At 46.9% G+C, this 57,671-nt stretch carries 51 protein-coding genes, 3 pseudogenes and 1 riboswitch (2 of these 55 cut by a window edge); of the genes and pseudogenes, 41 read left to right on the top strand and 13 right to left on the bottom strand.

The window, feature by feature from the left end; all coding sequences use genetic code 11:
- The 5 genes from B4V02_RS19570 to B4V02_RS19550 all read left to right on the top strand — a co-directional run.
- On the top strand, positions 1-474 hold the 3' portion of the coding sequence (locus tag B4V02_RS19570; RefSeq protein ID WP_094156041.1) for an acid phosphatase. It extends 1,296 nt beyond the left edge of the window; the window shows 474 of its 1,770 coding nt (coding positions 1,297-1,770); the start codon falls outside the window, past its left edge; it ends in the stop codon at positions 472-474.
- Between the two features lie 289 nt (positions 475-763).
- A complete protein-coding gene (locus B4V02_RS19565) occupies positions 764-2,170 on the top strand; it encodes a sucrose-specific PTS transporter subunit IIBC (protein ID WP_094156040.1) in 1,407 nt (468 codons plus the stop codon).
- Between the two features lie 18 nt (positions 2,171-2,188).
- Positions 2,189-4,447, top strand: coding sequence for a beta-glucosidase BglX (gene bglX, locus B4V02_RS19560; protein ID WP_094156039.1), 2,259 nt, complete (start codon positions 2,189-2,191; stop codon positions 4,445-4,447).
- A complete protein-coding gene (locus tag B4V02_RS19555) occupies positions 4,440-5,816 on the top strand; it encodes a glycoside hydrolase family 32 protein (RefSeq protein WP_094156038.1) in 1,377 nt (458 codons plus the stop codon). Before bglX ends, B4V02_RS19555 begins: the two co-directional genes overlap by 8 nt.
- Positions 5,817-6,109: 293 nt before the next feature.
- Positions 6,110-6,943 (top strand): AraC family transcriptional regulator, encoded by an 834-nt coding sequence (locus B4V02_RS19550; protein ID WP_094156037.1) that lies wholly within the window; start codon positions 6,110-6,112, stop codon positions 6,941-6,943.
- Between the two features lie 128 nt (positions 6,944-7,071).
- Here B4V02_RS19550 and queF read toward each other — a convergent pair whose 3' ends face one another.
- The 6 genes from queF to B4V02_RS19520 form a co-directional block, all read right to left on the bottom strand.
- The gene (gene queF, locus B4V02_RS19545; protein ID WP_007429143.1) at positions 7,072-7,569 is read right to left on the bottom strand and encodes a preQ(1) synthase; all 498 of its coding nucleotides are present in this window, start codon (positions 7,567-7,569) and stop codon (positions 7,072-7,074) included.
- 407 nt (positions 7,570-7,976) lie between these two features.
- A complete protein-coding gene (gene queE, locus B4V02_RS19540) occupies positions 7,977-8,858 on the bottom strand; it encodes a 7-carboxy-7-deazaguanine synthase QueE (protein ID WP_094156036.1) in 882 nt (293 codons plus the stop codon).
- Entirely contained in the window at positions 8,851-9,342 is a 492-nt protein-coding gene (gene queD, locus B4V02_RS19535) for a 6-carboxytetrahydropterin synthase QueD (RefSeq protein WP_094156035.1), read from the bottom strand. Before queD ends, queE begins: the two co-directional genes overlap by 8 nt.
- On the bottom strand, positions 9,335-10,024 hold the full coding sequence (gene queC, locus B4V02_RS19530) for a 7-cyano-7-deazaguanine synthase QueC (protein WP_094156034.1): 690 nt from the start codon (positions 10,022-10,024) through the stop codon (positions 9,335-9,337). The genes queD and queC overlap by 8 nt, the downstream gene beginning before the upstream one ends.
- Positions 10,025-10,158: 134 nt before the next feature.
- Positions 10,159-10,202, bottom strand: a riboswitch (PreQ1 riboswitch).
- 87 nt (positions 10,203-10,289) lie between these two features.
- The gene (locus B4V02_RS19525) at positions 10,290-10,994 is read right to left on the bottom strand and encodes an AIM24 family protein (protein WP_094156033.1); all 705 of its coding nucleotides are present in this window, start codon (positions 10,992-10,994) and stop codon (positions 10,290-10,292) included.
- Between the two features lie 32 nt (positions 10,995-11,026).
- A complete protein-coding gene (locus B4V02_RS19520; RefSeq protein ID WP_094156032.1) occupies positions 11,027-11,467 on the bottom strand; it encodes an SH3 domain-containing protein in 441 nt (146 codons plus the stop codon).
- Positions 11,468-12,059: 592 nt separating this feature from the next.
- Between B4V02_RS19520 and B4V02_RS19515 the strand changes: the two genes are divergently transcribed.
- Complete coding sequence (locus B4V02_RS19515; RefSeq protein ID WP_094156031.1) at positions 12,060-12,827, top strand: hypothetical protein; 768 nt, start codon at positions 12,060-12,062, stop codon at positions 12,825-12,827.
- Between the two features lie 72 nt (positions 12,828-12,899).
- Positions 12,900-13,877: a helix-turn-helix transcriptional regulator gene (locus B4V02_RS19510; RefSeq protein ID WP_007429151.1), complete on the top strand. Its 978-nt coding sequence runs from the start codon at positions 12,900-12,902 to the stop codon at positions 13,875-13,877.
- A gap of 46 nt (positions 13,878-13,923) precedes the next feature.
- Here the strand turns inward: B4V02_RS19510 and B4V02_RS19505 are convergent, their stop codons facing one another.
- The 4 genes from B4V02_RS19505 to B4V02_RS19490 all read right to left on the bottom strand — a co-directional run bounded on the left by B4V02_RS19505 (position 13,924) and on the right by B4V02_RS19490 (position 17,847).
- On the bottom strand, positions 13,924-14,595 hold the full coding sequence (locus B4V02_RS19505; RefSeq protein WP_094156030.1) for a 3'-5' exonuclease: 672 nt from the start codon (positions 14,593-14,595) through the stop codon (positions 13,924-13,926).
- 197 nt (positions 14,596-14,792) lie between these two features.
- Complete coding sequence (locus tag B4V02_RS19500) at positions 14,793-16,700, bottom strand: 5'-nucleotidase C-terminal domain-containing protein (protein ID WP_094156029.1); 1,908 nt, start codon at positions 16,698-16,700, stop codon at positions 14,793-14,795.
- Positions 16,701-16,936: 236 nt separating this feature from the next.
- The gene (locus B4V02_RS19495) at positions 16,937-17,362 is read right to left on the bottom strand and encodes an ImmA/IrrE family metallo-endopeptidase (RefSeq protein ID WP_094156028.1); all 426 of its coding nucleotides are present in this window, start codon (positions 17,360-17,362) and stop codon (positions 16,937-16,939) included.
- Positions 17,363-17,373: 11 nt separating this feature from the next.
- Complete coding sequence (locus B4V02_RS19490; protein ID WP_094157045.1) at positions 17,374-17,847, bottom strand: helix-turn-helix domain-containing protein; 474 nt, start codon at positions 17,845-17,847, stop codon at positions 17,374-17,376.
- A gap of 278 nt (positions 17,848-18,125) precedes the next feature.
- Here B4V02_RS19490 and B4V02_RS19485 point away from each other — a divergent pair, with 278 nt between their 5' ends.
- Positions 18,126-18,602, top strand: coding sequence for an ArpU family phage packaging/lysis transcriptional regulator (locus B4V02_RS19485; protein ID WP_094156027.1), 477 nt, complete (start codon positions 18,126-18,128; stop codon positions 18,600-18,602).
- Positions 18,603-18,651: 49 nt separating this feature from the next.
- Positions 18,652-18,886 (top strand): annotated as a pseudogene (locus B4V02_RS19480) (aminoglycoside 6-adenylyltransferase); the annotation flags it as partial.
- A gap of 101 nt (positions 18,887-18,987) precedes the next feature.
- On the opposite strand, the gene B4V02_RS19475 reads toward B4V02_RS19480, so the two are convergent.
- Together B4V02_RS19475 and B4V02_RS19470 are read right to left on the bottom strand one after the other, a co-directional pair.
- Entirely contained in the window at positions 18,988-19,437 is a 450-nt protein-coding gene (locus B4V02_RS19475; protein WP_244188365.1) for an EamA family transporter, read from the bottom strand.
- 361 nt (positions 19,438-19,798) lie between these two features.
- Positions 19,799-20,698, bottom strand: a pseudogene (locus tag B4V02_RS19470) (dihydrodipicolinate synthase family protein).
- A 202-nt stretch (positions 20,699-20,900) separates the two neighbouring features.
- On the opposite strand from B4V02_RS19470, the pseudogene B4V02_RS26770 reads away from it, so the two are divergent.
- The 27 genes and pseudogenes from B4V02_RS26770 to B4V02_RS19340 form a co-directional block, all read left to right on the top strand.
- Positions 20,901-21,055: pseudogene (locus B4V02_RS26770) on the top strand (IS3 family transposase); the annotation flags it as partial.
- Positions 21,056-21,370: 315 nt separating this feature from the next.
- Positions 21,371-22,339 carry a hypothetical protein gene (locus tag B4V02_RS19465; protein ID WP_094156026.1) on the top strand — a complete coding sequence of 323 codons (969 nt, stop codon included), beginning with the start codon at positions 21,371-21,373 and terminating at the stop codon, positions 22,337-22,339.
- Between the two features lie 10 nt (positions 22,340-22,349).
- Complete coding sequence (locus B4V02_RS19460) at positions 22,350-22,568, top strand: YqzN/YkzM domain-containing protein (RefSeq protein WP_094156025.1); 219 nt, start codon at positions 22,350-22,352, stop codon at positions 22,566-22,568.
- A 2-nt stretch (positions 22,569-22,570) separates the two neighbouring features.
- Complete coding sequence (locus B4V02_RS19455; RefSeq protein ID WP_094156024.1) at positions 22,571-24,037, top strand: phage tail sheath family protein; 1,467 nt, start codon at positions 22,571-22,573, stop codon at positions 24,035-24,037.
- A gap of 121 nt (positions 24,038-24,158) precedes the next feature.
- A complete protein-coding gene (locus B4V02_RS19450; RefSeq protein WP_094156023.1) occupies positions 24,159-24,566 on the top strand; it encodes a phage tail tube protein in 408 nt (135 codons plus the stop codon).
- Positions 24,567-24,635: 69 nt separating this feature from the next.
- Positions 24,636-25,070, top strand: coding sequence for a phage tail assembly chaperone (locus B4V02_RS19445; protein WP_094156022.1), 435 nt, complete (start codon positions 24,636-24,638; stop codon positions 25,068-25,070).
- A 181-nt stretch (positions 25,071-25,251) separates the two neighbouring features.
- Positions 25,252-27,285 (top strand): hypothetical protein, encoded by a 2,034-nt coding sequence (locus tag B4V02_RS19440; protein WP_094156021.1) that lies wholly within the window; start codon positions 25,252-25,254, stop codon positions 27,283-27,285.
- Between the two features lie 39 nt (positions 27,286-27,324).
- Positions 27,325-27,963 carry a LysM peptidoglycan-binding domain-containing protein gene (locus B4V02_RS19435; RefSeq protein ID WP_167383809.1) on the top strand — a complete coding sequence of 213 codons (639 nt, stop codon included), beginning with the start codon at positions 27,325-27,327 and terminating at the stop codon, positions 27,961-27,963.
- On the top strand, positions 27,960-28,940 hold the full coding sequence (locus tag B4V02_RS19430; protein ID WP_094156019.1) for an XkdQ/YqbQ family protein: 981 nt from the start codon (positions 27,960-27,962) through the stop codon (positions 28,938-28,940). Before B4V02_RS19435 ends, B4V02_RS19430 begins: the two co-directional genes overlap by 4 nt.
- Positions 28,933-29,340 carry a hypothetical protein gene (locus B4V02_RS19425; protein ID WP_094156018.1) on the top strand — a complete coding sequence of 136 codons (408 nt, stop codon included), beginning with the start codon at positions 28,933-28,935 and terminating at the stop codon, positions 29,338-29,340. The genes B4V02_RS19430 and B4V02_RS19425 overlap by 8 nt, the downstream gene beginning before the upstream one ends.
- Complete coding sequence (locus tag B4V02_RS19420) at positions 29,327-29,797, top strand: DUF2634 domain-containing protein (RefSeq protein ID WP_094156017.1); 471 nt, start codon at positions 29,327-29,329, stop codon at positions 29,795-29,797. The genes B4V02_RS19425 and B4V02_RS19420 overlap by 14 nt, the downstream gene beginning before the upstream one ends.
- Positions 29,797-30,948 (top strand): baseplate J/gp47 family protein, encoded by a 1,152-nt coding sequence (locus tag B4V02_RS19415; RefSeq protein ID WP_094156016.1) that lies wholly within the window; start codon positions 29,797-29,799, stop codon positions 30,946-30,948. Before B4V02_RS19420 ends, B4V02_RS19415 begins: the two co-directional genes overlap by 1 nt.
- Before the next feature lie 46 nt (positions 30,949-30,994).
- Entirely contained in the window at positions 30,995-31,564 is a 570-nt protein-coding gene (locus tag B4V02_RS19410) for a putative phage tail protein (RefSeq protein ID WP_094157044.1), read from the top strand.
- 1 nt (position 31,565) lies between these two features.
- Positions 31,566-34,127, top strand: coding sequence for a hypothetical protein (locus tag B4V02_RS19405; RefSeq protein WP_094156015.1), 2,562 nt, complete (start codon positions 31,566-31,568; stop codon positions 34,125-34,127).
- 12 nt (positions 34,128-34,139) lie between these two features.
- On the top strand, positions 34,140-34,751 hold the full coding sequence (locus tag B4V02_RS19400) for a hypothetical protein (protein ID WP_094156014.1): 612 nt from the start codon (positions 34,140-34,142) through the stop codon (positions 34,749-34,751).
- Positions 34,752-34,810: 59 nt separating this feature from the next.
- A complete protein-coding gene (locus B4V02_RS19395) occupies positions 34,811-35,122 on the top strand; it encodes a hypothetical protein (protein WP_094156013.1) in 312 nt (103 codons plus the stop codon).
- Positions 35,123-35,179: 57 nt separating this feature from the next.
- A complete protein-coding gene (locus B4V02_RS19390; protein ID WP_094156012.1) occupies positions 35,180-35,971 on the top strand; it encodes a putative phage tail protein in 792 nt (263 codons plus the stop codon).
- A 113-nt stretch (positions 35,972-36,084) separates the two neighbouring features.
- Positions 36,085-36,474, top strand: coding sequence for a phage tail-collar fiber domain-containing protein (locus B4V02_RS19385; RefSeq protein WP_094156011.1), 390 nt, complete (start codon positions 36,085-36,087; stop codon positions 36,472-36,474).
- A 14-nt stretch (positions 36,475-36,488) separates the two neighbouring features.
- Positions 36,489-37,367 (top strand): tail fiber protein, encoded by an 879-nt coding sequence (locus tag B4V02_RS19380; protein WP_094156010.1) that lies wholly within the window; start codon positions 36,489-36,491, stop codon positions 37,365-37,367.
- A gap of 99 nt (positions 37,368-37,466) precedes the next feature.
- Positions 37,467-37,913, top strand: coding sequence for a phage holin family protein (locus B4V02_RS19375; RefSeq protein ID WP_007429179.1), 447 nt, complete (start codon positions 37,467-37,469; stop codon positions 37,911-37,913).
- A gap of 167 nt (positions 37,914-38,080) precedes the next feature.
- Positions 38,081-39,046 (top strand): glycoside hydrolase family 25 protein, encoded by a 966-nt coding sequence (locus B4V02_RS19370; RefSeq protein ID WP_094156009.1) that lies wholly within the window; start codon positions 38,081-38,083, stop codon positions 39,044-39,046.
- A gap of 939 nt (positions 39,047-39,985) precedes the next feature.
- Entirely contained in the window at positions 39,986-41,641 is a 1,656-nt protein-coding gene (locus tag B4V02_RS19365; RefSeq protein WP_094156008.1) for an ABC transporter substrate-binding protein, read from the top strand.
- A gap of 29 nt (positions 41,642-41,670) precedes the next feature.
- Entirely contained in the window at positions 41,671-42,675 is a 1,005-nt protein-coding gene (locus B4V02_RS19360; protein ID WP_094156007.1) for an ABC transporter permease, read from the top strand.
- Positions 42,676-42,710: 35 nt separating this feature from the next.
- Positions 42,711-43,622: a nickel transporter permease gene (gene nikC, locus B4V02_RS19355; RefSeq protein WP_094156006.1), complete on the top strand. Its 912-nt coding sequence runs from the start codon at positions 42,711-42,713 to the stop codon at positions 43,620-43,622.
- A gap of 439 nt (positions 43,623-44,061) precedes the next feature.
- Positions 44,062-45,477, top strand: a complete 1,416-nt coding sequence (locus B4V02_RS19350; protein ID WP_094156005.1) for a deoxyguanosinetriphosphate triphosphohydrolase family protein — start codon at positions 44,062-44,064, stop codon at positions 45,475-45,477.
- Between the two features lie 69 nt (positions 45,478-45,546).
- Positions 45,547-46,479 (top strand): MsnO8 family LLM class oxidoreductase, encoded by a 933-nt coding sequence (locus B4V02_RS19345; protein ID WP_094156004.1) that lies wholly within the window; start codon positions 45,547-45,549, stop codon positions 46,477-46,479.
- A gap of 220 nt (positions 46,480-46,699) precedes the next feature.
- On the top strand, positions 46,700-47,686 hold the full coding sequence (locus B4V02_RS19340; RefSeq protein ID WP_094156003.1) for a TRM11 family SAM-dependent methyltransferase: 987 nt from the start codon (positions 46,700-46,702) through the stop codon (positions 47,684-47,686).
- Positions 47,687-47,695: 9 nt separating this feature from the next.
- Here the strand turns inward: B4V02_RS19340 and B4V02_RS19335 are convergent, their stop codons facing one another.
- A complete protein-coding gene (locus B4V02_RS19335; RefSeq protein WP_094156002.1) occupies positions 47,696-48,652 on the bottom strand; it encodes a D-2-hydroxyacid dehydrogenase in 957 nt (318 codons plus the stop codon).
- A 236-nt stretch (positions 48,653-48,888) separates the two neighbouring features.
- On the opposite strand from B4V02_RS19335, the gene thpR reads away from it, so the two are divergent.
- The 5 genes from thpR to B4V02_RS19310 form a co-directional block, all read left to right on the top strand.
- Positions 48,889-49,491, top strand: a complete 603-nt coding sequence (gene thpR / locus B4V02_RS19330; protein ID WP_094156001.1) for an RNA 2',3'-cyclic phosphodiesterase — start codon at positions 48,889-48,891, stop codon at positions 49,489-49,491.
- A 111-nt stretch (positions 49,492-49,602) separates the two neighbouring features.
- The gene (locus B4V02_RS19325) at positions 49,603-50,415 is read left to right on the top strand and encodes a cell wall hydrolase (protein WP_094156000.1); all 813 of its coding nucleotides are present in this window, start codon (positions 49,603-49,605) and stop codon (positions 50,413-50,415) included.
- 98 nt (positions 50,416-50,513) lie between these two features.
- Positions 50,514-51,197 carry a metal-dependent hydrolase gene (locus B4V02_RS19320; RefSeq protein ID WP_094155999.1) on the top strand — a complete coding sequence of 228 codons (684 nt, stop codon included), beginning with the start codon at positions 50,514-50,516 and terminating at the stop codon, positions 51,195-51,197.
- A gap of 463 nt (positions 51,198-51,660) precedes the next feature.
- Positions 51,661-56,259 (top strand): glutamate synthase large subunit, encoded by a 4,599-nt coding sequence (gltB, locus tag B4V02_RS19315; RefSeq protein ID WP_094155998.1) that lies wholly within the window; start codon positions 51,661-51,663, stop codon positions 56,257-56,259.
- 322 nt (positions 56,260-56,581) lie between these two features.
- Positions 56,582-57,671 carry the 5' portion of a sensor histidine kinase gene (locus B4V02_RS19310; protein ID WP_043890814.1) on the top strand. It continues 548 nt past the right edge of the window, so 1,090 of the gene's 1,638 nt are visible here — the first part of the coding sequence; the start codon lies at positions 56,582-56,584; its stop codon lies off the right edge, out of view.

Below are 57,671 nucleotides of genomic sequence, written 5' to 3'. Positions count from 1 at the left end.
CGCAACAATATCTCCGGCGTTGGCAAGCTGACTAAAAAGGGAACAGGTACGCTAAAGCTAATGGGCAACAATACGTATTCCGGCGGTACACAGCTTGAGCAAGGCATTCTGGAGGGGAACTCGGAGTCGGCCTTCGGAAGTGGGGATGTTACGAATAATGGAGGCACTCTTCGCACCAATACTTCCGGCAAGCTCGTTATTGGCGGTAATTACAAGCAAACTGCCAAGGGAACACTTGAACTTCATCTGGACAGTAAAAATGCCGCGCTCAAAACGAAGGGAACAGCCGTACTTGGTGGAAAATTGCGTCTGAATTTCTCCAAGAAGTATGTACCGGCTAACGGTGCCACGATCTTGACCTATGGTAAACGGAATGGAGCATTTTCTTCCGTTGAAACGTCAGGGTTGCCAAGCAATTATAAAGTAAAGGTTATCTATAAAGCGGACAGCATTCAGTTAAAAGTTACAAAATAACCAAACGGAACGATTAAAAAATGCACCTTTGGAATACACCGGATCAACCATGAGGTTATCCAGTGCCCATTCTGGAGGTGCATTTTGCTGTTTAATGATAGGAACGTGATGTGACCAGTATTTGAGCCGATATTTATAGCCAAGGGTATAAAAAGGTCAAAATTTGACCTTAATGTAGTAAAATAATCGCGCTGTTTGAAAGCGCAGTCATGATATTCTTAAGAAGCATATTGGTCAAAGTTTTAAATGTTCAGACTAACTAAGAGGAACAGAGGAAAGGAAGAGACTGATGAGTCTTGAAAAAGAATACGTTAAAATAGCCCAGGATGTAATTAAAGGGCTTGGCGGAGAAGACAATATTATTTCTATGGCACATTGTGCCACACGGCTGAGACTAATTGTAAAAGACAGAGACATTATTGATGATGAATTTATTGAGAATATTGATAAGGCCAAGGGGGTATTCTTTACATCCGGGCAATATCAAATTATTTTTGGAACCGGTACCGTAAATAAAGTATACGAAGCGATGGTCGGCCAGAACGTATCTGCTACATCCAAGGCAGAGCTGAAAGAGAAGGCTTCAACGCAAGATGACAACTTTTTCAAAAGAATGATCCGGGTTTTCGGGGATGTATTCGTTCCCATTATACCTGCATTGGTAGCTACAGGATTGTTCATGGGAGTTAGGGGCTTGGTAACTCAGCCTGCATTGCTTCAGCTATTTGGGCTTACACCGGATCAGATTTCTGCGAATTTTATATTATTTACGCAAATACTGACCGATACCGCATTTGCCTTTTTACCCGTGCTGGTGTGCTGGTCAGCGTTCAGGGTGTTCGGCGGGTCGCCTATCTTGGGGATATTGCTCGGATTAATGCTGGTAAGTCCTTCTTTGCCTACATCCTGGGATGTCGCTCAACATGTCAAGGAACCCCTTGTATTTTTGGGATTCATTAAAATTGCAGGCTATCAGGGCTCGGTTCTCCCGGCATTCATTATAGGGATCGTTGGAGCGATGCTAGAGAAGAGAATCAGAAAATCCGTTCCCGAAGCACTAGACTTGATTCTAACACCGTTTCTGACATTGTTGCTCACACTGGTACTGGGCTTGTTCGTGATTGGTCCCATCTTCCATGAAGTGGAAGTTTTAATATTAGCGGCAGTTACAGCTATTTTGAAATTGCCTTTTGGCATTGGCGGGTTTATTTATGGTGGTATTAACCAGATTATTGTCGTTACCGGACTGCACCATGCTTTGAACCTGATAGAAATACAGATGCTGGTGGATAGCGGCTGGAATATGGTCAACCCGATCAGCTCGGCGTCGATTTGTGCACAAGCGGGTGCGGCGTTGGCCGTCGGCCTAAAATCGAGAAGATTAAAAACCAAATCTATTGCCTACCCTTCTGCCTTGTCTGCATTGTTGGGCATTACAGAACCGGCCATTTTTGGGGTGAATATTCGCTATGGCAAGCCATTCATGATGGGCTTGATTGGGGGAGCGGTCGGCGGATTTTTCGCACGTATCTTTAATGTTCAAGCAACGGGCATGTCGATTACAGCCATCCCTGGATTGTTATTGTATCTGAATAATCAGATTTTTCTGTATATTTTAGTTTGTTTAATCGGTTTTGGTGTAGCATTTGCATTGACGTGGATCTTTGGGTTTAAAGAAAAAATAGAGAACAAATAAAATTTGGTGGAGAGAATCATGGACAACAAAACACTGCTTGATAAATTGAATAGCCTTTCAATAGAAGAGAAGATTGGCCAGCTCATCCAACTGACCGGTGATTTTTTTGAAGGCGATATGGATACGGTTGTGACGGGTCCTCTCAAAAAATTAGGGTTAAGCTCCAGTTACAATGTTTATAACACCGGATCTATATTGAACATTACCAATCCGGAAAAAATTATTCGGTTGCAAACAGATTATTTGGAAAAATCGGTTCATAAAATTCCACTGCTGTTTATGGCAGATATTATCTACGGGTATCGAACCATCTTCCCGATTCCAATTGCACAAGCTTGCAGTTGGAACTATGAGGGGATAGAACATGCGGCGTCGGTTGCTGCTCGGGAATGCTACGAGGAAGGTGTTCACGTGACCTTTTCCCCTATGGTAGATATCGTTAGAGATCCCCGCTGGGGTCGGGTAATGGAATCCCCTGGAGAGGATACATTGCTGGCGAAGAAATATGCGCAAAGCGTGGTTCTGGGAATCCAGGGAAGGAATTTGGAGAGTACAGCCGTGCCAGCCAATAAAATTGCCGCTTGCGTTAAGCATTTTGCCGCTTATGGAGCGCCTGTCGCCGGACGTGAATACAATGCCGTGGATATGTCGGAGCATGCATTGCGAGAGTATTATTTACCCGGGTATCAAGCTGCAATAGAAGCGGGTGCAAAGCTCGTCATGACGGCTTTTAATACCTTGAATGGTATCCCGGCGACTGGAAACGAATGGCTTAACCGAGATGTGCTAAGACAAGAAATGAATTTTGACGGTGTGTTGATCTCGGATTACGCTGCTATAGAAGAGTTAATCATGCATGGTTATGCCGAAGATGAGGCTTCCGCCGCAAGGCTGGCACTGTTGGCGGGTGTGGATGTGGATATGAAGACCGCAATATACGCTAATCAATTGAAGAATGTAATATCTGGTAACGACCATATGCTGGAGCTTCTGAATGAAGCTGTATACCGTGTCTTAAAGCTGAAAAATGATTTGGGGCTGTTTGAGGACCCGTTCCGCGGATTACAGGAAATCGTTAAGCTTTCAACAAGCAGCATTTTGTCAGATGAGCATAAAAAAGCGGCGCTGTCCTTGGCAGAAGAATCCGTTGTTCTGCTGAAAAATGAAAATGTTTTATTGCCGTTGTCAAAGGATACGAAGGTAGCTTTAATGGGTCCCTATGCAGAAGAAAACTCGACCCTGGGCATGTGGGCGATTAAGGGGGAGGAGACGGATACCGTTAATTTGAAAACAGGGCTGTTAAAGCATGTTGATTCCGCTCATCTCACAGTTTGCAGAGGGGCATACATGATGCCCGTTCATGCGAGGGAAAACCTTGGCAAATATGCGGACAAGCTGGCTGCTGAAACAATCGATGAGGAAGTCCTGCTGCAACAAGCGATTCAGAATGCTAACGAGGCGGATGTTATTGTCCTCGCCTTGGGAGAAAGTATATATCAGAGCGGAGAAGGAGGATCGCGAACGAACCTGACGCTTCCTGAGCCGCAATTGAAACTGCTCCATGAATTAAGCTTATTGGGCAAAAAGATCGTTCTGATCGTATATAGTGGAAGACCTTTGATCCTTACCGATGTTGCTGAAAAAGTTGACGCCATTGTTCAGGCCTGGTATCCGGGAACGATGGGTGGAGAAGCGCTGGCCAATGTATTGTATGGAGAAGTAAATCCGTCGGGGAAACTAGCGATGACCTTTCCACGCAGCGTCGGTCAAATTCCGGTGTACTACAATGAGTTGAATACAGGAAGACCGAATCTAAAGGAAAATGGTTCTTATCGTTTTGCGTCCCGATATATAGATGAAGTGAATGAACCGTTGTATCCGTTTGGTTATGGCAAATCCTTTACCTCATTTGAATACAGTCTGTTAGCAGTCAGCCCAAAAAAAATGAAAACAAATGAGTCAGTGGATATCCGTATATCTGTGTCCAACACTGGAACCTATGATGGGAAAGAAACGATCCAATTATATATTCGCGATAAATTTGCAAGTGTTGCAAGGCCAGTTAAAGAGTTAAAAGATTTTAAAAAGGTTTTTTTACAAAGTGGCGAGACTAAAATTGTAGAATTTTCTATTGATGAAGACATGCTTAAATTTCATGGACGTGGAATGGAGTACAAGAGTGAGCCCGGCGAATTTGAGGTTTATATCGGTTCAAGCTCACAGGAAATTTTGCTGAGCTTTAGTTTTATATTTTTACCGGAGGATAAACATGAATAAAAGTGACAGTTATAATCTTAAATATCATATTACTCCTCCTTACGGGCTATTAAATGATCCTAATGGACTTGCCTTTTTCAATCATCAATACCATGTGTTCTATCAGTGGAATCCAAAAGGAACCGAACATAAACATAAATGCTGGGGCCATGTTGTTTCCAGTGATCTGGTGCATTGGCAAAGAAAAAGTGTCGCGCTGGAGCCTTCGGAATGGTATGACAAGGATGGCATTTATTCCGGCGGGGCCATAGTTCATAATGAACAGCTGTATCTGTTTTACACAGGAAATGTAGTCAGGGATGATGGAGTAAAAGAAAGCTATCAATGCGCAGCCGTTTCGGAGGATGGCGAGCATTTTCAAAAAATCGGCCCTTTGTTTGAACATCCCAAAGGTTATACCAGGCATGTCCGGGACCCGAAAGTATGGAGAGACCATAACGGGGATTGGTGGCTGATCGTTGGAGGCCAAAGAGAAGATATGACTGGAGATACGCTTATCTACAAATCCACAGATTTGTCCAATTGGGAATGCCAAGGCTCATTTTTTGAGCATGACAATAAGTTCGGATATATGTGGGAATGTCCGGATGTACTGAATTTTGCGGAAAATGATATTTTTGTTTTCTCTCCTCAGGGTTTACCGGAGGTAGGCGAATATTATAAAAATCCTAATCAATCGGGATATATTGTTGGGAAATTATTGGAGACAGGGAAATTCAGTGGAAACCTATCCGATTTTAAAGAGCTTGATCGAGGATTTGATTTTTATGCGCCACAATCGTTTAGGGTGAATGACAGAATCATTATGTTCGGATGGATGAGCGCCATGAATGAAGAAACAGAAAGGGCTGTTCCGACCATTCAGGAAGGCTGGATTCATGCATTGACTCTCCCTAGAGAAATAGTGCTGATTAACGGTGTGTTGTACCAGAAACCATTGCCGGAATTACAATTGTTAAGACTGGATGGCGCGCATTATAAGGGGAACATTCGAAGTGGTGGGTGGCTGCTGCCTTCTTTGCAAGTGGAATTCATTGTTCATTTTTCGATGCTTACACAAAACTTCAAAATGATAATAAGAAACGCTGTTCAAATTGACTATAATTCGGAAGAAAACAGTCTAACCGTATGGAGAACAAACTGGTTGACGAACCAGAAGGAGTACAGAAAAGCAACATTAACGAATAGACTCGCAGGAATGCAAATATTCATTGAAAGCTCAAGTCTGGAGATCTTTGTGAATGAAGGCGAGGAAGTGTTTTCTCTGCGTTATTTCCTGGAGGATACGGAACAACGCAGCGTGCTGCTTGAAGCAGGAGACAATGAAGGAGAAATTAAGATATATCAGCTGCATGAATGTAAAGCATAAGAGCGGAGTTCAGGTGTAAAGACCAGGGCCAAGGTTAAAAAGGGGAAGCTCCTGTTTGAATTTGATATAAATCGGTAAAAATATATTCAAATCGTTCACCTGCAAGTGCTGCAAGCAGGCAAGGAAAGGCTGTTCATTACTCCATTTGCGAGAAGAACGGCCTTTTTTGTCTTGGTTGCTGAATAGGTTTCAGCTTGTCTGGGCATTTTACTATCGGTATAGTATGAGTATTAGAGTATGTGGCTTAATATTAGATACTGTTGATTACTCATAGCTGGTTGATGAGGTGTCGTATGAAAAAAATATATGAGCATATTGAAATAGACAGAAGAAAAATGATTAACCTCTTTATGTTTCAATCGACAGATACAGAAAGAGTCATCCCCATGCATTTTCACAGCAATATGGAATTAATCTACTGTACAAGTGGAAGTCTCAAGGTGTGGCATGAAGGAAAAATAACCATTTTGATGGAGAAGGATGCACTGTTTATTAATAGCAATGTGCCGCATTCCACACAGAGCATTACGGAAAATCAAGTCGTTGTATTGCAATTTCCAGACACTTTTTTTGCCAATGAACAAGTAATCATCCAATTAAACACGCAAGAGAAACCCGTTGAAGAACCTATACTTTCTAAATTAAGAGAGTTGTTTATGGATATATATAACTTGCATATTTCTAAAGGCAAATATGACTATATTTTAGAGCAAAGCCGAATTATTGAGCTTAAATATTTGCTCGTTAATCATTTTAGCCAGGCAACAGGCATACCACCGGAGGTATTTAGTGAAAAGCAGCGAAAGATAAAGACAATCATGGATTTTATTAAAGAGCATTATACTGAAAATATTAGCTTGTCGAAAACAGCTCGAATCTGCGGTTATTCGGAGGCCTATTTGTCGAGAATGTTTCATGAATATACAGGTCAGACGTTTACGGAGTACAAGCAAATTCTTTGTTTGGAAAAGGCAATCGATTTATTGGAAACAACCAATAAGTCACTTACAGAAATTTCTTACGAGGCCGGGTTTCCCAACGAGAAATCTTTTAGAAAAGCTTTTAAGGAAGTTATGGGTAAAACGCCTTATGAATACAAAAAATCAAAATTTGATCTGAGTGTGTAAACGGCACAAGTGTAGTATCTATATAGATTATTTCAATAGACTGAAGACATTGGGGCTGTCTCAGAGTCATTTTATGACCTACTGGACAGCCCTCCATTATTGGTATGCAAGTGCACAGGGAGGATCACCTAGCGGTTATCTACGGTTTCCGGGTACATATCATGATTCATCATGCGATGCTCGGCCATTTGCTCATACTTGGTTCCCGGTTTGCCGTAGTTGGTATAGGGATCAATGGAGATGCCGCCGCGCGGCGTGAACTTGCCCCACACTTCGATATAACGCGGGTCCATCAGCTTGATCAGGTCATTCATGATGATGTTGACGCAGTCCTCGTGGAAATCGCCGTGGTTGCGGAAGCTGAACAGGTACAGCTTGAGGGATTTACTTTCTACCATTTTAATATCGGGAATGTAGCTGATGTAGATAGTTGCAAAATCAGGCTGTCCTGTAATCGGACACAGGCTGGTAAACTCCGGACAATTGAATTTTACAAAATAATCGCGGTACGGGTGTTTATTATCAAAGCTTTCGAGAATGGCGGGATCATAGGCAAAGGTGTATTGTGTGCCTTGATTGCCAAGCAGAGTAACGTCGGTCATTTCTTCAGGTTTTCTTCCGGTCATGTTGGGTTAGGCTCCTTAAGATTAGTTGGGTAAACGAGATGGGAGTTATGGTGAATGGGGAGGTCGCTCCGCGAAGGATTTGAGCTTCCGATCGCTGTTGAAATGGGATTCTTTCTGATAAGGTGAAAGATATAGGTTAGAATCCCATTTCAAAGGCGAACGCTAACGCTTCTCCAGCTTCAAATCCTCCGCTCCGCTGCCGACCGCCGTCCCCACCCTAAAGTCCCTACTCGTTTATATGTGAGTGAGTAGAAGTGAATAGTGTTCGCCCCTTTATATAGGAGCGAGTTCTTGTTGAGAAGCCCCGTCCTTACGGACGAGGGTTTCTCTTGATTTGTAACTTTCGACGAATTTGGCGTGTCTGTGTATCACCTATAGGTCCATATGGAATATATTACATTTAAGTGCTATACGCCGCGTTTGTTGCCCCATACAAGGGTGTGGAGCTGCGGGAGTACTCTTACGTCATTTAGTCGGGAATCGTCCATGACACGGTCGATAAGCCATTCATAACGATGCAATAGGGATTCGGCAATCTGTTCCGTGTTCTCGGTGCTCACATCTGGGTTACCGGTCTGGAGGAACAGTGGTACATGCGGATAGCGCTGGTGAACGGTGCGTGCATATGCTAGATCTGTATCATCGAATATGACGACCTTCAAGCTGCATGCTCCATGGTAGAATCTCGCTGATTCATTAACGGCTTCTTCTGTGCATGCTGCGGTTGAGACGTGTGTTGCAGACCTGGACTCTCCGACCGTCTTGCAATCAGTCCTCTTCCGATTCGACAGACGGGCGACGATATCATCCAGCACATCCCAGTTGGTCGTCATGCCGGAGCTGGGCGGCTTGGGGGATAAGGTCACCTCATCGATATCGTACAGCCAATCCTGCCAGCGGGAGCCTTGCGTTTCGACAGCGGTGGCAATGCCTTGACTGCGCAGCAGGGCGACCAGCTCCCCAAGCTGTGGCAGCAGGACGGGATTGCCTCCGGAAAGGGTCACATGCGAAAAGCATTCACCGCCGATGGCCTTCAGCTCCTGCCAGATGTCTGCGGCACTCAGACGACGGATTTGATCCTTGGCGCTGCCGTCCCAGGTAAAGGCGGAATCGCACCACGAGCAATGGTAATCGCAGCCTGCGGTACGAACAAACATCGTTTTGCGCCCAATGACCATGCCCTCGCCCTGAACGGTGGGACCAAACACCTCCAGTACGGGGATGGGAGCTGTTTGGAGCACACGAGAGGACGTTGTTGCTTGGTGAGCTGTCACGGTATTATTATTCATCCAGCATCCACTCCCGTCTGAATTCGGCGTAGCTGGTAGGTGTCTCAAACAGCCGCACAAATTCGGTACGCCCACCTTCCACGCGGGAGCGGTATGCATCCGAGGACAGGGCGGACTCCATTTGCTCAAAGATCCAGACGACCATATTTTCCGCAGTGGTATTCATCGGGGGCAACGTCTCATTCAGGTAACGATGATCCAGATAAGGCTCGATTCGTTCTTTCCAGATCGTTTTAATGTCTCCAAAATCCATCGTTAGACCCGTCTCGTCCGGTATGCCGCTTATACCAAAAACGACGATATAGGTATGTCCGTGCAGATTTTTGCATTTGCCTTCATAGCAGTGCAAATGGTGTGCTGCATCAAACGTAAATTGTTTGCTGACCAGTACGCGTTTGCGGTGATAGCGCAGCTGAGCGTGTTGAATGTCTGTCCCGAACTGCTGGAGCTTGTTGACAATATGAAAGGTCCCCGGCTCACGCATGGCCTTCAGCTCCTTGGGACGAAGCTCCGTGTCCGCGAACCGCAAGATACTGCTCCAGCCCGGCGCGGCGAAGCTTGCAGGCAGGGCATTCACCACAGCCATCGCCAATGACGCCGTTATAGCACGTTAGTGTACGGGTTCTTACAAATTCAAAAGCTTCCAGCTCATCGGCCATTTTCCAGGTTTCAGCCTTATTCAGCCACATGAGCGGGGTATGAATCACAAAGGGATAGTCCATCGAAAGGTTGAGTGTGACGTTCAGCGATTTGATAAAAGAATCCCGGCAATCAGGATAACCGCTGAAATCCGTCTCGCAAACGCCAGTAATGATGTGGCGCGCTCCTTTTTGCTTGGCGAGCACTGCCGCGAAGCTCAGGAACAGCAGGTTGCGACCGTCTACGAATGTACTAGGCAGTTCGCCTTCCTCTTGCGTAATGTCAATGTCGGTGCGTGTGAGGGCATTAGGGGCTAGTTGATTGAGCAGGCTCATATCGAGCACCGTTTGCGGAACACCCAGCTTGCGGGCAATTCCGGCGGCTACTTCGATTTCCTGCTTGTGACGTTGACCGTAGTCGAAGGTCACGGTTTCTACTTCGGCAAAATGCTTTTTCGCCCAAAATAAACAGGTGGTGCTGTCTTGACCGCCGCTGAATACGACGACCGCTTTTTCGTTTGCAAACATAAAAAAACCTCTCGATCTTCTTGGAATGGTGTAAGACACAGCGTCTTGTCACTTGGAAGAAGGAGAGTTCTTGAACTGACTTCAACAAAAAACAGGCCTTGCCCCGCGAGTTCATTTTTCATACGGAGGACAAAGCATCGTTAGTTTTTTATAGAGGGAGTTCGCGAACCTCTCCCATGCATGATGCATGGATTTTCTTCATTATAATGTCGGCCACGTAGACCGGCTGCTATTCAGACAGCATTGCCATTATAGCATGACAGGTCTATTTGATAAACACTCCGCCAAAGGGAATAACTTCCCTTAAAAATCGTTTGATCACGCCATCGTCGTTCATATCCTGCTGGAGACGTCGATGATGCTCCCCGGCGTGAAAAAGCACGGTACCCTGTCCAGTCATTTTAAAATGATAGTTCATATGCTGGCTGGCCAGATTGTTGCCGTACACGGTCAGTTCCAGCTTGGCGTTTTCGGGATAGGCGATGACGCTGCTTGCATCGACGTATATCGGCTCTGTCGGGTGAAGCTGCTCCTGGCATACCAAACCCTGAGTCAAAAGACCAATTTGACCCACCCCGTCAAATTTCATTTTAATAACATCGCGGCTGAACAGCATGTTCTTCATGCTCAGCAGCTTGGTACGCATATGGATTCCAGAGCTGTACCAGAACAGGTTGCGAAAATCGTATAGCAGTTCATCGCCTCCTTCAAGCTCAATCATTTTGAGGCTAAAGCCGGGTGGAAGTGCGGCAATCAGACGACAAGCCCCTGTAAAATCGGCCTGAATCAGCTTGTGCTTGCGGTACATGCCTTTGATATTCATCAGCTTGTCACTGCGACCTGAGCTGGGACCACGGTAAGCGATAATTTGCTGCGGATGCAGAACATGCAGCTTTTCCCCTTCCGCTAGATTGAGCGTTACAACCGAGCCGACACTTTCATCATGGTATTGTCCTGCTTGTATGTCCATTCAGACGTTTCTTCCTTTCAGGCAGTTAGCATCTAGTATCTTCCCGAACGTCGACGCATCCCGTAACGCAGCAGGCGGATACCTATAAAATAACCAGCCAGCAGGATTACAGCCGTGATCAAAAGCACCTTGTTTCGGTGTGATGCTTGATCGCGCTGGGTTTGAAGATTTTTCAGCTCAGCAACCGTGTCGGTCAGCTTGCGATTTTGCTCCAGCAGTTGGGCGTTTTGCTCTTGATAGGCTTCTATACTGCTGCGGGCCTTTTGCAGTTCTTCCTGAGTCTGTCGGTAGCCTTCCTTGAGCTGATATACATCGCCGGGCAGCCGGGAAAATTGCTCAAAGCCTTGATAAACATCGTCCCAATAGGCAGCATATGTCCCGGGCACACGAGTTGCCCCAAAAATAAACAGAAGTGCTATAACAGCGTAGACAACACGGCGGTAGAAAGCAATGCGACAAGTTTGTCGTACCAAGAGATGTTCCCCCTTCTGAATACATCAAATGTTCTCGAAAAAAGTCGATATATAAGTTTAAGTGTACCTCAAAACGGGTATATCAAGGAAGCATCCGCATTCCAGCATTTTTCCCGCCGAGTGTATCCGAAACCTTCAATAACTGATCTGCGCTTAAAAACGAATATCTGAACTGAAAATATAGGAAGAAAGACATAGAAGGAGAAATGAAAATGAACAAGAGAGAGCAAGATTATAAAATTTTAAAAATCACGGTCAATGGAAAACCATTATCGAAAGAACTCATAGTGGATAGCACTACTTTTGCACCTATATCCAACATTTGCACAAAAACGAACGTTTCATTAACAGAAACTCCAACTTCGTAAGTTTGTAATATGGAACCAGCCTATAATGTAGTCCGGCATAAGTCGGGCTATTTTTGCGTTTTTATGCAATTTGAATGGGTTAAATTGTTATTTTTCGAAGCAGGTCCCCTTTCATAAAGATTACCATGTATAATTTTCACAAGCAAACGTACGTTCCCTGACAATATAGTGTCAGATAACACTGTTAATTTAGAGTTACATGTTCTTTTAGGGGGAAATTACCAGTGGTAAAGACAATGGTTAATGTAGCATACACATGGGACAAAGAGTCTATATCTGCGAGTGGGGCCGAACAAGTAAATCTGCTGATAGAATGGGGCTATGGAGCTATCCGTAAAAGAAAAGGGAACCTAGTACCGAAAACAGTGGGATGTGACCTCCAACTCCGGTTCATTCCGGAAAACGGGGTAAGTCTACTAAAAGTCGAAGGAGTGAGACTCGGTTTCAAACGCTCAGAAGACGGAGAATGCATGTTGATTCACTGCGGAGATGTGCGGCGGGGGAAATATAGACAGGCTGTTTTGACGTTCTCTATACCAGCTCACTCATCTGGAAGACATACCATTGGAATGATGGAGTGGAGCTGGCGCAAGCCATCTCAGGAAAAGCGAACGCTGATCCGGACGGACCAGATATACATCAATTACACGCATCATCTGGGTCTGCTGAGCGTTCCACCCCATCCGATGGTGGAAAAATACATAAAGCTGAATGAGACGTCTATGACTGTAAAAAAGGCATTGCGTATGTACGAGAAAGGTGAGCATGAGCGAGGTGCGTTTATTCTTAACAGACAAGCAGACGAATTACTAATACGTGCATCAAGAACCGATGATATGGATTACATGAAGGAAGCTGAATTACTTCTAGCCATACGTAATAAATGGGATGAGACTTTTGTATCATTTGCTTCCTATAGTGCTAAAGACTTATTTGATCAATCTATATCGGCAGAAAATGTTTCGTTTAACGAAACTAATACTTTGGAATAGGTAAGTTATGCTAGTTTGTTTGTGTAACGTAGTGAGTCTAATTTACTATCTTTTTGTAAAGGAGAGACTTCCTTGACTGATCGTTTAATACGTTTAATGCGGATTATTACTATTGTTCAGGCCAATCCGGGGATATTGGCAAGAGAGCTTGCGGAACGTTGTGAAACATCAGAACGTACCATCTACCGAGATATGGAAGCGCTGAGTGCTATGCATATTCCAATTACGAATATGGGGCATGGCAAAGGGTACATTTTTATAAGCAATTTTGCTTTGTATCCTCTGAATTGGACGGAAGAAGAGGCAGACGCTTTTGCCAAGCTGGGAGATATTATGGAAACGGTGAAGCCTCTTTTGCCGCCGGCTTTTGAAAGTGCTTATGAGAAGGTGATGGCCTCTAGTCAGAAAAAAAAGATAGACCAGACGAGCTTCGCGCAGGAAATGAAAAATATCGTCCGGCTCGGCTCGACACTTGATCGGGAAAACCAGCCCTATCTGCTCAGGCTGATTGTTTTGGCAAGTCTTACGCAGCAGACCATTGAAGCGGAATACAGCTCGCCTCAAAATGAAGATGTGTCATTAGTTCAGGTAGATCCTTATTGTTTGGTGCCGCAGGATCGGCGGTTTTATATGCTTGGTTTTTGTCACAAGCAATCCGCCATGAGAACCTTTCGGATCAGCCGCTTTCGGAATATGAGAATTTTGCCGTATACGTTTCAAAAAAATACAACAGAAATGGAAACGTTTTTTAAAGGGACCTGGTCGGTTACCAAAGGAAATCAAAACATTCGCTTTGTGGTGCGATTTTCTGCCGAATCTGTATATCGGGTCAAGGAAGAGGAATTGTTCATCAAGCCTTTGCTCAAGGATTTGCCGGATGGCAGCTTGTTGTTTGAGGTGACGGTCAATCATGACCGTGAATTTCTGGATTGGCTCACCTCGTATGGAGCAGAGGCCGAGATTCTGGAGCCTTTGCGGTACCGCAAGCGAATGCAGGAAATGCTGCGGACCTGGGGAACATTTTATTTCGATAAAAAGGCAGGAAATTAAGAATAACAGGGGGAGATCCCCCGGAACGGGCCGGGGAGCTATCCGCTTAATGGTCCTTAAACAGGTTGGCGAGATTGCCAAATGGACTGTAATGCTCCTGTTCTTCCTCCGGTGAGGAGTATACGAGCTTTGAGCCTCGGCTTTCCTCATCGTCAGCAGCGTTATCTACTAATGTAATGCGATCAAAAAGGTGCATAAAAACCTGAGCGGTGTTTATGGCATCGTCCAGTGCGCGGTGCTGCTGACCGTCAAAGTCAATGTGGCACAATTCCAGCGCCTGAGACAGACTCAACTGGCGATATTTGCCGCTGGAGCCAAACAGACGGGAGATTTGCTTCTGTATATCATTCGTATTATGAATCCATCCAAGATCTACATGATGGGTACGACAATGGGATACCAGCTTTTGACGGTCATCCGGTCCCCATGCACACAAATAATAGGGTGAATCCGTACCGAGCCAGGCAACAAATTGCTCCACAGCTTCGGGAAAGAGTGGGGCGGCATCAATATCTCGTTGAGTAATGCCCGTGAACTGAACGGTATCCGTAGACAGTACAGGTCGATTTGAGGGTCTTACAAAACTGTGAAACGTATCTGCAACGTATAGACCATCGTCTCCCTGCACGACCTTGACAGCACCGATATCAATGATTTCAGAGGAATATCTGGCGTTGCGGCTAACAGTAAATTCAAGATCATAAATAATGTATTGCATATATGGACTCCTTCCACGCACCTGGCTGGTCCCGATAGATACCGGGATGAATGTTCTCTGCTCGAATGGCTCTTCTCCATCATACCTCTCGGTCCACAACTTGTCAGCGGTTAAAAGGTTCGCTTTTAAAAAAAATATGCGATGTCCAAATGAGCCTGGACTATCGCATACTTCAAATCTTCTGACAAACTATTGAATTAGGCCGGGAGGTTCAACTTTTGCCCCGGATAAATGCGGTGAGGATTTTTCAACTTGTTCAGCTTTTGAAGCTGTTGCCAGGTGGTACCGTGTTTGCGGGAAATGTCATATAACGTGTCCCCGGATTTCACAACATACACATGGCTATTTGCAGCTTGGGCAGAAGCTGATGCTTGCTGCGGCTTGGCTGCTGGAGTTTTTGCAGGCACCGATTTCACTGGTGCTGGTTTCGCTGGTACTGGTTTGGCAGCCGGAGTAGAGACAGCTTGTGGTTTTTCCTGCACAGGTGCTGGTGTTGCAGTTGGTGCAGGCTGTGTGGCCGGGACGGAGGCATTCCCGTCTGCCTTAGCCTCTTGGATGCGGCCGTCTGCTTGTGCTTGCAGGCTGGCGGAGCCAATCTTTTGCATATAGCGGATTAACGCCTCGTCCAGCGATCCGAACATACCTGCCTGCGGATATTTAGCAAACATCGTATATTGGTCACCGCCTACAGCAGTAAAGTCATTGGTGGCCAATGTGTACGTCGCCTCAGGATCAAGCGCCTTGCCGCCGATGAGAATGGAATGAACGCGGCTTCCTTTGGCTGCGGATGTGTCTATTTTAAACGTGATGCCTGATACTTGCGGGAAACCTCCGCTTGGCTCCGGATAGGCGGCTATGCCGTTTTCAAGCGCTGCCTGAATGTCAGAGCCTTTCACTTTCAGGGTAACAATCTGGTTTCCGAAAGGCAGCACGGTGATGATATCTCCCTTGGTTACTGTTCCTGCCTTGATGGAAGCCCGGATGCCGCCGCCGTTGGTTAAAGCCACGTCTGCACCCGAAACGTCACGCATGGCATCGGTGAGCAGGTCGCCAAGATTGGTTTCACCCGCACGTACCTTTTCGCGTGCTCCTTCCAGATCCACGCTCGTTTGTGTTACAACCTGTTTAAGAATAGGTTCCTGATCCTTCTGAATGGAAGCGATCAATGTAGCAATTTCAGCGTTGGGCTGAACGTCGGCAGCCTGAGCCGAGTCAATCAGCTTGGCTTGCTTTTGGATAACCTTACCGCCATCGACCCATAGATCCACAACACCCAGATACTTGGTGTATTCACCTGCGCTGGCGATCAACGTACCGTTGTCACCGACCAGCCCTTTTTCGAGTACAGTATGGCTGTGTCCATCGATGAAAATATCAATGCCGGGCACTTCTTTAACAACCTTGAGGCTGGTGTCCTTGCTGGAAGCATCCTGTCCCAAATGACCAAGAACCACGACGACATCCACTTTGCTGCGAATTTCGTCTACAGCTGCCTTGGCTTCAGCCGCAGGATCGGTGAATTGAATCCCCTCTACATTTTTGGGATTGGTCTTATAGGCTGTTTCAGGCGTAGTCAGACCGATAATACCGATTTTAACGCCATCTACTTCCTTTATAACATACGGTTTGAACAAACGCGTTCCGTCCGTTTGCTTAATGTTGGCGCTCAGCACAGGGAACTGAATCTCCTTGCTTAGCTCAACCAGATGCTTCCAGCCATAATTAAACTCATGATTGCCCGGAACCATTGCATCATAGCGCAGCTTGTTGATCACTTTCACGATACTCTCACCATTGACCAACGTAGCGAAGGTCGTTCCATGAATGGTATCCCCGTCATCCAGCAGCAATGTATTGGGATTGGAAGCGCGATACTGGTCGATGATGCCCGCCAGCTTGGCGAAGCCCATTTCCTTGTCGTTTGCGACCACGTGGGCATGGGTATCATTCGTATGTAGGATGGTGATGTGCTTGCCGCTGGTTGGAGCAGTAGCCGCATTCGCTGTTCCTGCATTGGCTGCCGGGTCCGCTGCTGCTGTACCAAGACATCCGAACAGAAGCGCGGCGGTCGTCAAGAGTGACGAGATTTTTTTCCATGAATTCATGTTGTTCCTTCAACCTCCCATAAAATGAATGAATTAGAGCAACCGCTTACGTCCACATTTTATCAGATGATTGTAAAAATAACTTCTATTTTATATCAAAGTACTAAGATTTTTTGATATATCGGTTGTTAAAGCCGTCGTCAAATCACCTATATTGAGGAGGAAGCAATAAACAGTAACTAGATTTGAGGATCGAGAATCAAATAATGCAAAAATCTAAGCCATCGAAATAGGAACTAATGTTCTGTCTTGTGATCAAAAAAAAGAGCAGTCTCTTTGGGCAGCCCAATCCGGGGCAAATAGTGCTCCAGCGTTTCGTCAGCCAGTGGAGGTTTTCCCTCACTCAGCAAAAGCACGGCAAAACGATTGGCCTGCTGTTCAAATTTTCCTGGAGAAAAGTAGGAATGCTCCTCTATAAAAAAGCGGCTGATGCCTTTATGCAGTCGGTCATGCCCCAATTCGTGCGCACAAACAAACCGTCTCCATTCCGGTGTAAGGCCATCGTGGATGACAATAAATTTTCTGCGCAGCTTGTGGTAATACAGCCCTTTGGTTGTGGAACCCAGATCGCAATAACGGATATGGATACCGAGCGCTTTTGCAATATCAAAGGGGCAGTTGGTACGGTATTTTCGGACGAGTTTGTGAATGAGTTCTTTCATACGATCACCTGCTATCCTTGATCTTTGCCCGCCCGGGGCTCTTGGGACTTCTTGTGCTTGTTCATTTGCTTGGCTTCCCAGAACAGACCTGTTAACACATCCTTGATCCGTTGACGGTCAGTCTCATTCAGCGGAATGCCGTCGAACATTAATTCGTCGTCTTCCTCCAGCATTTTTTTGAAATCCCGGCGGTCCTTGGAGGTTGCCCAATCCGGCACAGTAGAACGATAAGGTTCGTGTGAATGCTGCTCTATTGAATCGTCGTTCTCCCAATAACCGGCGACTTTCATCATTTCGGTATAGGATACGCCGAGTGCGTCCGCTATTTTGCGGAGAGTAGAGGGCTTGGGGACTCCGCGCAGCCCGTTTTCAATGCGGGAAATTTGTGAATTACTAATGCCTGCGGCATCTGCCAATTGGTTAATGCTCCATTGCTTTTGTTCACGCTGCTGCTTTAAGTAGGTTCCGAATGCTGGCTGTTCCACAAAGGAGGCTCCCTTCTGCAATAGAATCATAGATTGGTTCCATTATACCATTAGGTAATTAGCAAAAGCACGTAATATGCCAAAAGGTATAGAAAAATAAAGCGAGCATCCTGTTTTTGGGAGCATACCGCTTTTTTTGACGATGGATAGAAATTCTAAATAATGCTATGTTATACTCAAGATGCGAACAAAGTACGAACAAAATATAAACAAAGAAGTTGTGATCGCTAAAAATTACATCATTGTCAAAAGGCATAAGATAAGGAGTGCTGCTGTACATGAAAAATAACCTACCCGAATTGGATCGTCGCAAAACGCAGACTGCATTGGAGGGCGTATTTGAGAAGTACCGGATCTATAAAACGATAACTTTTATGGACCGGGAAAGCTTTATCACGGCTGGCTATACGGATCGACCGAACGGTCCAACGAATGTGACCAGCGATCCGACAGCCCGGACAGCCGTATATAATGTAGATGCTCCTGCCGCCCGCCTGGCCTATTGCGAAATGGTAGATGCTGTAGTCAGTCGCTTGAATGAACGCGAACAGCTGCTCATCCGTGAGCGTTATTTAAAGGATGACGATGTGTTTGATTACAAGGTATACAATTATGTACTGGACCCGCCGGTCAGCAAGGATACGTATACGAAGCTTCGCACACGTGCTTTTTACAAAATGGCGCTTGCGCTAGCAGACCAAGGCGTTGTGAATCTGGCAGGCTTGCAGAAAGGCGCGGATCGAAAACTAGGTTAGTCTAAATCGTACAGCTCCTCTAAAAGGCTCTGACTTCCTGATATTCGGGGAGTTCTGGATGGTTTCAACCTATGTGGTAAAAGGATTGGCGAGAAAAGAAATCCTTTTTGCTATCCACCTATTCTGAAAATGGCTATCCGGAAATGTGGCAGTCTTTATTTGCTTGTTATGAGTTATTTAGAAAATACTCCAAGGCTGTGGCAAAAAGCTTCGAGTATAAGTATCCCGATTACGATGAAGCCATCAAGAGGTACGCTGTAGATATTTATCATTCATGGACGTGAACTATATCATGGCCGCCTTTTTAATGAACTGCACCCCAACTGTTAGGCATAACTAACAACCGGAGGTGCAGTTTTTTTAAGCTTGAAAGGTGCTTTAATTTTCATATCCATTTTATAATTATTAATCCAATCAGCGCTATGATAACACCGCAAATTTCCATTCGACTCATGGATTCTCTTAAATAGAAACGAGCATATAGCAGTACAACAACAACACTCAAAGCGATAATTGTAGAAACAATCCCGGTAATTCCATTATTAAATGCAGCAAGTTTGAGCATCATGGCCAGAACATTTACAAGACCAACTCCTGTTCCCAGGAATAAGGTTTTTGAAATTGTCCATGGGTTCTTTTTTGCGATTTCTTTTGGTTTATGAATATTTACACTAGCTGAAGATGGTCTTTGTCTATTTTTAATTACTAAGAAAGCCCCAAAGAATAATAAAGTGCTTGTTGTAAACATCATTGTCAGAACCGGTAGTATAGAAACACCATACAATAAAGCTTGTTGGGATGATAAGTCCGTAAAACTATAAAAAATGATCGCCAAAAGGCCAAATTGCCAACTAGAATTGTACTAGAGATATACACACCAATAAACATTAGATTCCGATCAATGGATCGTTGAGACGTCCACTGGTAAAGGATGCCTCGTAGGCCAAAGAAAAAAGCAGCCCATATTGCATATGCAAACCACATCTGGTTGTCCCTCCAAACTACACAACTTTCACAGAGCCAAAATCGGCTAAATCAATGGTTAAGCAAAAACATAAATGACTAGCATATAGAAAAGCACCGCTTTATTTGGTAGAGGGAAACTGACATGCTTCCACTACCATACAGAAGAGGTGCCGACTGCAAAGTTTTTTTGCTATCTCAGTCTGAGAACGTTTTACTAGTTTGAAGGGTAATCATGCTCCTTCAATAGTTTGAATGTCTGCAAGTATGGACTTCAGATGTTCCCTGGCTGATAGATTCAGTGGTTGTAAGGGTAGAGGGAGACTGGGACTTGAAATCAAGCCACTGATTTCGGCTGCTGCCGAAACAACGCGAAGGCTGCCATATTGGCGAAATAACGATCAAATCGGTTCAAGCCGCGCTGAGAGCTGTTCTGCTTCGTCAGCACAACCGTCTAGGGCCAATCGGGTCATTCTCAGGCATGTCTTTGGAAACAAGCCACCCAGAACGGAGTACCACGCTTCACAGCCTGCATTCAAGCCAGTGGCTGCAAACGGGTCCCCGCTTACGCCGATCGTTACATGGGAAGGAATGAGCGCTCGCAGTTTACTAATGCGTACCTTGGCTGCTTCAGGTTCTGAAGGTACTCCAGGAATCTTGATCGAACGAACATGGGGGAGTTCAGCAATTCGGCCGTGCAGCTCATCACTAAAATGGAAATGCGTAGTCCCCGGATTATCATACACGCAAAGCGGAACAGAGAGCGAGCTTGTCACTTGTTGATACAACAAATATACCTCTTCATTCGTTAACGCTTGGTAAGAAACAGGAGCCAACAGCACTGCGCTTGCTCCTGCTTTTTGCGCGTCTTCCGCTAATCGAAGCACGTCAAGCGTGCGAATCGCACTTATGCTTGTCATCACGGGAATGCCCTCGGCGGAACCGACGGCAAGCTGTAAAACGCCAAGACGCTCTTCCCGGCTAAGATAGGCGTAGTTCCCTGTCGAACCCAGTGCACCGATGGCGTCTACGCCAGCTGCGACCAATCGTTGGATCAGTTTTACGTATTCTTTTTCGTTAATGCCTGCCTCATTCAATGGGGTCATTGGAAAAGCAGATAATCCATGGAACATCAAGCTACACTCCTTTGATTGTTAGCTTTCAAAATGCATACAAATTATAAAAATCAATTGGACTTACTTAAAGGGCCAATTCTGAGACGAATAACTAGGCCAATTTAGAGGGTTAGACTGAAACAGGTCAAAAAACTAACTTCAAGGGAAAGAAGGACAAGGAAGCGTAGCGAATGAAGGGGCGTCCATTACAAGGCGTTGGCAATACCAAGCAACATTAAAAGAAAACAGGATAACTAAAAGTATGTCCCGTAAAGGAAACTGCTACGACAATGCGGTTGTGGAGAACTTCTTCGGGATTTTTAGATCCGATTTTTATATACCCAATAATTTGAAAGCATGGAACAATTTAAGGTCGGATATTTTTTTGAGACTTGTCAGCATGGAGGCTTAATACTGTTCTAATGATAGGAACGCATGTTCTCAAAATACCGCCTAACTTCATCCCTAGCTTCTGCTTTTATCGTCCATTTCCCCGGCAACGTATTCGTTATTAGGGTGTAAGATTATATCATCGGGAATCAAGACAAGAGAACATACCGAAGACACACACAGTCAAACGTTAGCCGGCCAATAGGGCCGGTTTTTTTATGCGGTGATCGTCTCTGTTGATTCCCGGGAATTCGTTGTACAGAAAGGAGGAGTCGTGTTGCCTAAGCAAGGGATGCTGCAATGCATGAGTATGAGGCTACGCCGGATGAGAACACGAAAGTGGAAAAAAGCATGGCTAGGCAGTCACAGCATGCGAGTGCAGGTTGCGCAAAGGCGGCATGCTGCAGGATGAGACAAGCCTTTAAGCAAAAGCTCATTGAAATTGTTCCGGCGCTGCAAGGACGTGTATACGATGTTCAGCCACCGTCGCAGACGGCGGAGGAGCCGTATGCCGTTATGGCGCTGGGCGAGGAAATCTGGAAGTCTTCCTGGGCCGGCTACCGGCAGGTTGTCCGCATCAAGCTGTACGCAGGACAAGCCGGGCTGGCGCAGGCCGATGTATGGGCGAATGCCCTGATTGCCGGGCTGCACCGGGAACCGGTGACAGGCCAAGGTGAGGACACGTCGGCTTTTACCCCGCACTATTTGGGCGTGCGAGATGCGGAAAAGCTGGACACCGTCACAGGCAAGGCCTATAGAACGCTGCGCTTTGGCGTGTATGTGCCTGAAACGGAAGGGAGCTCAGCCATTCCGACAAATGGTGCCGCACAGCCGGATGAATGGCTGGCAGCCCTGACCCGCTGGACGCAAAAGCAACTGGGCGAGACGTGGTTGGTATACGCCAATGCATGGCCTGCACAGCCGGGACGGCACGCGGTTTTATGGCGGCTGAGCGGCTGCGAGACCCGGATGGCGGGAGCCTCCATGTATGAGCTCCGCAAACGGTTCATCGGACATATCATTGCTCCAGACAGCGCTGAAGAGAACCGTGCAGCCTCCGCGCTGGTCGAGGGCTTTGCGACTCAAATCCAGCTTCCACTGGATCAGGACAAGGGGCGTTATATGTCTACGGACGAAGCTTCGGCCGATTTGCAGGCGGATGCGATTTTAGACGGTCAGCTCCGGCTGACGCTGGTACAGCGACGTATGCGTCCGGCTGAGGAAGCGGCGTTGATTCGCAGAGTGGAAATTCATCCTGTTTTGAAATGAGGTGGTCTGAGTGACCTTGGAAAAAAATGAAAAGTCCCCGCTACATGCAGGGCAGGAAGCAGGCGGCCCCCGCTATACGCTGGAGGAGCTTAAGGAACACGCGGAACCATTGTTTTCCGTGAAGGAAGAGGTGCTGGCAGGCGCCTTTTTTGGCGCACAGGACAAGCTGTTCACGGTAGCAGAAGCACACACTAAAATCGAACAATTTATGAAAGCGAAGGTGGACTAATTATGGCAGGCGGAACATGGGAAAACACGAATAAACCGGTATTACCGGGTTTGTATATGAACTTTCAGGCAGCAGCAGCTTCAGCGATTCAAGGTGGATCACGCGGTACGGTCATTGTACCCGTCAAGGCGAATTGGGGTCCTGTACGTGAGTTTGTAGAGATTGGCAGCGAAACAGCCATTAACCAAATCTTCTCCGGCGACAGTGAGGACGGTGCGACAGCCTATTCCACACTGTATCTGGCTTTGCTGGGCGGTCCGAAAAAACTGCTCGCTTACCGTTTGGCGGATGATACGGCTGCTGCAGCATCTGTAACGCTAAAAAGCGGCGGCGCGACACCAACGGACGTGCTGCGTTTGCAGGCGTTGTACACAGGCAGCCGCGGTAATGGTTTTGCTGTAACTGTACAGCCGACTTTGGGTGACGAGCAGGCGCGTGAAGTGCGCCTTTATGAAGGAACCAAGCTGCTGGGTACGTACAAAGGCAGTGACGGGACGGCTGCTTCGATTGCCGAAGCCATCAACAAAAACAGCGAAAACGTATGGGTGAAGGCCGAGGTTGTCGGCAATGGCGGCATTCCGGCGGACGTCAGCGGCGTACACCTTACTGGCGGCAACAGCGGCAATAGCAAGCTGGTGAATGCTGATTACATCGCCATGCAGGAAGCGCTTGAAGGACAGGAATTTAATGTGCTGGCGCTGGATTATGCAGCCGATATGGCATTGCTGCAAAGCTTTGCCGCCTGGATCAAGCGTGTCCGGGGCGAAGGCAAAGGCGTAATCGCTGTATTCGGCGGTTCCGCGGCGGATGATGTGTCCAAAACGGCTGTCAGCGTGGCCTCACAGCGTTCTCTTGCGCTAAACCATGAAGGCGTCGTGAACGTCGGTACGGGCGTACGTCTGGCAGGTACGGACTACAGCTCCGCTCAAACGGCTGCCTATGTAGCCGGACTGATCGCAGGCCAGCGTCTGAATCAATCCGCGACGTATGCGGTTACGCCTTTTGAGGACGTGACCCGCCGCTGGACACGTTCCGAGCAGGAGCAGGCTGTCCGTAACGGGGTCTTCCTGTTGTTCTTCGACGGTCGTCAGGTCAAAGCGCTGCGCGGGATCAACAGCTTGGTGAACCCGGCTGCTGGTCAAAACAATGCGTGGAAGAAAATTCGCTCCATCCGCGTCATGGATGCGATTAACGCTGACTTGCAGCGTGCAGCCGAGGAGACTTATATCGGCAAAATCAACAACACGGTGGAAGGCCGTCTGGCTCTCATCGGTGCAATCAAGGAATATCTGGCACAGCTGTCTTTGAGCAACGTCATCGAAGCAGATGGCTATGATGTCATTCTCGATCCGGCATACTACGGCGATGCTCCAGTGATTAAACCGGAACCGGATCAAGTGTTCCTGCAATGGAACGTGAAGCTGACAGACGTGATGGAGCAGCTGTTCGGCACATTTTACGTGCAATAAATAGCCATTTTACGTGCATAAGCATTGTGCGGCAATTCAGCAAGACTGAATTTGTTTTTTTATCATGAGGATTTGGTAAATCCCAAACTACATTATGGATTATTTTGAGGAGGAAAAAGAAATGTTGGATGCTTCAAGAGTCATTTTAGGTACGTATGGTCAGGCATATATTGATGGGGTATGGCAGACACATATTAATAAGCTGGAAGCTAGCGTAGAAATTGATAAAAGAGAACTGAATTTGGTAGGAAATACATGGAAAGTGCATAAAAATGGAGCTAAAAAAGGTACCGGGACGATGAGTGGTTATAAAGTAACCTCTGATATGATTCGCCGCGGCTTTGCCAAATTCGATATCATTTCCAAACTGGATGACCCAGAATCTTTTGGACATGAACGTGTTCGTTTGATCCGGTGCATGCCAGATAAGATTCAATTAGCTAACTGGACCGCAGGAGAGGAAGTGCCAGAAGAAACGACCTTCACCTTCGAAGGCTATGAACTGCTTGATCCTATCGTTGCTGAATAATCTATTGTTCTGATGGGTCCGGAGTAATTCCGGGCCTAATATTCAAAAAAATTATTAGGGGGATATAACATGAGCTTGCCTGAAAATATGTCAGAAGAACAAATTTTGGATAGTCTTTTTGAAGCGGCCGACAAATTACCCGAGGAAACTGTTCGTATTCAACGCTTGAGTATGCTTCTCACACTTCGTGGTTTGACATCCAGCAAAGTAGATAGCATCCGTGAACGGTGTACAATTCGTAAAACCATTAAAGGACGTGTGGATGAAAAAGTAGATACAGAAACATTTAATGCATTGCTCATCTCTGAAGCTACGGCTAGTTTAGAAGTAAAAGGTCTTCAAATTAATGGATGGGGTGACCCACGAATTACTAGCCGTCTTAAATTGTCCGGTGGGGAACAGGCTGTGCGTCGTATGCTTCTGGCAGGGGAACTGGATGCGGTAGGTGACAAGGTTCTGGAACTGTCCGGGTTCGGTGTGGAAATTGATGATCTAAAAAACTGATTCGCTCCGGCGGAATGACGACGGTGCTGTATCATCTGTGGATACGGCATCATCTCCGTCCCGGAGAGTTCTGGGCCTTAAATAGAGGAGAAAGATCCATGTTGATCGCATTTGCGGAAGAGGAACTGGATGCATTATCTAAACAAATACAGCAATGATAGATACGTAAGGAGGTGAGTAGATGGCAGGATCAAGTAACTACAGAGTTAATATTGTTACAGATGTAGAGGATCTGATCATTACAAACCGGGAACTAAAAGCAACAAGTCGCTATATTGAGCAGATACAGCGGCTTTCTGATCGATTAGGACGTGCCCGTTATCAGAGCTTGATTAAGCTAAATACGGAACTCAAGTATATGCATAGGCATCTGGGTAATATTTACAGTCTAGCTATTCGTCTTAGCCGCCTGCGCATTATGCCAAAAGTCTTTCTGATTGATAAGGCGACTCCGGTGCTTGAAGCGCTTATCAGAAAGCTAAAAAGTCTTAAGGATGCCTATATTGTTGCACGTGCTAAAACAGGTATTGATCAAGACGGAACAAATAAGAAGAAAGCTAAGGGCGGCAACGGGGGAAACAATTTAAATGTTTCAAATATAGTGAACAAGTCTATCAGTGTTACTGCAAATATAGAGATAAAGGATCCTAAATTTGACTTTAACTTTAATTATGATATCAAAGTTAAACCACCAAGATTGAATATTAGAGTTGCAGCTCCAAAATTTGCGCCTAAGATCAACGTAAAAACAGGTCCTATTCGAGTTTCTCCAAAAATTAAGGTGATCTGTGATTGTTGCTGTGGGAAAAAAGGAAACAGTAAGAGAAGCATTGCTGAGCAAGATGGACCTGATGGTAAAAACAAAAATAAAAATAAGAACAACAAAAAAAATCCTGGCAAAAAACGAGGACTTCCTAAGCTGTGGGAAAAGGTAAAACGTATTTTTAACCCAAAACCTGGCTCTAATAAGCCGGGAGTTCCAGGGGGACGACCAAATGGAAATAAGGGAACACTTGGAAGAATTTTTGATTTTGGAAAAAAAATACTTGGCGAAAATCCGGGGAATACACTTAAAAAGATAGGCAAAGGAGCTATGAAGGGGGGGAAGAAGCTACTTGGCCCGATTAGCTTGATTTTAGATATTGCAGACATTGCTACTACTTCGCCGGAAGAACGTCCTGCTGCCATTACATCTGCGCTTTTAGGAAATGGTTTTACTACTGCTGGGGCAGCTATTGGTACAGCGATTGCTCCAGGTATAGGTACTGCAATTGGTGCTCTTATTGGTGCAGTTGTAGGCGCTGTAGTAGATAGTTTAGCAGGTGAATGGTTAGCTCAAAAGCTCTCTGAAATGAGTAATTGGATTGGTGAGAAAGCCACTGCTGCAATGGATTGGGTTGGAGAAAAAGCTATTGGTGCAAAGGACTGGATTGGTGAGAAAACCACTGCTGCAATGGATTGGGTTGGAGAAAAAGCTATTGGTGCAAAGGACTGGATTGGTGAGAAAGCCACTGTTGCAATGGATTGGGTTGGAGAAAAAGCTATTGGTGCAAAGGACTGGATTAGCGAGAAAGCCACCGCTGCAACGGATTGGGTTGGAGAAAAAGCTTCCCAAGCAACGGAATGGATGAGTGATAAAGTGTCTGATGTAAGCAATTGGTTTTCCAGTCAAGCAGATAGTTTGAAAAATGGCTTCTCCGATATGTTTGGTTATTCAAATGAACCTGAAAAATCACAACCTGCTGTTTCTGTAAATGAAGCCTTGCAATCTTATAATCCCGCTTCCACTACACCTGGGGCGCCGTTAGCTCTATCAAGATTTCCTTCGGTTGATCCGGGACTACCGTTACCATCTTTTATTCAGGATGCCCAAAGCCGTTCCAAAGCACTTCAAGGCATGGGGCCAGGCGGTCCACAGATTACTACGGTGAACGGAGGAAAGCCTGCTCCGCAGCTTGTACAAATAACGGATGAACAAATGAGTAGCTTATCAGGCTTTCTCAAGGATTTCAAGACAGAAACGAATAACCAAATCAGTGTAACGTTGCCTCCAGGGGCAGTACAGGTAACCGTTAAGGAAGATTCTATTGATTTTGACGCGATGGCACTTCAAGTAGGACACCGGATTGTAAATGAGGTGCGACAGGCAATTATTAATAGAAAGGGAGGAGGGGACAGTAGCTCCCTAAAAAAAGGTAAAGCTGTATTAGCCTAAAGCAAATCTATCACAGTAGAAAGGAGGGGGGCCATGAGTATAGACTTTTTTCTCATTAATGATAGGAGCGTATTTCATTTCCCGGTTAATCCTGAAGAGGTGAACATATCTCGACAAAAGGGTTATGAAACAGTTACGATGCTTACACATGGAGAATTTGATTTTCCACAAGGAGAAAAGGTGAAAGAAATCACCTTTTCTTCTTTTTTTCCAAAGATATATGATGCATCTTATTGTCGATATAAAAATATTCCGGACCCTAATGAAGCGATGAATAGGTTAAATGCAATGCTAAAAGCAGAGAGACCGTATCAATTTATTATTACGAATACGCTAATTAATGTTCCTGTTTTTATCATTGCCCATAATACGACCTTTCGTGGAGGCGAGGCAGGGGATATATATTTTGAAATTACTTTACGTACATGGCGTGAACCTAAAATAGCTTTGCGAAAAGAGAGTTCTCCTCAAAAAGTAAACTCTAGCAGCCTTCCACGCACGAATTTAAAGACCAAATCTAAAACGTACACTGTCAAGACGGGAGATTCGCTTTCCAAAATTGCAAAGCTAGAATTGGGGGACAGTTCCAAATGGAAAAGTATATATCAAATGAATACAAAGGTCATAGGCAATAATCCGAATATGATTAGAGTGGGTCAAAAGCTGGTGATGCCATGAGCTACCAAGTAATACTTCAAGATAAATATGATCTTACTCCCCTGGTCGAGAAAATAACTTTAAAAGATGCTCTTAATCAAATTGCATATCAGGCCAGCATACGTGTAGCTGCTTCAAATGATATGCCCTCAATTACTCCGGGAATGTCGATTCGTGTAAGTGGAGTTCCATTTGGAAAAAGTGTAAAGGTGCCGCTTCTCCATCCTGCTGTTGTGTGGGAAGTAGAGAGCTCTAACAGCGGTACAAAACGTTTCTCGTTGGTAGTATATGATCGTACGATTTATTTGGATAAATCTGAGGACGAATATTTATTTCCCAAAGGACAGACAGCTACACAACGGTTGCATAAATATGCAAAGGATTGGGAGTTTCAGATCGCTTCACTACCTGATACGAAAGTGCAGTTAGGAAAAGGTATTTATCGTGCCCAAACCCTATATTCCATGATGCTTGCTGATTTGAAAGAGACAGCAAAATTGGGCGGAGACTTGTATCAGTTACGTATGACAGGCGCTGGGCTGGAGTTATTTAAAATCGGCAGCAATCCTTCCCCCTACGTGTTAGACCGTTTTATTGATCTTACTCAGTTAAGGACACTTGAGGGAGCCGTTACTAAAGTCAAAGTGATGACAGCTAATGAGAATGTAGGAAGCGGACAAGAGGTGGCGTCTAAGGTACTGGCTGTAGCAGAAGGGGATACTAAAGCACTAGGTACTTTGCAAAAACTGGTAGAGGATGATCAAGTGAAAGCTGCTGGTGGAGCCAGTAAGCTTGCTAAAAGCCATCTAACTGGAATACAGGAAACTTTTACTGTAAATTTACCGGATATTAACACTATTCGTGCCGGTGAGGCTGTGATGTTACGAGGATTGAAGCTAATCGTTACGTCAGTCAGCCGGGATTTGGGGAATCCAGGCAACATGACTTTAGAGCTTGCTTCCTTCGATATGGTAAAAAGGAGGTATTTTCTTGAGTAAAGACCCTTATAGTGCATTTGTTAGTGTAATGCAGTCGTCTATGGCAGGGCACACCCGGCAAGCGCTTAGCGGAGTAGGCGCGGTATTGGGCACGATTACTTCCACCGGACTCAAACTGGACGATTTTAAACATGAGCTTCAGGATTATCTGGTCGCTGAGCTGCCGGGATTGCTGTCTGTCCCCCGTCATATGTATAAAGGCACCTCGGCCACGCTCGAATCGGAGAATTGGGAGGGCAAAGAGCCAAAAACTTCCTTTTACATCGGGGAGGACGAGCTGGAGGATGTGAATCTGAGCCTGAACGAAGGACTAAAACCCGGAGATCGTGTGCTTGCGGTTCGGGTGAATAGCGGTAACGATGTAGTTGTCGTGTGCAAGGTGGTGAATGGACGTGGCTAATCTATTTCCAGAAACAGATGATATGATCTGGACAGATACAGATATGACCGACCCGGATGTGCTGGAGGATAACCGTGCAGTATTTGGGCGAAGCTGGCGGTTTGATTTTGAAGCCGGGGAGTTTGTCATGAGCCCCAGTCGTAAAATTGTAACCACAGGTGAAAAAGAAGCCTGGGTACAGTGGTGTGAAAAAGCCATTCGCACTCCTCGCTACCGTCATGTGATCTATTCCCCTGACTATGGCAGCGAGCTGGAGGAGCTGATTGGCAACAGCTATGGGCACGGTGTGCAGGAAAGCGAAATTAAACGCATGGTCACAGAAGCGTTGCTGGCAGATGCCCGAACGGCCAGTGTGGATCAGTTCACATTTCGCTGGGAAGGTGAGGCATGCCATTTTAGCTGCCAGATTACGAACGTGCGGGATGAAACGGAAATTGTGGAAAGTGTGGTGATCTAATGGCAGACTTGCCGGAATATTTGGTAGACCAGACGGAAGAGGAAATTTTAAATCGGATGCTGGAAAAAGTGCCTTCGGACATTGATAAGTCCGAGGGCTCTTTTATTTGGGATGCGCAGGCTCCGGTCGCATTTATGCTGTCCGAAGCGGCGATCTGGGCGCAGGAGCTGCTGCGCCGTGGATTTGCCAGCACGGCAGCCAGCGACAACCCGGATTTTCGCTCGCCGGAGCTGGATTTGCGAACAGCAGAGCATGGGGTGACACGGCGAGAAGCGGTTGCCGCCTCAGGTACAGTCACATTTACAGGCACAGCGGGAACAACCGTCCCGGCAGGAACGTTGGTAGCGACGCCGGCAGATGATGTATCCGGGGAAGCTTCTATTGAGTATGCGACCACAGCATCGGTAACGCTGGATGAACAGGGGGCAGGAACTGCGCCCATTCGGGCGATTAATCCCGGACGCAGCGGTAACGTGCCTGCGGGTGTCATCCAGGTAATGGCGACCCCGATTAGCGGGATTTCCTCCGTGATCAACACGGAGGAGACGAAAAGCGGTACAGACATTGAGAGTGATCAGCTGTTGTTGGAGCGCTTTTATGCCAAGGTGCGAAACCAGGGTACAAGCGGTAACAAGGCGCAGTATACGCAGTGGGCGAATGAAATTGCCGGAGTCGGCGGTGTAGAGGTTGTTCCACTGTGGAAAGGGCCAGGAACAGTGGGTTTATATGTGCTGGACACGGACAAACGGGCTGCCAGCCCGGATATCGTCGCTGCGGTGCAAAAATATATTGATCCAACCCAGGATGGACAAGGCGAAGGCCTGGCACCAGCGGGCCCTGTAGTAACGATCATGCCAGCGAATGAAGTAGCGATCAACATTTCAGTCAAGGTACAGCGTACCAAGGAGAAGCCATCCACGCTGGATGAAATCAAAAAACTGATCGAAAGCGGAGTACGGACTTATTTGAAGCAGCTTGCTTTTTACAAGGAAGACCCGTTGGTTCGATATACCCGGGTTTCCGCTGTTTTGCTGGACATTCCGATCATTATTGATTTCTCTGAGTTGAAAATCAATGGACAGAGCAATCAGAATATTGAGATTGGAACAGGTCAGGTGGCCGTGCTGGGGACGGTGAGTGTCAGTGAGTAATAATGAAGTGAACCGTAGTACCAGCGCTTCCTTTTCCGCTCGAGCTATGGGAGAGGATATTCAAATCGACAGCTTGCGGGGACGCGAGCTGTTTTCCTTTTTACCGTCTTATTATGAAACCTCACGTGTGATGCGTTCCGATATGGATGCGAAAGGCAGCGAATTGGACGCCTTGTATCTCGCAATGGATGCAACGGTGGGGCAGTTTTTCGTACGCACCGCTACGTGGGGGCTGGAACGCTGGGAAATGGAGCTGGGCATCGAAACCGATCTTGGCAAGCCGTTGGATCAGCGACGTGCGGTGGTGGAGTCGAAGTTGCGAGGGGCCGGGACTTTTTCCGGTCAGCTTGTCAAAAATGTAGCTGAGGCGTATGACGGGGGAACGGTAGATGTTACTTTTCACCCTGCCGAATGGGGATTTACGGTCAAATTTATAGATACCATCGGGATTCCGCCTAATGTGGATGATCTTAAAGCAGCCATTGAGGAGATCAAACCCGCTCATATGGCGGTGGAGTACAAATTACGCTACCTGACCATTGCCGAAGTCGAGTCTATGACCCTCTATGAAAATGAACATACAACACAAGATAGATACCTAGGAGGTGGCGCATAACATGACAAGTGAAAAAACACCGAATCTTGGTTTAAATCAAATTGACCGCACGTCGCCCAAAACAACGTATTTTGATCTGGAGAAGTATCTGGATCAAAACTGGCGCTCTGTAGATGATTTTGCAGGTGATGTGAATGATGGTGTGAATGCGATCAAGAAGCGTCTGGATACGACAGAGCGTAAGACGGTAACGCTGGAACCCGGGGTGCAGATTGTTCATGCGGAAAAGGCTGCGCCATTTTCGCTGACAGGGCTGAGCGGGCGTACGTTGGTGAATTTGTTGGGGCGTGATGGGAACTGTGAAGCTACGACAGGCTGGAATGTGACAGGTACACTAGAGATTGACACTGCCACCAGAACAAGTGGCGCAAACTCAATTAAAGTCTCACTAAACGCTGCATCGGGGAATATAAACAGGGCGGTAAACACAGTTTCTGGGAAAATGTATGTACTTTTGGCTGATTTAAAAAATGGATCTACATCACGCGCCTACGTATCTGTTAACGGTGTTGCTAACGGTAACGATGTAACTGGTACTGTATTTGGCACATCATTCCTACGGTTCACAGCTACGTCGACATCTCACGTCGTCGCTGCTGTAGGCTCGGGCACAAGTGGAAACGCCTTTAACGTTGATAGCTTCCGCCTTTACGAAGTCAGCAGCGACGAATACGCAGCACTCGCCAGTATGACCGCCGATCAGGTTGCTGCGAATTATCCATACGTAGATAGCGTAGCGCCTGTACGTAATCCGTATGTTATTCGGTATGGTGAAAATCTGTTGCCGAACTTTTATGAATGGACAAAAACAGGGCATACAGTATTCACTTCTGATGCATACACTACAAGTGGGACACTTGTTTCGGGAGATATTGGGACGGACGCCTACATGGTTTACTACCTTGACGCTATTCCGAACCAGGAATATACTTTGACAAATTCAGTAGATAGTACTGGGTTTATGCGGATATCAACATTCGATAAAAACGCGGTGCGACTACAGGGAATGTTCGTAAAGCCTGGGGAGTCCAGGACTATTAAGCTGAGCCCCTCAGCGGTGCGCATGGGTGTAAACATATCAGGGGTTACCTCCTATACTGATGAATTTGATGTAAACCAATGGACATGGACTGCTGGGACTGTACGCAATTTTAAAAGACCTATGCTCAATATCGGCAGTACCGCTAAACCATTCAAGCTGCGTGAGGATTCCATCCTTGCTTTACAAACAGACTTATATGCTGATCCAGCTACAGGGACTAATGCTGATACAGTGTTCGAACGTGATGGTCAATACTTCAAGTCGAAGAAGTGGCTAGGCATGGCGCTTGATGGAAACCAGCCTTGGTTATTCAGTTCTGGTTTTACGGGGTATAAGGAGGTTCGTCTATCAATTGCACCTGAGGCTACCGAAAACTCATATGCCTATAAGTTTGACGGCAAGATATTGACTAATCGCAAAGGGACAGCGGTTAGTAGCGGAGATCGATTTTCAATGAACGCAAACGGGAACGTCTACCTATCCATTTCCAACACCGATAGTGGATGGGGAGACGGTTACACACCTACAGTAGACGAGATTAAGGCGTATTATATGGGCTGGAACATGTATTATTGGAACGGTACGTCTGCAGAGATTTTTAACAATCAAGGACCTAAGAGTTGGAGAAAGATCAACGATCATGGATCAACAACTTCGGTATTACCGACAACGCAAATAGACCCAGGGTTGAGTAAAGATGGTAGGGCTGTATATTGGGAACCGTACCGACTCGTATACCAACTCGTAGTCCCTACAGTCGAACCTATTGTTAGCGAAGGACAGCTAATGCTTACTGATGGAGACAATCAGGTAGAAATCGGTTCGGGGATTGTGCTGCGGGAACGAGCGTCAGTCTTTGAATATAATAATACGGCCTTTATTGGGGCTAAAGCGCATGTAACCAGCTATTTGAGTACCCCATCAAGAAAAATTCTAGGCGTCTATGCTAATGGTCGAAAAGATTCGAAATGGAGACTTACTACTGCCTATGATTGGGCTTACGCTGAGACTCCAGCCACTAATTACGATAAAACAATAACCTATACGATTTCATTTTTAACTCTAGCTCAGTCACCTGTAGTCCCAATCTTAGGTTCATACGCAATCAACGAAAAGACGCTGCTGCTTGATTTGGTAGATAGCGTACAGCAGAATACGGCGCGGGTGTCGGTGCTGGAAAACAAGAAGGCCGATAAGGATAACCCAGCCTGGATTACACCAACATTGCTGAATGGATGGTCTTCCTCAAGGTTCGGAGTCCTTAAAACGAGCAATGGTATAGTGTTTTTCCGAGACGCTATCACAGGAGGAGTTACAACCCCTGCTACAATAGCTTTTACCCTTCCTAAAGGATACAGGCCCTCCACCAGAACAGAGATAAGGGTGAGGTCTAGCGCAGGCGGAGGAGTTGAGTCGAACAATTCCACTGTCATAATAAACGTAGACGGCACTGTGCAGGTTCAAAACACCATATACACGGCTGTGTGGCTGGATGGGGTATCGTTCATAGCTGAACAATAAGGAGGAAAACATATGAAATTAGTACCTAAAGTAAATTCAGACGGCCTCTATCTGGAGGACGAGTTGGTGGACGATGCCTTTTCGGGCGTCGTCCCTTTTTATATTCATTCTTCGCTCACACTATCTGATACAGATCAGCAGCTTGACACCAATGTGCTTACTGCCGATAGCTTAAGTGCTGTAGATGGAGCGAATTCAAAAAACATTCTTGCTGGTTATACCGTGGGTACTCCGGTACCAACAGGTTTGTATCATCCTCGTTTTGACATCCAGGGCTGGTTGACTTATGAAGTAGAATATGACATAGGGCTGAGAGAAGCCCAGAAGGCGTTTGAACAACTCGGCCAGGAAACTAAAGCTGCATTTCAGAAGCTGTATGATGAATGGCAAAGTAAGCTGGAAAACGAACGCGGGGACGAACCTGTATATTGTGCTCCAACATTTACAACTCCAGAACGAAGAGACCCAACAACATTCTGGGGTGAAGGGTTAAGTGATGAAGCGGTTCAGGAACTTACACAAAAAGCAGAGCAACAACCAAGTGAAGCAGACCAGTTACAGAAGCGCATTGCCGATCTCGAAGTGACACTGACCCAGCTCTTGCTTGGCAATACAGGTAAATAACGTGTACTGATTACTATATACAGCAACAAAATTTATACAAAAGAGGTGAAGTCATCACTATGGCAACTCTAACAGAGACTCAATTGCGTATTTGTGCTCGTGCTTGCATCACCCGTTATGACCAGGGAGAGGGAGATATAGCGACCATCATTGGAAGCTACGCTTTAGATGAAAAGCAACGTGAACAGGTGATGAAAATGATTTTATCCCATCGTTCTGATCTGGTGTCGGAAAACGTGGAAGATTTGTCATCTATGGAGGTTTCCAATACACAGCGAGAGACGGTTAAATGGTATAGCTCTATTTTCCGCAAGAGAACAGAGCAAAAAAGCCTGTACCCAAAGGAGGAACAAGCATGTATGAAAGAATGAATACTTTTAAAAGGATTCAATTTCGGACAGGCGGCAGAGCTGGGGATGTGAGCATCAATGGGCAGTGATATAAAAAATCAAATGAGCAGCGTACGAGGCCGGGAGCTATTTTCTTATCTTCCAGCCTATTACGAAGCATCCCGTGTCATGCACGTCGATATGGATGTTAAGGGTAGCGAGTTGGATGCTCTATATCTCGCGCTCGATGATACGTTAGCCCAGTTTTATGTTCGCACTGCCACTTGGGCGCTGGAACGTTGGGAGATGGAGCTAGGCATCCCGATTTATTTGGAAAAGCCATTGGAGCAACGACGATCCGTTGTGGAATCTAAACTCCGTGGGAGCGGCAAATTTTCAGGAGATTTAATACGGAAAATCATGAACTCATTTGGTGTCGATGGACAAGTAGATTTTGAACCGACCGAGTACAAGTTCGGTATAAGCTTTGAAAACCGTATCCCTGATAATATGGTTGATTTTAAAAAGATCATAGAGGATATTAAGCCTGCTCACCTTGCTTTTTATATGAATAACAAGACTAGACTTGCATTTCTTCATAAGAATGAAATAGTTCCTCGTATTCGATTACGCTCGAGAGTTCGTTTTTTTGGCGGGAGGCCGTGGTATTTTGATGGTATTGAGCTACTGAATGGAGTTGCTTCATTGTCCGGGTGGACTGGGGAACGCTTACGGAATTCGAACCTTATGAAGCTTGTTGTCATGCATCATGTGAATAATTATCAGGAAGGCAGTATGAAGATTCGAGACCATTATTGGAAGTTGGATGGGAGTATGAAGCTGGATGGAAGCCAGATGCTAAGCTCAAGTGAGACAATTGTTTCCATTTAAAAAGCTCATGCAGCTCATTCAACACTGGAAATAGCTTGAAAACGGGCATGGCTGCCCTGCGAACTAATTATCCAAGAATAAATTTTAATTTGAAAATAGAAAGGATGGTAAGCATGGCAGAACAAGTTCTGACAATTACGACTGCTTACGCAAGAGAACAAATGGCGCGTGCCCGAGCTGAGGGAGGAACGCTGACAAAAGTGATAAAAATGGCGTTTGGCAGCGGAGGTGTAGATCAAGCGGGGGAGCCACTGCCTTTGGACGGAACGGAGCAGACGTTGAAAAAGGAGCTCGTCCAGAAGGATATTACCAGCTATGAATTCATTGCCCCTGCGACAATCCGCTATATCTGTTCACTTGCGGAAACCGAATTAGCGGGTGAGACCATTAATGAGCTTGCTTTAGTAGATACAGCGGGTAAGCTGACTGCCGTTCGGACAATGAGCAACAAGGTCAAGGACAGTGATATGGAGTTTGTTTTCGAGATTGATGACATTTATTAAGGAGGATGAAAAGTATGAGTATACAACAGCCACGCAGATTTGTTACTACTGATCAGGGACATGCGGACGTTCTAAATGTACCAATTGATACTCTGTACACGAATGACCAGGGACTGGCCGAGCAGATTGAAAGCATCAAAAAGGATCCGGCTGGAAACGGTGTTGCTTCCAAGGAAGCATTGGAAAGTCACGCCAGCAATACAGATCTACACGTTACAGCAGCCAAGCAAGCGGCATGGAGTGCAGCAGAAGCTAACGCCAAGAAGTATACAGAGCAATATGCAGCACCAAAGCAGCATAGTCACCCGGCATCGGATTTGCCTTCTGCCTCAACACAGGCGAGAGGGATTGTGCAGCTTAATACTTCTACAGGGAGCACAGCTACAGATCAGGCAGCTACGCCCAGTGCGGTAAAGGCGGCTAATGATCGAGCAAATGAGGCTTACAGCCGGGCCGACCAGGCTTTTACACAAGCCAGTGATCTTAAATTAAAGGTCGCTAACGCTATCACTGGCAAGGGCGGCAACGCCAACTCTGGGATGACAGGAGATCAGTTAGCGGCAGCAATAAGTGGATTATCTTCTAAAAAATCCGCAAGTGGAAATTTTAATGGTCAGGTATCTGTTACTTCTACTAATCCTACAATATCGTTAGCAATCTCAGGATTGTCGTTTACGCCAAGTATCGTATTGGTTAATATAGCAATTTCCAGTAGTACTAGTGATTATAATGGCTATATTAGCAATCTCGCAGGTATTCGTACTTATAGAGGTGCAGATGCTTCTGTTTCTTATTCAGGTATAGCAGGTGGGTTTAATTTTAATATTAGTGCAACCGTTTATATGTCCAATAATGTTAAAACACAAGCTTATCAATGGTATGCTTTCGAATAAATTAGGAAAACTCATACAAATTTTTGATTTATGTGCTTTATGCCTTTGGACAATCCAAGGGCATTCATTTTACACCTTGATTCAAAAGGGGGAACAAATATGCATGAAAAAATCGATCAGATTTGGCTGGGGTTTTCCACGGGGACCCTGATCGGTTATTTTTTCGGAGGGTGGACGACGATGCTGACGCTGTTGCTATGGATGGTCATTATCGACTTTTTTACAGGCTGGGCGGCGGCCTGGATTAATGGGCAATTGAAAAGCCGCCAGGGCTATTATGGTGTTTTTCGCAAGGTTACGGTGTTTTTGATGATTACGGTGGCTCATCTGATCGACGGTATTCTGGGGGATGCACATTATTTCCGGGATGCCGTCGTTTTCTTTTATTTGGCGAATGAGCTGCTGTCCATTATTGAAAATGTAGGCAGAATGGGGGTGCCGATGCCGGATATTTTGCGGAATGCGGTAGCCATTTTTGAATCCAAGTCGAGCGGGGAAAAGAAAAAGCCGGCAGACCCTTCTGGCAAAGGGAATAAAGCTTCATAAAAGTGTCATCCGTAACTCAGCATAAGGGTAGTAGGAGCGGAATCCACGTTTGCCCTATTTTCAGCGCAAAGATGGAAAAGCCCGGACCGTTTCAGTGGTCCAAGCATATGGATAACCAAGACATAGTTGGGATACATGATCAAAAATAGATAAGGAGGGGACGCCTTATGCAAAATCGCAGTTCTAACGCTGCCGAAGGCATTGATGTGTCCCGATACCAGGGAACGATTGATTGGAAACGTGTACGTGCTGATGGCAAATCGTTTGCCTTTATTAAAGCGAGCCAAGGACAGCGCTACGTCGATCCGACATTTATCACGAATGCAAAAGGTGCGAGAGCAGCCGGGATTCTGCTGGGAGCTTACCATTTTGTAGATGCGACCAGTGTCAACGCAGCAAAAGCGGAAGCAAGGCATTTTGCTGAGGTGCTGGATCAGGTGGGCGGCGCAAAAACGCTGGATTTTCCAGCGGTAATGGATTATGAAAACAATCCGGGTGGGCTTAGCTCAGCCGCGATTCACGAGGTTGCACTCGCATTTTTAACGGAGTTTGAACAGGTAAGCGGCCGCAAGCCGATGGTATATACGGGCAACGCTTTTGCTGCCCATTTCAAAGCTCCGCTGGGTAGCTATAAGCTGTGGATCGCACGCTATAGCACGCGTGTGCCTGGTGATACCACGGCATGGAAAAGCTGGGATTTTTGGCAATACAGCGATAGCGGACGGGTTGATGGAATTCAAGGACCTGTTGACCTGAATGTATACGCTGGTACAGAGGCCGAGCTACGTCAGGCATTTGCAGGAGAAGAGGAGGATGAGCCGATGACAGCAGAGGAAAAAGCAACATTTATAGCCTTGCAGCAGCAGGTCGCCGCGCTTGAAAATAGCAAGGATGTGCTCAAACAGACATTGAATGAACAGAGTGCATATATTAAAAAAGTAGACCAGCGAGTAGCTGAACTGGAGGCCCGTCAGGCTATGCCTGTGCCGACCTGGGCGAAGGAAGCTATAGCCGCCGCCGTGGCATTTAATCCGGCAAGCCCGATTGTGGATGCGAAGCTGCCAAGTAGCTACGATTTTTATCGTTTATTGGTCGTGCTGAACCGTCTGGGTGTATTTAAAACAAGCAAATGATCTTTTGCAAATCTTATGCCCAGAAGAAATTATTTTCATGTGAGCCAAGCTATACGCCTGAAACATAAATAGACAGGCGGTTCAAGGCAACCGCCTGCCCTTATTCAAAAAAGCAATTCGATGTCCTCTTGGCTAAATTGAACATACATATCCATAAATTTTGCTATATTTTCCTTCTTGAACATTTCCGATCAGTGTACTACTCTTGCTGTCTGAATTTCATGAACTGGGTGGAGTGGATTGCTGGGAAGTTATCAGAGCACTTGTATGTTTGTTTATTTCAGTACATACCTTAGGAATTGGGATATAAAGGATGGTACTTATATTGTAAGCGGAATATGTTCACCCACATAGTGCCTGGCAATTATTTTTCCATCTTTAAAGGAGTTCAAAAGGAGCTGAAGCCGTTGCAGTAGATTTGGTGCTGGATACATTTTTGAAATAAAGTCATGCTTCTGCTGGAAAATGAGGATTACAAGCAGGAGCATTTATTTTAATATACTTGTGTAAGTTTATTTGTAATATTAATTAACATGATGCATAAAAATATATCAAAATGTATGAAAAGCACCCTTGTCTGCTTCCAGATTTTATAGTAAAGTATCCATTAATCAGCTTTGTTTGAACATAATATTCACTGCTTGTGAGTATATGTCACACTTTCACCACGATCTAACATACTCCACTTCGTTTTAATTATATCTACTGATTATACTCTAAAGCACTCAACCACTAGATTAAGAAAGTTTTTATACCCGTATTTTCCCAAAAAAAGCCTGTCCATAGAACCTACATACCTGCCCTGCTATTACACCTTTTGATGAACTCGGAACTTGGGACTACAGCTTGAGGACAAGCTTGTCATGCCAGCCCATAGGATTGGCTTCCATCCAGTATCAAAGAATTAACAATATATAAGGTGTGAAAGGGGTTTGCTGCATGAGCAAAAAGTACGCAAAGCACAATATCTGGACCGTACTGCTGGTGCTTGCGCTGGGATTTGTTCTGGTGCTTTCCGGTTGTGGAGGATCAGGTGAAGGAGCGAAACCAGAGGCAGGACAACCGTCAGGCGGAGCGGGAGAAGGTGTGCAGGATACGCTAATTTATGGGCGCGGTGGAGATTCCGTGGCGCTGGACCCTGCTATTGTGACCGATGGCGAGTCACTTAAAATCACACACCAGGTATTTGATACCCTGTTGGAGTATAAAGACGGCACCACGATTATACAGCCGGGATTGGCAGAAAGCTGGGAAGTATCACCAGACGGCTTGATCTATACATTCAAGCTACGTCAGGGCGTGAAATTCCATGATGGAACCGACTTTAATGCGGAAGCGGTTGTTTTTAATTTTGAGCGCTGGGCTGATCCGAAAAGTCCGTATAAATATGAGGGAGACTCCTTTGATTACTATGATTCCATGTTTGGTTCCGAGGAAAGCCGGGTGATCAAATCGGTCAAAGCCCTAGATGCCAACACCGTTCAATTTACGCTGAGTAAGCCGCAGGCTCCTTTTCTGCAAAATTTGGCCATGGCTACGTTTGGAATCGCCAGCCCTAAGGCCGTTCAGGAGAAAAAAGCTGATTTCAAAAGCAATCCGGTCGGTACAGGGCCGTTCGTATTTAAGGAATGGAAACGGAATGACTCCATCACGCTGGAGAAAAATCCAACCTATTGGAAAGAGGGGCAGCCGAAGCTGGCTAAGGTCATTGTTCGCTCTATACCCGACAATACCGCGCGCTTTAATGCTTTGCAAAACGGGGAAATTGATCTGATGGACGATATGAATCCGGATGATGTGAAGCAACTGGAAGGTAACAGTGAGTTAGTGAAAATTGAACGTCCATCCTTTAACGTGGCGTACATTGGTTTTAACTTGAAGAAAAAGACATTCAATAATCCCAAGGTACGGCAGGCGCTGAACCACGCGGTGAACAAGCAGGCCATCATTGATGCATTGTTTGCCGGACAGGCCAAGCCTGCGGTCAATCCGATGCCGCCTACGTTATGGGGATATAACGATAGTATTCAGGATTATGCCTATGATCTGAACAAGGCCAAAGCCTTGCTGGCGGAAGCGGGTTTTCCTAACGGACTTCCTGAGCCGTTAACCTTCTATGCCATGCCTGTATCTCGTCCCTATATGCCTGACGGCAAAAAGGTGGCAGAGGCCATTCAGGCGGATTTTGAAAAAATTGGTGTCAAAGTAAACATTCAATCCCCGGAATGGGCTACGTATCTGGATGATCTTAAAGGGGGAGAGAAGGACGATTTGTATATGCTGGGATGGAACGGGGACAATGGCGACCCGGATAACTTCTTGTACACACTGCTGGACAAGGATACGATTCCAGGCAATAACCGCAGCTTTTATGTAAATGAGGAGCTACACAAAATTTTGGTAAAAGCTCAAACGGAAGTCGATCAGGACAAACGTGCTGAGCTGTATAAGCAAGCACAGGAAATCATTAAAAAAGATGCTCCCTGGATTCCTTTGGTACACACAACACCTGTGATGGCAGGAAAAACAACCCTCAAAGGCTATGTACCTTCTCCAACAGGCAGTGAGTCTTTGGGTAATGTTTATTTTGAATAGCTTAAACGCAAGCAGGCGGTGAATTGGATATGAATGCATATTTTTTGAAAAGACTGGCCGTATTGATTCCTGTGTTGCTGGGCATGACACTCATCGTGTTTTCGATTATTCATGCTATTCCGGGCGATCCTGCGGAAACCATACTGGGAGACAAGGCCACAGAACAGTCCAAACAGGCGCTACGCGAGCAGTTGGGACTGGATAAGCCGTGGTTACAGCAATATGGAACCTATCTGGGCGAGCTGGCACATGGAGATCTGGGCGATTCCATCCGCACCAGACAGCCGATTGCCCGGGAAATGGTTCCTTATCTGGCGGCTACGCTGGAGCTGACGGTGGCAAGTATGTTTTTCGCTGTTGTGGTCGGGATGAACGCAGGCATCGTGAGTGCCTGGAAGCGAAATTCTTGGTTCGACTATGTCAGCATGGTCATAGCGCTTGTCGGGGTGTCGATGCCGATTTTTTGGCTGGGCTTGATGGAGCAATGGATATTTGCAAATAAGCTGCATTGGCTTCCTTCCATTGGACGCATGAATTCTCGCGATCCGGTAGAGGCCGTGACGCATCTGGCGATTATTGATGCGATCATAGGGGGCCGTATGGATCAGGTGTGGACCGTTATCAAGCATTTGATTCTGCCGAGCATCGCACTGGGAACCATTCCGATGGCGGTCATTGCGCGTATAACCCGTTCCAGCATGCTGGAGGTTATGGATGCGGACTATATCCGCACGGCTCGGGCGAAAGGGCTGGCATCTTTTCAAGTGGTGTACAAGCATGCGCTTAAAAATGCCGCCATTCCCGTGCTTACCGTCGTTGGTCTTCAAACCGGCTCGCTGCTGGGCGGAGCGGTGCTGACGGAAACCATTTTTGCATGGCCCGGCATCGGACGGTACATCTTTGAAGCGATCAGTTCGCGTGACTATCCGGTGATTCAAAGCGGAATTTTGATCATTGCGTTCCTGTTCGTCATCATCAATCTGATTGTCGATTTGCTGTACGCGGTTCTTGACCGACGTATCCATTATCAGTAATCAAGTCGTCAATTGCTCAAGGGGGAGCTTGTCCGATGTCACAATTTTCAATGGAACCCAACAACATATCGACGACACGCACGATATTGACACATTCGCCTGTCGTGTCCGGCCCTTGGAGGGATGCATGGAGGGCATTTCAGCATAATAAGATGGCATTAGTCGGTCTGAGTGTTATTGTCTTTTTTGTCATCATTGCGTTGATTGCGCCTTGGATTGCTCCTTTTGATTATAAAGAGCAAAACCTGGTCAGCCGCTTGCAGCCTCCTTCGGCGGAGCATTGGTTCGGTACGGACGATCTCGGTCGAGATTTGCTGAGCCGCACGCTGTATGGCGCCCGAATTTCGTTGTGGGTCGGCTTTCTGTCCGTTATTGGTTCAATGATCGTCGGGACAGCTTTAGGCCTGATCGCGGGGTTTTATGGGAAATGGGCGGATATGGTCATTTCGCGGCTATTCGACATTTTACTGGCGTTTCCGGGGATTTTGCTGGCCATTGCCATTGTAGCCATTTTAGGGCCTTCACTGGAAAATGCGCTGTACGCTATTGCGATTGTTAACGTGCCAACCTATGGGCGATTGGTTCGCTCCAAGGTGCTCAGTGTCAAAACGGAGGAATATATTACGTCTGCCAGAGCGCTTGGGGCGAACAATGCACGAATTATACTGCGTTATATTTTGCCTAATAGCCTGACGCCCATTATTGTACAGGCAACATTGGGGATAGGGACAGCGATCATTGAAGCGGCGGCGCTTGGATTTCTCGGCTTGGGTGCACAACCCCCTGAACCGGAGTGGGGCAAAATGCTGTCAGATTCGCGCCAATATATCCAGAACGCACCGTGGACGGTTATTTTTCCAGGCATATCCATCATGCTGACCGTATTGGGCTTTAACCTGATGGGTGACGGGCTGCGGGATGTGCTCGACCCGAGAGCGAAGCGTTAGGGCAAAAGGGGCGAGGTACTTTTAGCGCCAACTGCGCATTTTTTAAGTTTTACTTATATATTCCTATTTAATATAGAAGTTAAGAGGTGTTCCCTGAATCTAATGGCGGGGGAACACCTTTTTTGTATGATATTTCTCGTGTTGGAGTAGAACTAAAAAAGTATATAGAAAACGGAGCAGGCGGAATGGTGTTGTACAAGCGAAGCGGTCGCTTTAAAAGCTTTCCGTAGGAAAGCTCGCTTCGGAAGCATCACCTCCCCGGATTTCTACCCTAATATAGGCATTATTCTAGAAGTCCGGGGGCGGTGGCGATGGGAAGCACCATCCGACTGCGCAGTGGCACTAAAAGTAACTTTTACAGTTGAAAGTCATGTAAGCTTTCCTGTGACGTGAAAAAAATGTATAATCACTCCAATTGAGTACGTAGGGAGTGGGCTTTATGACATGGCAAAACAAAAGAGAGCATCGGCAATTTGCCGAACAAACACGAAGCGACGCTTCGCGGGCAGCTTATGAACGGGATTACTCCCGATTAATCCATTCACCGACCTTCCGTCGGCTGCAAGGCAAATCCCAGGTATTTGGCGCAGGCACGGGCGACTATTACCGCACACGGCTGACGCATTCTCTGGAGGTAGCACAAATTGCGCGTGAAGCAGCACGCAGCTTGCTGCGCCGCCATCCTGAGGTAGAGCTGGAGCAGGCGGATAACGCCGGGCTGATTATTGACCCCGAGGTGGTGGAATGCGCGTCGATTGCACATGATTTTGGGCATCCACCATTCGGGCATAAGGGCGAAGAGGTGCTGGACGGGATTTTAGATCAGCTCATTGAGCAGAAGGTGGAAAAGATAGCCGCCGCAGAAGGCTTTACGCCGGAGTCCAAGCAGGGGCTGCTGGCCTATGCACGCGAGCGGCAAATCTATGAGCATTTTGAAGGGAACGCACACAATTTTCGCCTGATTATGTTTTTGGAGAAGCGCGAGAATGTGGACGGTCTGAATTTGTCGGACGCTGTATTATTGGGAATTAACAAGTACCCGTATCCGGGTATTTTGAATAAAAAAGGGATGTACCTGCATGAGTGGGAATACATTCGCTCCATTCGCCAGGATTGGGGAATCCCGGACGGTAAAAAAACGCTAGAAGCTCAGCTGATGGACCTGTGTGACGATATTGCTTATTCCGCACATGATCTGGAGGACGGGATTAAGGCAGGCAAGATTGAAGTGCACGAGCATTTTTTATATGATCCGTATTTGATACGTCTGATTACGGAAAAAATCACTACATTAGATGATAGCTTCTGGCAAGGCTGGCAGCTGGCTCAGATTGAGCAGAAGGTGGCAGCTGTGCTGAGCGAATTTTTGAAGGTATGGAATGGCAAGATGCCGATATGTGAACACGATTATTCCCGCACACGCCGAGAGGTAAAGGCATATTGGGTCAGCCTGTTTGTCAGCAGCCTGGGTGTAATCGATGACGGGAATTGGAAAAAGGTGACCTTCGTACGGGATGGAAACGAGGATTTGGATATGCTCCGCACGGTGAGTGTGTTGAAAAGCTTTGCCTGGGTTACGATGATTCGCGATCTGCGCGTACAGCGGCTGCAAAAACGAAGTGAATGGATGCTTAGACGGCTATGGCTGGCTTTTCTGGACCCTGAGACGTCGAAGTCCATTATTCCAACTGACTGGCTCCAGCGCTACGAGCGTGACCAGGCCAAGGCCAAACCGATCTGGACATGGGAGCATATGGTCATCGACTATATTGCTGGCATGACCGATGCGTTTGCTGAAAAAATCTATAATGAGTTATATGGGCTGAAGGTGGGTTCCATTTATGATCTGGACTGACCTTGAATTTTAACCCTATATAGTAGAAGGAACTGGTTTGTAATTGATAGAAGGGAGGGAGGAATATCTATGCAATCTCGGTCTTTATCTATAAAATCGTTGAATCTCGGTGTGCTCGATATGGTGCCGTTGCTGCCCGGCAACCGTCCGGAGCAGGCGGTTCAACGAGCTGGTGAGCTGGCGAGACGGGCAGAAGCCTGGGGATATACACGCTATTGGACCTCGGAGCACCATGATATGGAGGGGCTGGCTTCCTCCAGCCCGGAAGTACTGCTGTCTCATATCGGGGCGTTGACGAAGACAATCCAACTGGGTGCGGGGGCTATTTTGCTCCCGCATTATAGTCCGGTCAAGGTAGCTGAATGGTTTCACCTGCTGGCTGCTCTATATCCGGGCAGGGTTGAGCTGGGTCTTGGAAGAGCGCCCGGTGGAGGTCCCCATGCTTCGATGGCATTGAGCGGCAACTTTCTTCAGCATGTGGCCGAACTGCCACAGACGATGGAAGCTCTGCTGGCTTTGCTGGAAGGCACCTACGAGTATGAGCAGGTGCCCGTATTTGCTCGACCAATGCCTGAACAGCCGCCAGCCCTGTGGATGCTGGGCACTAACCGCAAAAGCGCCGAATATGCCGCCCGGTATTCAACGGGCTATGTGTTCGGTCAATTTATGAGTGAGCACAATGCACAGGAAATGTTGAACCTTTACCGTTCCGGATTTCAGCCGTCCAAACGTATGGACAAGCCGCGTACGATGGTTGCTATAGGGGCGGTATGTGCCTCGACGAATGAACAGGCGCAGCAATGGGCTGCACAAATTACATTAGGCGATCCGGCGATGCGAGCCCGTTGGCTGGTGGGAACGCCATCAGATATTGTCGAACGCTTGCATAGCCTGCAGGTTGAATACGATAATGATGAGTTCCTGTTGGTCACACCGATTCCCGATTATGAACAACGGCTTGACTCCTATCGTCTTATAGCGGAAGCTGTACAGGCTATATAAGTTGAACTAAAAATGTACAAGTAAAACGGAGTAGACGGAATGGTGCTGTACAAGCGAAGCGGTCGCTTTTGTCCCCGGATTTCTACCTTGATCATAGGCTTTATTTCGGAAATCCGGGGGCGGTGGCGATGGGAAGCACCATCCGGATGCGCAGTGGCACGATAGGTAACTTTCAAGTTCGACTTATATAGCTGTCATTCTAAATGAAAAGAGATCTTACATGAACAAACATGAAATGAACACGAACGAAACGAAGCAAAGGTACATATACACCTATGCGTGCCATGAAACAGAGCGAGAGCTATGCCTTTTGGAATTAAAATGCCTATTCGACCAGCCACCTGTGCATGACTCCATGCTGTTGTCCGAGCGGCGGCTGGAACCGGGGACCAGCCCGTTTATTCACCTTCGGCTGGATATAGCCGTGGATGCAGGTACGCTGGAAGAGCTATGCGAAGCAGCTTCCACACTGCAGCTTGAAGACGGAAAGACCTTCAAAGTACTGTGTCTCAAGGAAGGCGACAATAAGGCGGACTATGACGAGCGACGCAGGATAGAACGTCGGATTGGCGCACGTATTCATGGACAGGCGCAAATGAAGGAACCGGATATCACTTTGGGTGTGATCAGGGCAGGACAACGGTGGCTACTGGGCCAATGCGTGCATAGCGATCGTTCCTGGCTGGAGCGCCGTCAGAAACCGCAGTATTATTCTACGGGATTGCCGGTGCTAGTAGCCAGGGCGCTTGTCAATTTGGCAGTTCGTCATGCAGCAGTGCACGAGGCAGATGGAGATGAACTGAAGCTACTGGACCCGTGCTGCGGCATGGGCAATGTGATGATTGAAGCACTAAGCATGGGGAAACATATTTGCGGTTATGATATCAATCCGTTGGCGGTACGCGGAGCACGCGTCAATTTACGTCATTTTGGATATGAGGAGGAGTTGGTGAAACTCGGGGATATGAATATGGTGGAGGGCACGTACGATGCGGCTATATTGGATATGCCCTATAACCTGTGCTCCGTGCTCCCTGCTGATGAACAAAAAAAGATGCTGCGCAGCTTAAGACGTCTGGCCGCACGGGCGGTGATTGTGAGCACGGAGCCGATGGAAAGATTGCTATCCGAGTCAGGTTGGACCCTTAAGGAGCAATGCTGCATACGCAAGACAGGGTTGAGCCGGGAAATATGGGTCTGTGAGTAGTTAGTTTTGTTAATATTGGGCGCTATAGCTTACCAAATTCAGTGGCAGCTCCTGCTTTGCTGTATAGGCTTTCAAGTTGGTAACAAAAATATCTACCGCCCGTTCAGCATAATGATCCGTGTCACCTGCAATATGCGGTGTGATCAGGACATGGTCCAGACTCCATAGTGGATGTGACGCGGGCAGCGGCTCTTCCTCGAATACGTCCAGCCCGGCAAAGGCAATATGCTGTTGCTCCAGAGAGCGTACAAGCGCATCTGTATGAACGGTGCCGCCACGGCCTACATTAATGAAGAAAGCACCTTTACGCATGGCTGCAAATGCTTTTTCGTCAAAGAAGTGACGGGTTTCCTCCGTGAATGGCAAAATGTTCACCACGATATCCGCAGCTCCCAACGCATCGTGTAATTGTTCGTTGGTGTACATGTGCTCTACATGGGGAGCTTCTTTGCCGGATCGCCGGACTCCGATCACCCGCATGCCAAAGGCTTGTGCAAGCCGAGCCGTTTCACGGCCAATTTCGCCAACACCAGTTATCAGCAACGTTTTACCACGTAATTCCGTCAGTTGACCTTCCGGTGGCTGCCATGTTTTCTGACGCTGCAAGAGAGCTGCTTGCTGCAAATAACGTGTATGCGATAGCAGCATGCCGAAAATCTGCTCCGTTATCGGAATCGCATGTACGCCACTTGTGTTCGTAAGCAAAATATTGCGCTTTTCCAACTCGGTGAGCGGCAGCTTGTCAATTCCCGCCGACCAGGTTTGTATCCATTTCAGTTTGCTGTTCGGATGCAGCGCCTCTTCGGCAATATGTTTGGACCAGCCTAAAATAACCTCGGCCTGCCGGATCTGTTCAGCCCCTAATTCCTGGGCTTTGCCAATGATCAGCTCGCAGCCCGGAGCTGCTGCACGAACTTGCTTTTCTTGTTCTTCAGTTAGCTGGTGTAAACTTAAGATGTTTCCCATGATTCATAGCCTCCTCGACTTTTGATTGAGCTTGAAGCTTCCAATATCTTCTGGCGAACCATCTTTTCAAGGATAACAGATTGTCAGAAAAATTGCATAAAGAGGGGGAGAAACGAGCTTTCCGTGTCACTATAAATAACAACGTCACTATAAATAATAACAAATGGCTTTATCCAAATGTAGGGCATCCCAAACAGTAACTTGTTGGGATGTATATAGGAAAGGAGTCGGAGTGGATGGAGAAGGATAAATTATCAAATGAACCTATATCATCAACCACACAGTCGCAAAGACTTTTTACGGCTATTGCCATTCCAGATGAGCATAAGCAGAAGCTGCGCCAATGGGCAGAGCAGGATTTGGACCATCTGTCCTTCCGAAAATGGAGTGATTTCAGAGACTACCATGTAACACTTCAGTTCTTGGGCGATGTGGCGACTTCGGATATTCCACAACTAGAGCAGGCGTTATATCAAGCTGCAGCCGAGCATGCCCCGTTCACGCTCGGGATTGGAGGAGCAGGCTTTTTTGGCCGCGAGCAATTTCCACGTGTATTGTGGAGGGGAGTTACCGGGCAGCGGGAGTCACTGGATCAGTTGTATCAGTCCATAGTTCGGGCTACCGAACCGCTCGGTTTTAAACCTGAGGAACGACCTTATCGACCCCATATTACCGTAGCGCGTTCATACACAGGGCAGCAGCCCGTTCCGACCTCAGTTTGGCAGCCAAATGATCGAATTGCCGAGCCGTGGGAAGTGGAAAAATTTGTTTTATATGCAACTCGAATGGGGCAAAAACCGATGTACCAAATAATTCAAATGTTCCCATTATTAAGGTGAAACCCTTGATCTATCAGCGAATTTAGTGATATAGTGTTTCAGCGTTATTCAAAAAGCGCATTTTGGGTTACATATCAGAGGAATGTGCTTAAAGTTAACGGGAGGAACATTATGGAAATTGTTAAAGAATATCGTTGGTTTGCACCTCTTTTGAGTGTGCTGCTTGTTTGTATATTGGGGATAGGACTCTACGCTGAGGTTCAGCAAACACAGAATAATCATAAAAATGCATCTATGCAATCTCTGAGCTGGTCAGGGAACTCTTCGGCTCCTTCACATGGCGACAGGATGGGGACCCATAACGGGTCAAACAGGACAAGCCCCATCTTTGTCGCGGCTCATGGGCAGCCAAGCTGGAAAGAAATCATGCCGACTCCTTTACCCGCTTCCCAGATGAAGCAGGCGGAACAAGCTCGGAATAACGTCACCACAGGCACGAAAAAACCTGATGTCCAGCACAGCAAGTCCGCAATCCTAACCCCTCCTACAACCATCTACTTTACGAAGACAAAAATGCTCACTCAGGATGACAAGGCGTTGTCTACCTGGAGTTATCCTGTCTCCGCTAAAGAACTGCTCCTGCTGCAAAAAATAGTGATGGCAGAAGCAGAAGGCGAACCGTACGAAGGCAAAGTGGCAGTTGCCAACGTTGTCTTAAACCGGCTGCGGTCAGCCTCATTTCCCGATACGATTCAGGCTGTAATTTATCAAAAAGCGCAATTTAGTCCGGTCGCGAACGGGCGTCTTCGTCGTGTCCAACCGAACCAGGATAGCATCCGTGCGGTTAACGCTGCTTTGAACGGTCATAAAGCCGTTCCTGATAATACCTGTTTTTTCCTGTCGCTTACGTTGGCCCAGGATCTTACGGTTCATCATTCGCGGACCAAGGTGAAAACAATCGGTCATCATACTTTTTATAAATGAGCATTTTGCATACAGGTGAAGTAGGCATGCAAAAAATGGTATAATGGATAAAGGAAAGTAACCTAAATAATGAAAGTGACAATGGAGGCGCAGACGATATGAAAATCACATATTACGGACATTCAGTTGTGCTGGTGGAAGCAGAGGGAAAACGAATTATTATTGATCCTTTTTTGACAGGTAATCCCAAAGCAACCGTACAAGCTGAGGATATTCAGGTGGATGCGGTGCTATTGACACACGGCCATGCCGATCATTTTGGAGATGCTGTTGAAATTGCCAAGCGCAATGACTGTCCTGTGATTGCAGTGGCTGAGCTGGCTGACTATTGTTCATCCCTGGGTGCCAAAGCTCATGGTATGAACCTTGGCGGTGGTCATCAATTTGACGGCTTCCATGTAAAATTCACGCTTGCGTTCCACAGTTCGTCTTTGACGGTGGATGGACAAACGATATACATGGGAGAGCCGGCAGGGATTTTATTGACCATGGGAGGCAAAACATTTTTTCATGCAGGGGATACCGGCCTGTTTGGCGATATGCGTCTCATTGGAGAAACCAACTCCATCGATGCTGCGGTACTGCCCATTGGAGATGGTTATACGATGGGACCAGAGGATGCGCTGCTGGCAGCAAAATGGTTGCGTGCAAGCCGCGTAATACCGATACATTATAATACCTTCCCGGGTATTGAACAGGACGGAGACGCCTTCTGTGACCGTCTGCACAAAGAAGGAATTGAAGGGAAAGCCTTAAAACCCGGCGAAAGTCTCGAATTTTAATTCGTATGGCCTGAATTACGGACATACGCCTGATCGTCAGCACCTCTATTAGATATGCTTTGTCAGCCTTTTCTGTTCCTTGTGGGAATGGGAGAGGCTGTTTTTGAAAGTGCATATTTATACATAAAAATGATATCTTTTTACATTGATACGTTGATGCTGTAATGTAAAAGATTTATTATCGCAATTATAAAAACTTTGAATTGCTAACATGATAGGTCGATGATAAAATGATAGAACTAATTAGATTCATCAGTGGAATCGACGTATTTTTCAAGTCAAGCCATTGCATAATTATTGAAAAACATGCGCATTCGGCGGACCGTACCGCCTGAATACGTCCTATGTTTTGTCCCCCATTCCTCGTAGTTTGTTCTTTGATTTACCTCTTGTTGCCACTGTCTTCTATTCGGCCGCCTGTATTTCAGGCCAGCATGACTTTATAACAGAAAGGTTGCGTTCCATGAGACAGACAGGTTTACCACCCAAACAGGGACTATATGATCCCCAATTCGAAAAAGACGCCTGCGGCATGGGCTTTGTTGCCCACATCAAGGGAAAACCATCACACGATATTGTAAGTCAGGCTTTGACCATGCTCGTCAATATGGAGCATCGGGGCGGTCAGGGAAGTGAACCAAACTCCGGTGACGGAGCGGGGATTATGATTCAGGTGCCCCATCTGTTTTTTCAAGAGGAAGCGGAGCGCTTGGGCTTCAAGCTGCCAAAGGCCGGACATTACGGCGTAGGCATGCTTTTTGTATCCAATGATCCAAAAGTCCGTGAGGCACATGAGCAGAAGCTGAGAGAGATCATCGTGGACGAAGGCCAAAATTGTTTGGGCTTCCGCGATGTTCCGACTTATGACGAAATGCTGGGCAAATCGGCAAAAGCGGCTAAACCGGGCGTGCGTCAGGTGTTCATCGGCCGCAGTAGCGATTTGAAGGAAGAGCTGGACTTTGAACGGAAGCTGTATATCATTCGCAAACGTGCAGAGCTTGCTATTCGTTATAGCCAAGAGGAGCAGCACGGCGAATCGTTCTATATTCCGAGCTTGTCATGCCGCAAGGTTGTATATAAGGGAATGCTGACAACCGAGCAGGTGGGCAAATTTTATTTGGATTTGAAGGAAGAGCGGGTGACGTCGGCGATTGCGCTGATCCATTCCCGTTTCAGTACGAATACGTTCCCGAGCTGGGATCGTGCGCATCCTTACCGTTTTATGATTCACAACGGTGAAATTAACACCATGCGCGGCAACGTGAACTGGATGCATGCGCGTCAGGCACAGTTTGAAAGTGAAGCATTCGGTGAGGATATCGCGAAGGTAAAACCAGTCATTAACCCGGATGGTTCAGATACAGCCATGTTTGATAATACGCTGGAGTTTTTGTATCTGAGCGGACGTTCCTTGCCTCATGTAGCTATGATGATGGTGCCGGAGCCTTGGAACAAACATGAGACGATGGACCCGAAAAAACGGGCATTTTATGAATATCACAGTACCATGATGGAGCCGTGGGACGGCCCGGCAGCGATGGCGTTTACGGACGGTATCCAAATCGGGGCGATTCTGGACCGTAACGGCCTGCGCCCTGCACGTTACTATGTGACCAAAGATGATCTGATCGCACTGTCTTCAGAGGCGGGTGTGCTGGATATCGCTCCTGAAAATGTGCTGTACAAGGATCGTCTCCGTCCGGGCCGGATGCTGCTGGTGGATACCCAGGAAGGGCGCATCATTTCTGACGAAGAGCTGAAAGAACGTATCGCTTCCGAGGAGCCTTATCAGCAATGGCTGGATGAGCATTTGGTTGATCTGGAGGAACTGCCGGAGGCATTGGAACAGCCGGAGCCGAAGCACGAAAATGTTAACCAGCTGCAGCTCGCATTTGGATATACGTTTGAAGAACTGCGCAAGCTGCTGGAGCCGATGGCGCTCACAGGTGCGGAGCCGATTGGATCGATGGGGTACGATGCTCCACTTGCGGTGCTGTCTGATCGTCCGCAACGTTTGTACAACTATTTTAAACAAATGTTCGCGCAAGTTACCAATCCGCCGATTGATGCCATTCGTGAAGAGATTGTAACGTCGACGGCAACTACGATTGGACCGGAGCGCAACCTGCTGCATCCAGAGCCGGAAAGCTGTCGTCAGATTCGTTTGGACTCACCGGTGCTGTCCAATGAAGAATTTGCCAAAATTCGCCATGTACACCGTCCGGGCTTCAAGTCGATGACGATTCCGATCTTCTTTGAAGCAAAGGAAGGCGCAGAAGGCTTGCGTAAGGCACTGGAAGGATTGTTTGAAGCGGCTGACCGTGTCATTGACAAGGGGCATAACATCCTCATTCTGTCTGACCGTGGAGTGGATGCAGACAATGCGGCCATTCCGGCGTTGCTGGCTGTTTCCAGCCTGCATCACCATCTGATCAAACAGGGCACACGCACACGTGTAAGCATTTTGCTGGAGTCCGGAGAGCCAAGAGATGTTCACCATTATGCGGTGCTGCTTGGCTACGGCGTGAGCGCGGTTAACCCGTATCTGGCCTTTGAAACGCTGGATATCATGATTCAACAGGGCTTGCTGCGCGGCATTTCGCACGAAAAAGCAGTTAAAAATTATATTAAGGCGGCTACCAAGGGTGTCGTAAAAATATTGTCCAAAATGGGTATTTCCACGATTCAATCCTACCGTGGAGCCCAAATTTTCGAGGCCGTAGGTCTGAAGCAGGATTTTGTTGACCGTTACTTTACCTGGACGCCTTCCCGCATTGGCGGTATTGGTCTGGAGGAAGTGACGATGGAAGCGCTGGCCCACCATAACCGTGCTTTTACCGACAAGGATGGCAACGACAAGGTGCTGGATTCGGGCGGCGAATACCAATGGCGTAACGACGGGGAAGAGCATTTGTTTAACCCGCAAACGGTCCATTTGCTCCAGCAGTCCGTTCGTTCGGGAGACTACGAGCTTTACAAGAAATACGCCAAGCTGGTGCAAGGCGAATCCAAACAGTATTTGACGATCCGCTCCATGCTCCAACTAAAGCCTGCCGGTGAGTCTGTGCCGCTGGAGGAAGTGGAATCTGCTGCTTCGATTATGCGTCGCTTTAAAACAGGAGCTATGTCTTTTGGCTCCATTAGCCAGGAAGCCCATGAGGATATGGCGATTGCAATGAACCGTATCGGCGGCAAGAGCAACACGGGTGAAGGCGGGGAGAACCCTGCACGTTTCATACCGGATGCTAATGGCGATTCTCGTCGCAGTTCGATCAAGCAGGTAGCATCTGGCCGATTCGGTGTAACGTCGAATTACCTGGTGAATGCCGACGAAATTCAGATCAAAATGGCGCAAGGCGCAAAGCCGGGCGAGGGCGGACAGTTGCCGGGACGCAAGGTGTATCCTTGGGTCGCCGAGGTACGTGGTTCTACGCCAGGTGTAGGCTTGATTTCGCCACCGCCGCATCACGATATTTATTCTATCGAGGATTTGGCAGAGCTGATCTACGATCTCAAAAACGCCAACCCGCGTGCTGACATTAACGTGAAGCTGGTGTCAGAGGCAGGCGTAGGCACGATTGCTACGGGGGTAGCGAAAGGCCGTGCTGACATTATTCTGGTCAGCGGCTATGACGGCGGTACAGGTGCTTCTCCGCAAGGCTCCATCCGTCATGCGGGTATGCCTTGGGAGCTGGGGCTGGCCGAAACGCATCAGACGCTGATGCTGAATAACCTGCGCGACCGCGTGGTGCTGGAGACAGACGGCAAGATGCTGTCTGGCCGCGATTTGGTCGTAGCTGCCCTGCTGGGTGCAGAAGAATATGGCTTTTCTACAGCGCCACTCGTGGCATTGGGCTGTATTATGATGCGGGTATGCCAAATGGATACATGTCCGGTTGGTGTGGCTACGCAGAATCCGGAGCTGCGCAAAAATTATATGGGTGATCCTGCCCATGTGGTGAATTTTATGCGCTTTATCGCAGAAGATGTCCGTGAAATTATGGCGGAGCTGGGCTTCCGCACGATTCAGGAAATGATCGGACGCACAGATTGCTTGGATACCGTGAACGCCGATTCGCACTGGAAGAAGAAGGGTGTAGACCTGAGCTTGCTGCTGCATGTTCCTGAGCTGGAAGACGGCAGCGTGCGTTACCGTGTACAACGCCAAAATCACGGCCTGGAAGAAACGCTTGATATGCAGAAGCTCGTACCCATGGCTGCGGAGGCGCTGGCGAACGGAACACCTGTAGAGGGGACCCTGCCTATAACGAACGTGAATCGGGCCGTAGGTACGATTCTGGGCAGCGAGGTCACCCGCAAGTATGGCGCAGCAGGTCTGCCTGAAGATACTATTCGCTTTAACTTCGTTGGCTCGGCAGGTCAGAGCTTCGGAGCATTTATTCCGAAAGGCATTACGCTAAGTGTAGAGGGCGACAGTAATGACTACGTCGGTAAAGGGCTATCTGGCGGTAAGGTCATTGTGAGAAAATCTCACAAAGCGACCTTTAAAGCAGAAGAGAACATTATTATTGGAAATACAGCCTTGTATGGAGCGACCAGCGGGGAAGCTTATATTAGCGGAATTGCTGGAGAGCGCTTTGCCGTACGGAATTCCGGGGCACGTATTGTTGTCGAGGGTGTCGGCGATCATGGCTGCGAATATATGACGGGTGGACGTGTAGTTGTACTGGGCGGAACCGGACGGAATTTTGGAGCCGGGATGTCTGGAGGGATTGCATATGTCTATGATCCTGAGGGAACGTTCCTGAACCGTTGTAATCTGGAAATGGTGTTGCTGGAAGGCGTGGAAGACCCTGCGGAAGCAGCGGAGCTGCGCGGCTTGATTCAGCGCCATGTCACTTATACGGGCAGTGAAGCAGGACAACGTATTTTGGAGGACTGGCAGATTGCGGTTCAGCAGTTTGTTCGGGTAATTCCAAAGGACTACAAGCGTATGATGGAACAGATCCAAAAAGAAGAGGCCACTGGTCTGAGTGGGGATGAAGCTCTGCTGGCAGCGTTTGAAGCCAATATGCGTGAATTGGCACGCGCCGGGGGCTAATGCAGACCCATCCAGTTTATTAAAAAAGGACTTGCTGAATACCGCTGTTATAATCAGGGGGGTACCAGCAAGTCCCTTTTTTAGTTTGGTTAAAATGTAATTTATGTCCTTGACAAACGTCATAAACTCTGACATTACCCCGAAAATGTTTTCCTGAAACGGTAGATATATTATAAAAAGTACCAAATTTTTTTGAATGTAACCGTTTACGTTAGAGTTTATGTCTTGTTATTTATTTTTGGATTGGTTATGATTTTTTTATAGTGCACAAACAAACCCAATACGCCCATCGTCCCTTCAAAACACAGAATAGGGTGACAGGATGAAGTTGAAGAAGTCAGCAGAAGACAAAATGATTTTTTTGTACCGTTATGTATCACTATCTTTAACGTCACTTGTTTTTCTGTTCGAACAATCCAGATTAATCGTGTGGCAGAAGCTATTATTGATTGTGTTTCTATTTTTATCAGTTACAGTATTTACTTGGATTTACCGAAAGTACAGACTTCATGATATGGTATTGAAATGCAGTATTGCGTTAGAAACCGCAGGGATCATTTTGTTGCTGTTCCCGACGGGAGGGATGGATAGTCCGTTCAAATGGTATGTCATTACCCCTATGCTGGTGGCTTGTGCCCACCTATCTATGAGGTATAGTTGGACCCTCCTCCTTTCTTATATCGGCTTGGTACTCACATTTTGTTATATCTTTTTTACACCAGGTCAATATTTTTTATGGGATCTTGTACTGCAGAACATCAATTTGTTTTTGGTACTGATCGTAACCACCATGGCAATGCAGGTTATCGGAGTCATGAAAGACGAACTGAAGGTGGCAAAGGAACAAGCCAACGAGACGATGGATCATATCAAGTCGATTTACCACATCATGGAGACGACCAGTCACAATGAAGCGTTGAATCTGGGGCAGGTGATCTCGGACTATACCGTTAAGCTGACGAAGCAGAGCCGTGCATTTTTCTGGCTGGATAGTCAGGAGGAGGATGCGCCGGAAAGCAGTCAGACAGGCTGGACGGTAGAGGAAGAGGAGCAGCTGTTCGAGGTGCTGGGGAATTATCGGGAGGAATTCAGGGAAGAGCGCGAGCCATTTTTCAAACACCTGCCGGAATGGGGGGATTTTCTGATGATCACAGTACCGATGACGACCCGTTTTGTGGCGACGATTGGTCTTCAACTGGGTCCGGATCAAAGTCTGACAGGAAGACGCTGGCTTGTGCAGCAACTGATTTTCTTGGCCGAGCTGAGTGCGGTGTTTCTGGAGCGCTACGAGTTGGAACGTGTTGAAAATCAGCTGATTGTAAGGAACGAGCAAAATCGGATTGCGAATGAGATGCATGATAATGTGTCACAAAGTCTGTTTGGTATTGTGTACGCAACGCATTCTCTCCGGC

The organism is Paenibacillus kribbensis, assembly GCF_002240415.1.
GTDB lineage: Bacteria > Bacillota > Bacilli > Paenibacillales > Paenibacillaceae > Paenibacillus > Paenibacillus kribbensis.
Note: the sequence above shows the minus strand (reverse complement) of the source record. Positions and strands in the feature narration are given on the sequence as shown.

Bases quoted from the DNA above. Each gene is read 5' to 3' on its own strand.
- thpR (WP_094156001.1), top strand. From the start codon at position 48,889: ATGGAGAAGGATAAATTATCAAATGAACCTATATCATCAACCACACAG.
- B4V02_RS19370 (WP_094156009.1), top strand. From the start codon at position 38,081: ATGCAAAATCGCAGTTCTAACGCTGCCGAAGGCATTGATGTGTCCCGA.
- B4V02_RS19455 (WP_094156024.1), top strand. From the start codon at position 22,571: ATGGCAGGCGGAACATGGGAAAACACGAATAAACCGGTATTACCGGGT.
- B4V02_RS19380 (WP_094156010.1), top strand. From the start codon at position 36,489: ATGAGTATACAACAGCCACGCAGATTTGTTACTACTGATCAGGGACAT.
- B4V02_RS19420 (WP_094156017.1), top strand. From the start codon at position 29,327: ATGGACGTGGCTAATCTATTTCCAGAAACAGATGATATGATCTGGACA.
- B4V02_RS19450 (WP_094156023.1), top strand. From the start codon at position 24,159: ATGTTGGATGCTTCAAGAGTCATTTTAGGTACGTATGGTCAGGCATAT.
- B4V02_RS19325 (WP_094156000.1), top strand. From the start codon at position 49,603: ATGGAAATTGTTAAAGAATATCGTTGGTTTGCACCTCTTTTGAGTGTG.
- B4V02_RS19340 (WP_094156003.1), top strand. From the start codon at position 46,700: ATGAACAAACATGAAATGAACACGAACGAAACGAAGCAAAGGTACATA.
- queE (WP_094156036.1), bottom strand. From the start codon at position 8,858: ATGAATAATAATACCGTGACAGCTCACCAAGCAACAACGTCCTCTCGT.
- B4V02_RS19430 (WP_094156019.1), top strand. From the start codon at position 27,960: ATGAGCTACCAAGTAATACTTCAAGATAAATATGATCTTACTCCCCTG.
- bglX (WP_094156039.1), top strand. From the start codon at position 2,189: ATGGACAACAAAACACTGCTTGATAAATTGAATAGCCTTTCAATAGAA.
- B4V02_RS19390 (WP_094156012.1), top strand. From the start codon at position 35,180: ATGGGCAGTGATATAAAAAATCAAATGAGCAGCGTACGAGGCCGGGAG.
- B4V02_RS19500 (WP_094156029.1), bottom strand. From the start codon at position 16,700: ATGAATTCATGGAAAAAAATCTCGTCACTCTTGACGACCGCCGCGCTT.
- B4V02_RS19485 (WP_094156027.1), top strand. From the start codon at position 18,126: ATGAAAAATAACCTACCCGAATTGGATCGTCGCAAAACGCAGACTGCA.
- B4V02_RS19550 (WP_094156037.1), top strand. From the start codon at position 6,110: ATGAAAAAAATATATGAGCATATTGAAATAGACAGAAGAAAAATGATT.
- B4V02_RS19405 (WP_094156015.1), top strand. From the start codon at position 31,566: ATGACAAGTGAAAAAACACCGAATCTTGGTTTAAATCAAATTGACCGC.
- B4V02_RS19410 (WP_094157044.1), top strand. From the start codon at position 30,995: ATGGGAGAGGATATTCAAATCGACAGCTTGCGGGGACGCGAGCTGTTT.
- B4V02_RS19350 (WP_094156005.1), top strand. From the start codon at position 44,062: ATGACATGGCAAAACAAAAGAGAGCATCGGCAATTTGCCGAACAAACA.
- nikC (WP_094156006.1), top strand. From the start codon at position 42,711: ATGTCACAATTTTCAATGGAACCCAACAACATATCGACGACACGCACG.
- B4V02_RS19465 (WP_094156026.1), top strand. From the start codon at position 21,371: ATGCATGAGTATGAGGCTACGCCGGATGAGAACACGAAAGTGGAAAAA.
- B4V02_RS19335 (WP_094156002.1), bottom strand. From the start codon at position 48,652: ATGGGAAACATCTTAAGTTTACACCAGCTAACTGAAGAACAAGAAAAG.
- B4V02_RS19395 (WP_094156013.1), top strand. From the start codon at position 34,811: ATGGCAACTCTAACAGAGACTCAATTGCGTATTTGTGCTCGTGCTTGC.
- B4V02_RS19360 (WP_094156007.1), top strand. From the start codon at position 41,671: ATGAATGCATATTTTTTGAAAAGACTGGCCGTATTGATTCCTGTGTTG.
- B4V02_RS19555 (WP_094156038.1), top strand. From the start codon at position 4,440: ATGAATAAAAGTGACAGTTATAATCTTAAATATCATATTACTCCTCCT.
- B4V02_RS19445 (WP_094156022.1), top strand. From the start codon at position 24,636: ATGAGCTTGCCTGAAAATATGTCAGAAGAACAAATTTTGGATAGTCTT.
- queF (WP_007429143.1), bottom strand. From the start codon at position 7,569: ATGACCGGAAGAAAACCTGAAGAAATGACCGACGTTACTCTGCTTGGC.
- queC (WP_094156034.1), bottom strand. From the start codon at position 10,024: ATGTTTGCAAACGAAAAAGCGGTCGTCGTATTCAGCGGCGGTCAAGAC.
- B4V02_RS19320 (WP_094155999.1), top strand. From the start codon at position 50,514: ATGAAAATCACATATTACGGACATTCAGTTGTGCTGGTGGAAGCAGAG.
- gltB (WP_094155998.1), top strand. From the start codon at position 51,661: ATGAGACAGACAGGTTTACCACCCAAACAGGGACTATATGATCCCCAA.
- B4V02_RS19365 (WP_094156008.1), top strand. From the start codon at position 39,986: ATGAGCAAAAAGTACGCAAAGCACAATATCTGGACCGTACTGCTGGTG.
- B4V02_RS19345 (WP_094156004.1), top strand. From the start codon at position 45,547: ATGCAATCTCGGTCTTTATCTATAAAATCGTTGAATCTCGGTGTGCTC.
- B4V02_RS19495 (WP_094156028.1), bottom strand. From the start codon at position 17,362: ATGAAAGAACTCATTCACAAACTCGTCCGAAAATACCGTACCAACTGC.
- B4V02_RS19505 (WP_094156030.1), bottom strand. From the start codon at position 14,595: ATGCAATACATTATTTATGATCTTGAATTTACTGTTAGCCGCAACGCC.
- B4V02_RS19400 (WP_094156014.1), top strand. From the start codon at position 34,140: ATGAAATTAGTACCTAAAGTAAATTCAGACGGCCTCTATCTGGAGGAC.
- B4V02_RS19385 (WP_094156011.1), top strand. From the start codon at position 36,085: ATGGCAGAACAAGTTCTGACAATTACGACTGCTTACGCAAGAGAACAA.
- queD (WP_094156035.1), bottom strand. From the start codon at position 9,342: ATGCGTGAGCCGGGGACCTTTCATATTGTCAACAAGCTCCAGCAGTTC.
- B4V02_RS19375 (WP_007429179.1), top strand. From the start codon at position 37,467: ATGCATGAAAAAATCGATCAGATTTGGCTGGGGTTTTCCACGGGGACC.
- B4V02_RS19415 (WP_094156016.1), top strand. From the start codon at position 29,797: ATGGCAGACTTGCCGGAATATTTGGTAGACCAGACGGAAGAGGAAATT.
- B4V02_RS19565 (WP_094156040.1), top strand. From the start codon at position 764: ATGAGTCTTGAAAAAGAATACGTTAAAATAGCCCAGGATGTAATTAAA.
- B4V02_RS19440 (WP_094156021.1), top strand. From the start codon at position 25,252: ATGGCAGGATCAAGTAACTACAGAGTTAATATTGTTACAGATGTAGAG.
- B4V02_RS19525 (WP_094156033.1), bottom strand. From the start codon at position 10,994: ATGGACATACAAGCAGGACAATACCATGATGAAAGTGTCGGCTCGGTT.